Source organism: Chryseobacterium salivictor (assembly GCF_004359195.1).
In the GTDB taxonomy this organism is placed as follows: Bacteria; Bacteroidota; Bacteroidia; order Flavobacteriales; family Weeksellaceae; genus Kaistella; species Kaistella salivictor.
Window position 1 is genome coordinate 519043 of sequence record NZ_CP037954.1, and the last position, 57671, is coordinate 576713.

55 protein-coding genes, 1 other RNA gene and 1 riboswitch (2 of these 57 only partly in view) are annotated in these 57671 nt (G+C 37.1%); of the genes, 23 read left to right on the forward strand and 33 right to left on the reverse strand.

The window, feature by feature from the left end; all coding sequences use genetic code 11:
* The 3 genes in view from NBC122_RS02420 to NBC122_RS02430 are tightly spaced (at most 27 nt apart) and all read right to left on the reverse strand, a layout consistent with a single transcriptional unit that may run on beyond the window.
* Positions 1–579: the 5' portion of a homocysteine S-methyltransferase family protein gene (locus tag NBC122_RS02420; protein ID WP_133438848.1), read on the reverse strand. 432 nt of this gene lie to the left of the window's left edge; the window shows 579 of its 1011 coding nt (coding positions 1–579); the start codon lies at positions 577–579; the stop codon falls past the left edge of the window.
* A gap of 27 nt (positions 580–606) precedes the next feature.
* A complete protein-coding gene (locus tag NBC122_RS02425) occupies positions 607–2145 on the reverse strand; it encodes an ACT domain-containing protein (RefSeq protein ID WP_133438849.1) in 1539 nt (512 codons plus the stop codon).
* The gene (locus tag NBC122_RS02430) at positions 2135–3085 is read right to left on the reverse strand and encodes an alpha/beta fold hydrolase (protein ID WP_133438850.1); all 951 of its coding nucleotides are present in this window, start codon (positions 3083–3085) and stop codon (positions 2135–2137) included. Before NBC122_RS02430 ends, NBC122_RS02425 begins: the two co-directional genes overlap by 11 nt.
* Positions 3086–3138: 53 nt before the next feature.
* Positions 3139–3242: riboswitch (SAM riboswitch) on the reverse strand.
* 116 nt (positions 3243–3358) lie between these two features.
* Between NBC122_RS02430 and NBC122_RS02435 the strand changes: the two genes are divergently transcribed.
* Positions 3359–5980: an MGH1-like glycoside hydrolase domain-containing protein gene (locus NBC122_RS02435; protein WP_133438851.1), complete on the forward strand. Its 2622-nt coding sequence runs from the start codon at positions 3359–3361 to the stop codon at positions 5978–5980.
* 444 nt (positions 5981–6424) lie between these two features.
* On the opposite strand, the gene NBC122_RS02440 is transcribed toward NBC122_RS02435, so the two are convergent.
* From NBC122_RS02440 to NBC122_RS02470, 7 genes are all read right to left on the reverse strand, one after another.
* Entirely contained in the window at positions 6425–6853 is a 429-nt protein-coding gene (locus tag NBC122_RS02440) for an OsmC family protein (RefSeq protein WP_133438852.1), read from the reverse strand.
* Positions 6854–7034: 181 nt separating this feature from the next.
* Positions 7035–8357, reverse strand: a complete 1323-nt coding sequence (locus NBC122_RS02445; protein WP_133438853.1) for a DUF58 domain-containing protein — start codon at positions 8355–8357, stop codon at positions 7035–7037.
* Positions 8358–8392: 35 nt separating this feature from the next.
* Positions 8393–9400, reverse strand: coding sequence for an AAA family ATPase (locus NBC122_RS02450; protein WP_133438854.1), 1008 nt, complete (start codon positions 9398–9400; stop codon positions 8393–8395).
* Positions 9401–9448: 48 nt separating this feature from the next.
* Positions 9449–10606, reverse strand: coding sequence for a DUF4350 domain-containing protein (locus NBC122_RS02455; RefSeq protein WP_133438855.1), 1158 nt, complete (start codon positions 10604–10606; stop codon positions 9449–9451).
* Positions 10607–10631: 25 nt separating this feature from the next.
* The gene (locus tag NBC122_RS02460; RefSeq protein ID WP_133438856.1) at positions 10632–11420 is read right to left on the reverse strand and encodes a DUF4129 domain-containing protein; all 789 of its coding nucleotides are present in this window, start codon (positions 11418–11420) and stop codon (positions 10632–10634) included.
* The gene (locus tag NBC122_RS02465; RefSeq protein WP_133438857.1) at positions 11410–12378 is read right to left on the reverse strand and encodes a DUF4013 domain-containing protein; all 969 of its coding nucleotides are present in this window, start codon (positions 12376–12378) and stop codon (positions 11410–11412) included. Before NBC122_RS02465 ends, NBC122_RS02460 begins: the two co-directional genes overlap by 11 nt.
* Positions 12335–13339, reverse strand: coding sequence for a stage II sporulation protein M (locus NBC122_RS02470; protein ID WP_133438858.1), 1005 nt, complete (start codon positions 13337–13339; stop codon positions 12335–12337). The genes NBC122_RS02465 and NBC122_RS02470 overlap by 44 nt, the downstream gene beginning before the upstream one ends.
* Before the next feature lie 22 nt (positions 13340–13361).
* Here NBC122_RS02470 and NBC122_RS02475 point away from each other — a divergent pair, with 22 nt between their 5' ends.
* The gene (locus NBC122_RS02475) at positions 13362–14114 is read left to right on the forward strand and encodes an RDD family protein (RefSeq protein ID WP_133438859.1); all 753 of its coding nucleotides are present in this window, start codon (positions 13362–13364) and stop codon (positions 14112–14114) included.
* Positions 14115–14221: 107 nt separating this feature from the next.
* On the forward strand, positions 14222–14512 hold the full coding sequence (locus tag NBC122_RS02480) for a GNAT family N-acetyltransferase (protein ID WP_133438860.1): 291 nt from the start codon (positions 14222–14224) through the stop codon (positions 14510–14512).
* Positions 14513–14565: 53 nt separating this feature from the next.
* On the opposite strand, the gene speB is transcribed toward NBC122_RS02480, so the two are convergent.
* Positions 14566–15420, reverse strand: a complete 855-nt coding sequence (gene speB / locus NBC122_RS02485; RefSeq protein ID WP_133438861.1) for an agmatinase — start codon at positions 15418–15420, stop codon at positions 14566–14568.
* A 140-nt stretch (positions 15421–15560) separates the two neighbouring features.
* Between speB and NBC122_RS02490 the strand changes: the two genes are divergently transcribed.
* Positions 15561–16220: an HAD family hydrolase gene (locus NBC122_RS02490; RefSeq protein ID WP_133438862.1), complete on the forward strand. Its 660-nt coding sequence runs from the start codon at positions 15561–15563 to the stop codon at positions 16218–16220.
* Positions 16221–16522: 302 nt separating this feature from the next.
* On the opposite strand, the gene NBC122_RS02495 is transcribed toward NBC122_RS02490, so the two are convergent.
* From NBC122_RS02495 to NBC122_RS02505, 3 genes are all read right to left on the reverse strand, one after another.
* Positions 16523–17914, reverse strand: coding sequence for a type III PLP-dependent enzyme domain-containing protein (locus NBC122_RS02495; RefSeq protein WP_133438863.1), 1392 nt, complete (start codon positions 17912–17914; stop codon positions 16523–16525).
* 80 nt (positions 17915–17994) lie between these two features.
* Positions 17995–18657: a thiamine diphosphokinase gene (locus NBC122_RS02500; protein WP_246012421.1), complete on the reverse strand. Its 663-nt coding sequence runs from the start codon at positions 18655–18657 to the stop codon at positions 17995–17997.
* Positions 18617–19186, reverse strand: coding sequence for a cob(I)yrinic acid a,c-diamide adenosyltransferase (locus tag NBC122_RS02505; RefSeq protein ID WP_133438864.1), 570 nt, complete (start codon positions 19184–19186; stop codon positions 18617–18619). Before NBC122_RS02505 ends, NBC122_RS02500 begins: the two co-directional genes overlap by 41 nt.
* Before the next feature lie 217 nt (positions 19187–19403).
* Between NBC122_RS02505 and NBC122_RS02510 the strand changes: the two genes are divergently transcribed.
* Positions 19404–19889: an RNA polymerase sigma factor gene (locus tag NBC122_RS02510; protein ID WP_133438865.1), complete on the forward strand. Its 486-nt coding sequence runs from the start codon at positions 19404–19406 to the stop codon at positions 19887–19889.
* A gap of 82 nt (positions 19890–19971) precedes the next feature.
* Positions 19972–20469: a hypothetical protein gene (locus NBC122_RS02515; RefSeq protein WP_133438866.1), complete on the forward strand. Its 498-nt coding sequence runs from the start codon at positions 19972–19974 to the stop codon at positions 20467–20469.
* 39 nt (positions 20470–20508) lie between these two features.
* On the opposite strand, the gene NBC122_RS02520 is transcribed toward NBC122_RS02515, so the two are convergent.
* The 4 genes from NBC122_RS02520 to NBC122_RS02535 form a co-directional block, all read right to left on the reverse strand.
* Positions 20509–21348: an alpha/beta hydrolase family protein gene (locus tag NBC122_RS02520; protein ID WP_133438867.1), complete on the reverse strand. Its 840-nt coding sequence runs from the start codon at positions 21346–21348 to the stop codon at positions 20509–20511.
* A gap of 99 nt (positions 21349–21447) precedes the next feature.
* Positions 21448–22341 carry a ribokinase gene (locus tag NBC122_RS02525; protein WP_133438868.1) on the reverse strand — a complete coding sequence of 298 codons (894 nt, stop codon included), beginning with the start codon at positions 22339–22341 and terminating at the stop codon, positions 21448–21450.
* Between the two features lie 61 nt (positions 22342–22402).
* Positions 22403–23038: a DUF4241 domain-containing protein gene (locus NBC122_RS02530; protein WP_133438869.1), complete on the reverse strand. Its 636-nt coding sequence runs from the start codon at positions 23036–23038 to the stop codon at positions 22403–22405.
* A complete protein-coding gene (locus NBC122_RS02535) occupies positions 23035–25656 on the reverse strand; it encodes a valine--tRNA ligase (RefSeq protein ID WP_133438870.1) in 2622 nt (873 codons plus the stop codon). The genes NBC122_RS02530 and NBC122_RS02535 overlap by 4 nt, the downstream gene beginning before the upstream one ends.
* 126 nt (positions 25657–25782) lie before the next feature.
* On the opposite strand from NBC122_RS02535, the gene NBC122_RS02540 reads away from it, so the two are divergent.
* Entirely contained in the window at positions 25783–26271 is a 489-nt protein-coding gene (locus tag NBC122_RS02540) for a DUF1573 domain-containing protein (RefSeq protein WP_133438871.1), read from the forward strand.
* Positions 26272–26349: 78 nt separating this feature from the next.
* Positions 26350–27219 (forward strand): polyphosphate kinase 2 family protein, encoded by an 870-nt coding sequence (locus tag NBC122_RS02545; protein ID WP_133438872.1) that lies wholly within the window; start codon positions 26350–26352, stop codon positions 27217–27219.
* A 132-nt stretch (positions 27220–27351) separates the two neighbouring features.
* On the opposite strand, the gene rnpB is transcribed toward NBC122_RS02545, so the two are convergent.
* An RNA gene (rnpB, locus tag NBC122_RS02550) (RNase P RNA component class A) lies at positions 27352–27680 on the reverse strand.
* A gap of 99 nt (positions 27681–27779) precedes the next feature.
* On the opposite strand from rnpB, the gene NBC122_RS02555 reads away from it, so the two are divergent.
* From NBC122_RS02555 to NBC122_RS02580, 6 genes are all read left to right on the forward strand, one after another.
* Positions 27780–28616, forward strand: coding sequence for a mechanosensitive ion channel family protein (locus NBC122_RS02555; RefSeq protein ID WP_133438873.1), 837 nt, complete (start codon positions 27780–27782; stop codon positions 28614–28616).
* A gap of 2 nt (positions 28617–28618) precedes the next feature.
* The gene (locus NBC122_RS02560; protein WP_165983181.1) at positions 28619–28870 is read left to right on the forward strand and encodes a T9SS type A sorting domain-containing protein; all 252 of its coding nucleotides are present in this window, start codon (positions 28619–28621) and stop codon (positions 28868–28870) included.
* 101 nt (positions 28871–28971) lie between these two features.
* Positions 28972–29448, forward strand: a complete 477-nt coding sequence (locus NBC122_RS02565; protein ID WP_133438875.1) for a Dps family protein — start codon at positions 28972–28974, stop codon at positions 29446–29448.
* 91 nt (positions 29449–29539) lie between these two features.
* Positions 29540–30721: a nicotinate phosphoribosyltransferase gene (gene pncB, locus NBC122_RS02570; RefSeq protein ID WP_133438876.1), complete on the forward strand. Its 1182-nt coding sequence runs from the start codon at positions 29540–29542 to the stop codon at positions 30719–30721.
* Positions 30722–30773: 52 nt separating this feature from the next.
* Complete coding sequence (gene rmuC / locus NBC122_RS02575; protein WP_246012423.1) at positions 30774–32282, forward strand: DNA recombination protein RmuC; 1509 nt, start codon at positions 30774–30776, stop codon at positions 32280–32282.
* A gap of 6 nt (positions 32283–32288) precedes the next feature.
* Positions 32289–33053 carry a TrmH family RNA methyltransferase gene (locus NBC122_RS02580; protein ID WP_133438877.1) on the forward strand — a complete coding sequence of 255 codons (765 nt, stop codon included), beginning with the start codon at positions 32289–32291 and terminating at the stop codon, positions 33051–33053.
* A 49-nt stretch (positions 33054–33102) separates the two neighbouring features.
* On the opposite strand, the gene NBC122_RS02585 is transcribed toward NBC122_RS02580, so the two are convergent.
* Positions 33103–33381, reverse strand: coding sequence for a hypothetical protein (locus NBC122_RS02585; protein ID WP_133438878.1), 279 nt, complete (start codon positions 33379–33381; stop codon positions 33103–33105).
* A 180-nt stretch (positions 33382–33561) separates the two neighbouring features.
* Between NBC122_RS02585 and NBC122_RS02590 the strand changes: the two genes are divergently transcribed.
* Positions 33562–34731: a hypothetical protein gene (locus tag NBC122_RS02590; RefSeq protein WP_133438879.1), complete on the forward strand. Its 1170-nt coding sequence runs from the start codon at positions 33562–33564 to the stop codon at positions 34729–34731.
* Positions 34715–35299: a hypothetical protein gene (locus NBC122_RS02595; RefSeq protein ID WP_133438880.1), complete on the forward strand. Its 585-nt coding sequence runs from the start codon at positions 34715–34717 to the stop codon at positions 35297–35299. The genes NBC122_RS02590 and NBC122_RS02595 overlap by 17 nt, the downstream gene beginning before the upstream one ends.
* On the opposite strand, the gene NBC122_RS02600 is transcribed toward NBC122_RS02595, so the two are convergent.
* From NBC122_RS02600 to trhO, 4 genes are all read right to left on the reverse strand, one after another.
* Positions 35236–35823, reverse strand: coding sequence for a 5-formyltetrahydrofolate cyclo-ligase (locus tag NBC122_RS02600; protein WP_133438881.1), 588 nt, complete (start codon positions 35821–35823; stop codon positions 35236–35238). The two genes, NBC122_RS02595 and NBC122_RS02600, sit on opposite strands and share 64 nt — an antisense overlap.
* 62 nt (positions 35824–35885) lie before the next feature.
* Positions 35886–36116 carry a ferredoxin gene (locus tag NBC122_RS02605; RefSeq protein WP_133438882.1) on the reverse strand — a complete coding sequence of 77 codons (231 nt, stop codon included), beginning with the start codon at positions 36114–36116 and terminating at the stop codon, positions 35886–35888.
* Between the two features lie 82 nt (positions 36117–36198).
* Positions 36199–37419, reverse strand: coding sequence for a peptidase U32 family protein (locus NBC122_RS02610; RefSeq protein ID WP_133438883.1), 1221 nt, complete (start codon positions 37417–37419; stop codon positions 36199–36201).
* A 22-nt stretch (positions 37420–37441) separates the two neighbouring features.
* Complete coding sequence (trhO, locus tag NBC122_RS02615; RefSeq protein ID WP_133438884.1) at positions 37442–38800, reverse strand: oxygen-dependent tRNA uridine(34) hydroxylase TrhO; 1359 nt, start codon at positions 38798–38800, stop codon at positions 37442–37444.
* Between the two features lie 528 nt (positions 38801–39328).
* On the opposite strand from trhO, the gene NBC122_RS02620 reads away from it, so the two are divergent.
* Entirely contained in the window at positions 39329–39940 is a 612-nt protein-coding gene (locus NBC122_RS02620) for a DUF4142 domain-containing protein (RefSeq protein ID WP_133438885.1), read from the forward strand.
* Positions 39941–40060: 120 nt separating this feature from the next.
* Here NBC122_RS02620 and NBC122_RS02625 read toward each other — a convergent pair whose 3' ends face one another.
* The 4 genes from NBC122_RS02625 to NBC122_RS02640 all read right to left on the reverse strand — a co-directional run bounded on the left by NBC122_RS02625 (position 40061) and on the right by NBC122_RS02640 (position 43240).
* Positions 40061–41311, reverse strand: a complete 1251-nt coding sequence (locus NBC122_RS02625) for a dicarboxylate/amino acid:cation symporter (RefSeq protein WP_133438886.1) — start codon at positions 41309–41311, stop codon at positions 40061–40063.
* A gap of 241 nt (positions 41312–41552) precedes the next feature.
* Positions 41553–41972, reverse strand: a complete 420-nt coding sequence (locus tag NBC122_RS02630) for an SH3 domain-containing protein (RefSeq protein WP_133438887.1) — start codon at positions 41970–41972, stop codon at positions 41553–41555.
* Positions 41973–41978: 6 nt separating this feature from the next.
* Positions 41979–42458 carry a BON domain-containing protein gene (locus NBC122_RS02635; RefSeq protein ID WP_133438888.1) on the reverse strand — a complete coding sequence of 160 codons (480 nt, stop codon included), beginning with the start codon at positions 42456–42458 and terminating at the stop codon, positions 41979–41981.
* 158 nt (positions 42459–42616) lie between these two features.
* Positions 42617–43240 (reverse strand): alpha-ketoglutarate-dependent dioxygenase AlkB family protein, encoded by a 624-nt coding sequence (locus NBC122_RS02640; RefSeq protein WP_133438889.1) that lies wholly within the window; start codon positions 43238–43240, stop codon positions 42617–42619.
* A 62-nt stretch (positions 43241–43302) separates the two neighbouring features.
* Here NBC122_RS02640 and NBC122_RS02645 point away from each other — a divergent pair, with 62 nt between their 5' ends.
* The gene (locus NBC122_RS02645) at positions 43303–45159 is read left to right on the forward strand and encodes a CocE/NonD family hydrolase (protein WP_133438890.1); all 1857 of its coding nucleotides are present in this window, start codon (positions 43303–43305) and stop codon (positions 45157–45159) included.
* A 138-nt stretch (positions 45160–45297) separates the two neighbouring features.
* Here NBC122_RS02645 and NBC122_RS02650 read toward each other — a convergent pair whose 3' ends face one another.
* The 3 genes from NBC122_RS02650 to smpB form a co-directional block, all read right to left on the reverse strand.
* Positions 45298–46038: a YebC/PmpR family DNA-binding transcriptional regulator gene (locus NBC122_RS02650; protein WP_133438891.1), complete on the reverse strand. Its 741-nt coding sequence runs from the start codon at positions 46036–46038 to the stop codon at positions 45298–45300.
* Between the two features lie 96 nt (positions 46039–46134).
* Positions 46135–47577 carry an OmpA family protein gene (locus NBC122_RS02655; RefSeq protein WP_133438892.1) on the reverse strand — a complete coding sequence of 481 codons (1443 nt, stop codon included), beginning with the start codon at positions 47575–47577 and terminating at the stop codon, positions 46135–46137.
* 77 nt (positions 47578–47654) lie between these two features.
* A complete protein-coding gene (gene smpB, locus NBC122_RS02660) occupies positions 47655–48113 on the reverse strand; it encodes an SsrA-binding protein SmpB (RefSeq protein WP_034719015.1) in 459 nt (152 codons plus the stop codon).
* Between the two features lie 179 nt (positions 48114–48292).
* Here smpB and NBC122_RS02665 point away from each other — a divergent pair, with 179 nt between their 5' ends.
* The gene (locus NBC122_RS02665) at positions 48293–49915 is read left to right on the forward strand and encodes an ABC-F family ATP-binding cassette domain-containing protein (protein ID WP_133438893.1); all 1623 of its coding nucleotides are present in this window, start codon (positions 48293–48295) and stop codon (positions 49913–49915) included.
* 107 nt (positions 49916–50022) lie between these two features.
* On the forward strand, positions 50023–51732 hold the full coding sequence (gene recJ / locus NBC122_RS02670) for a single-stranded-DNA-specific exonuclease RecJ (protein ID WP_133438894.1): 1710 nt from the start codon (positions 50023–50025) through the stop codon (positions 51730–51732).
* A 16-nt stretch (positions 51733–51748) separates the two neighbouring features.
* On the opposite strand, the gene NBC122_RS02675 is transcribed toward recJ, so the two are convergent.
* Positions 51749–52900: a hypothetical protein gene (locus NBC122_RS02675; protein WP_133438895.1), complete on the reverse strand. Its 1152-nt coding sequence runs from the start codon at positions 52898–52900 to the stop codon at positions 51749–51751.
* Between the two features lie 81 nt (positions 52901–52981).
* Here NBC122_RS02675 and NBC122_RS02680 point away from each other — a divergent pair, with 81 nt between their 5' ends.
* Both NBC122_RS02680 and NBC122_RS02685 read left to right on the forward strand, forming a co-directional pair.
* Positions 52982–53509 carry an NAD(P)H-dependent oxidoreductase gene (locus NBC122_RS02680; protein WP_133438896.1) on the forward strand — a complete coding sequence of 176 codons (528 nt, stop codon included), beginning with the start codon at positions 52982–52984 and terminating at the stop codon, positions 53507–53509.
* Entirely contained in the window at positions 53506–55347 is a 1842-nt protein-coding gene (locus NBC122_RS02685) for a monovalent cation:proton antiporter-2 (CPA2) family protein (protein WP_133438897.1), read from the forward strand. Before NBC122_RS02680 ends, NBC122_RS02685 begins: the two co-directional genes overlap by 4 nt.
* A 52-nt stretch (positions 55348–55399) precedes the next feature.
* Here NBC122_RS02685 and NBC122_RS02690 read toward each other — a convergent pair whose 3' ends face one another.
* Positions 55400–55807: a type II 3-dehydroquinate dehydratase gene (locus NBC122_RS02690; protein WP_133438898.1), complete on the reverse strand. Its 408-nt coding sequence runs from the start codon at positions 55805–55807 to the stop codon at positions 55400–55402.
* A gap of 240 nt (positions 55808–56047) precedes the next feature.
* On the opposite strand from NBC122_RS02690, the gene NBC122_RS02695 reads away from it, so the two are divergent.
* On the forward strand, positions 56048–57671 hold the start of the coding sequence (locus NBC122_RS02695; protein ID WP_133441038.1) for a translocation/assembly module TamB domain-containing protein. Its footprint extends 3314 nt past the window's final position; only the first 1624 of its 4938 coding nucleotides appear in the window; the start codon lies at positions 56048–56050; its stop codon lies off the right edge, out of view.

Consider the following 57671-nt stretch of genomic DNA (forward strand, 5'->3'; position numbering starts at 1 on the left):
AAAAAGCGCTGCTTTCGCATTTAAAGTATCGAAAATTGTTTCGACCAAAAGAATATCTGAACCTCCGTCTAGAAGTGCTTCTGCCTGTAATTTGTACGCCAGTCGCAATTCATCAAAAGTAACCGCCCGAAAACCCGGATCATTCACATCCGGACTTAAACTCGCTGTTTTATTGGTCGGACCCATGGACCCTGCCACAAATCTAGGTTTATCAGGATTTTTTAAAGTAAACTCATCGCAAATTTTGCGCGCAATTTTTGCCGATTCATAATTGAGTTCGTAAACCAATTCTTCCATGTGGTAATCAGCCATAGCGATGGTAGTTCCCGAAAAAGTATTCGTTTCAATAATATCAGCATCGGCTTCTAAATACTTTCTGTGAACTTCTTCGATGGCGTGAGGTTGCGTAAGTGAAAGTAAATCGTTGTTTCCTTTTAGAGAATATTCCCAATCTTTGAATCGTTCACCTCGGTAATCTTCTTCTGAAAATTTATAGCGTTGAAGCATCGTTCCCATCGCCCCATCGAGGACGAGGATTCTTTCATTTAAGACTTTATAAAGTGCTGCTGTATTTTTCATTTTTTTCCAATAAAATTAAAATGACGGTTATTTATTTTCAGATAATCTCAGAATATCTCCGAACACACCTCTGGCAGTTACTTTTGCTCCGGCTCCGGCACCCATAATTACGATCGGATTTTCACCATAACTTTCGGTATAAATTTCAAAAATAGAATCTGAATCTTTTAACTGTCCGAGGGCAGAATTGGAAGGAACTGAAATTAACTGAACATCGAGTTCTCCTTTTTCTTGTTGCAAATCACCATGTAAATCTCCTACCAAACGCAGAACGTGATTTTCTTTTTGATTCTTTTTCACTTCATCAAAATGAGCATCCAAAACATCTAAATTGTTTAGGAAATCATTTCTATCGAGATTCAATAAACTTTCCGCAATTAAACTTTGAACATTGATGTCGCTAAATTCATTACTTAAATCGAGCTCTCTGGCCAGAATTAATAATTTTCGGGCGACATCATTTCCCGATAAATCTTCCCGGGGATCCGGCTCTGTGAATCCTTGCTCCATTGCTTCTTTCAAAACCGTCGAAAACTTCTCATCACGAACTGAAAAATTATTAAAAATATAACTGAGAGAACCGGAGAAAACGCCTTTTATCCTGGTAATATTTTCTCCCGACAAATGCAGTAATTTAATGGTATCAATTAAAGGTAAACCTGCTCCAACATTGGTTTCATATAAATATTTTTTATTTCTCTTATTTAAAACACGTCGGAAATCCCGGTATTCAGAAATAGATAAAGTGTTGAAAATCTTGTTGGATGAAACCAGATCGAAGCCGTTTTCTGCCAGAAGCGTATAGTTTTTCACAAAATCGACACTTGCGGTATTATCGACTACGATTAGGTTTTCGAGTTGATTAACCTGTGAAAACTGTATTAAGGAATCCATGTTCGATTCATGTTCCGCGACTAAAACGTCCTGTTCCCAGTTTTCATTAAACCCTTTTTTATTAAAGGCGATTTTTCTGGAATTTGCCACTGCAATAATTTTTAAATCAAGATTTTTACGATTCCTGATTTCTTTTGAATTTTGCAGAACCTGCTCAATCAGCGTCGATCCCACTTTCCCATGTCCGATCACCGCTAAATGGACCGTTTTAGGTTTTGAATTGATTTCGGCTTCGATGATGTTTTTCGCTTTCTCGTCCTGCAAAGAAGTGACCACGATATTGATCCTGTTTTCGGCCGCAATCTGATTCAGAATCAAAGGAAAAATATTATTCCTCGCCAGTTCCGACATGATCTTATTAAAATCTTGGGCAACAAATCCTAAAACAGAAACATTATTAATGCTGAAAATCTGACTTACTTTTCCTGATTTTCTTTCTTTTTCAAATTCATCGATCAAACAGTTCACTGCTTTTTCGGAATCACTTTCGTTCACCAAAACTGAAATGCCGTTTTCTATTGCCTGTTGGGAAATAACGCCCACGCTGATTCTTGCGTAAGTCAGTGCTTTGAAGATTCTGCCGTCGATACCGACTTCGCCTAAGAAATCTTTTCCTTCGAATTTGATGATGGATCTGTTTTTTAAAATCTTTATTTCGGTTTTATTTTTCATGAATGATGGTATTTAAAATTTGATTAAGTTGGTCGTATTCCATTAAAAAAGCGTCGTGCCCGTGAATGGATTTTATTTCGTGGTAGAAAGTATTTGATTTTGATTCGAGTAAAAACTGATAACATTTTTGCATATCAAAAGCGGGGAAAAACAAATCGGAATCGACAGCGATGAGATGAATATTGGCTTTGATTTTTTTGAGTTTCTTTTGATCTGTATTAATGGTCATCAGCAGATGATTCATCAACCGATAGGCATTCAGACTAAATCTCTCGTTTAATTTTTCACCGTGGAAACTGAGCCAGTCGTGGGATTTCAGAATCTGCTTTTCTGGATGAATTTCATTTTTAAATCTTTCATTTAAAGATGCCGGCGTTCGGTAACACAACATGGCGTGAATTCTGGCTTTTTGCAAAGGCTGATCATTTTGATTCAATAAGAATTGCTGAACCAAGCACTGCGCATGCAACCAATCGGAGGTTTTATAATCACAGGCTACCGGAATGAAACTTTCTGCCAAGTCGGGTTTTAATGCCAACATTTCCCAGCCAATCGCTCCGCCTAAGGATCCGCCAATCAAAGTATGAAGTCTGGAAATATTTAAAAATGATAAACCTTTAAGGAAAATAGCCGCAATATCTTTTGGTGTAAAATCCTGTTCATTTTCAATTAAATTTCCATCGAAACCATTCCCGGGAATATTAAAACAGATGACAGAAAAAGTATTGGTATCAATAATTTTATGCTCTCCGATTAAAGAATTCCACCAGCCGTTTTCTCCGGCAACATTCGAATTTCCGGTTAAGGCATGATTGACCAAAATAATTGGAGCAGCGTGTAAATCTTTACCATAAAGTTGATACGATAAATCAATATCAAGGATTTTTCCTGATACTAAATGATGATTTTTGAGTTTGAGATGTTGTAGCGAATTTTTCAATTTTTCTTAAAATTAAAATTGAAAATGCTACCTGAGAAAGGTAAAATAGGATTCTGTTATCTCTTCCCAAATCGGGATAGAATGTAGCACCTTCTCCGTTTCCGAAGGGTTGCCAAGGTTTCATTGAGTCTAATCTCTCCACCTTTCTTAATAACATTTTCAAATATGTAAATGAACTTATTTCGGTGCAAAGGAAAGCATTAAAATATAATCTCACAAATTTTAGGAATCTATTTTATTCCTTAATTTCGCACCAGAAATTATTTTAGAAAGATGACGGAGAAAGAAAGAATGCTCGATGAGAACTGGAAAACGTGGGGACCGTACGTAAGCAACAGACAATGGGGAACGGTTCGGGAAGATTACAGCAATGATGGAAATGCCTGGGGATATACAACTTACAACCAGGCCATCAGCAGAGCCTATCGCTGGAGTGAGGACGGAATCGCAGGAATCTGTGACTCTAAACAAAGATTATGTTTTGCTTTTTCATTTTGGAACCGCAAAGACAAAATGATCAAAGAACGTTTCTTTGGATTGAGTAATCATGAAGGAAATCATGGCGAGGATTTAAAAGAACTCTACTATTATCTGGATAATACACCGACCCATTCTTACATGAAAATGGTGTATAAATATCCGGTCAGTGAATTTCCTTATGACTATTTAATTGCAGAAAACGCAAGGAGATCGAAGCACGATCCGGAATTTGAGTTGATCGACACCGGGATATTTAATGACAATAATTACTTTGATCTTTTCATTGAATATGCTAAAATAAATCATGATGATTATCTAATCCGTGTCACGGCAGTAAACCGGAGCCGTCACAAAGCGCCGCTTGTTATTTTACCAACAATCTGGTTTAGAAACAACTGGAACTGGGGCTTCGGAGATTATCAACCTCAACTAAAATCTTCGGCAACCGGCGACATTGAAATTCATCATGAGTCTTTACCCGTCATCAAATTATATTCCCGGGATCAAAATACAGAAGCTCTTTTTTGCAATAACGAAAGTAATCCGGCTACAATTCATGGCGCGAGCAGTGAACCAAAATACTATAAAGACGGCATCAATAATTTTATAATTCATGACGACCGAAATGCTGTAAATCCTGACCAAACCGGAACTAAAGCCTGTTTCGCAATCGATACAGAAATTGAAGCCGGCGAAAGCAAAACTTTCGATTTCCGGTTGAGTCCGCATGATATGAAAAATGCTTTCTTTGACTTCGACGACGTTTTTAGTTTAAGAAAAAAAGAAGCCGACGAATACTACCAAGGAATCCAAAAAGAAATTACCGATGAAGAAGAAAAAATGATTCAAAGACAGGCATTTGCAGGACTATTATGGAACAAACAGTTCTACCATTATAATGTCTCTAAATGGCTGAAAGGAGAGCCGAAACTGAATGCCCCAAGAAATTTCCATCATCATGTGAGAAATAAAGAATGGGAACACATGCAGAATAAGGACATTATTTCGATGCCCGACAAATGGGAATATCCGTGGTTTGCGACGTGGGATTTGGCGTTTCATTGTGTCCCCTTTGCTATTCTGGATTCCGGTTTTGCGAAACAACAATTAAGGTTACTCACTAAAGAATGGTACATTCATCCGAACGGACAATTGCCGGCTTATGAGTGGGATTTCAGCGACGTCAATCCGCCTGTTCATGCGTGGTCCACTTTCCGGGTTTTTAAAATTGACCAGATGATCAACGGAAAACCCGATGTTCCTTTTCTGGAAAGTGTTTTTCAAAAATTATTATTGAATTTTACCTGGTGGGTGAACCGAAAAGATAAAAAAGGAAACAATGTTTTTGGCGGCGGATTTTTAGGCTTGGATAATATCGGTGCTTTTGACCGTAATATGGAATTCAAAAACGGCGACCATTTAGAGCAAGCCGACGGCACGAGTTGGATGGCGATGTTTGCTCTGAACATGATGCGGATTTCAATGGAACTGGCACAGTACAATCCGATTTATGAAGATATGGCGATTAAATTTTTCGAGCATTATCTCTATATCGCCGAAGCCATGGAAAATATCGGCGAAACGAAAAATGGTTTGTGGAATGACGAAGACGGTTTTTTCTACGACCTTCTGCAATTGAACAATGGCGATTCTATTTCCTTAAAATTGAGAAGTATTGTTGGGTTAATTCCTTTGTTTGCCGTAGAAATTGTAGAACACAGTATGCTGGAAAAACTGCCTAATTTTCTGGATAGAATGCAGTGGATTCTTAAAAACAAACCGCATTTGGCTGATTTGGTTTCACATTGGGAAGTAGAAGGAAAAGGCGGAAAACACCTGATGAGCATTCTGCGAAAAACCCGGCTGAAAAGAGTTCTGTGCCGAATGGTTGATGAAAATGAATTCTTATCAGATTACGGAATCCGTTCGATGTCGAAAATTTATGAAAATGAGCCCTATCTCTTCACCGTCGATGGCAAAGATTTCAAAGTGAAATATACTCCGGCAGAAAGTGATAGCAGCATGTTCGGGGGTAACAGCAACTGGCGCGGCCCCATTTGGTTCCCAATTAATTTTCTGATTGTAGAGAGTTTACAGCGTTTCCATTATTATTATGGCGACAGTTTACAGATCGAATATCCTACCAACAGCGGAAAAAGCCGGAATCTCGATTTTATCGCTACCGACTTGAGCAAAAGACTCTACTCGATTTTCAGTAAAGATGAAAACGGGAACAGGCCTTTCAATGGCGGAAATGATCTGTTGAACCACAATGAATTTTTCAAAAACTACATTATGTTTCACGAATATTTCAACGGTGATACGGGCGAAGGAATTGGTGCATCTCACCAAACCGGCTGGACGGCGACGATTGCAAAATTGATACAGCCGAGAATGGGTTCGCGGCCGAGGTAAGAATTATGAAGAAAGTGTCTCAATACTCCAACTAACCCTCAGAGATTCTAATATTTGAACCCTATGCTCGAACAGGAGTCCGTGAGAAAACCATAAAAGAAGCCGTTTCATATAGTTATGAGACGGCTTCTATTATTTTTAAATGTGATTGATCAGTTTCTACAAATTTTTAAATCTGTTCAATGGATTTCCGTTCGGTCAAGGATTTTTTCATTATAAAATTCTGAAAAATAAATATTACTAAAGTAAGACAAATGATAATTTCGGCAACAATTCCTGATACATATCCGATTTTATAAGCCATTGATTCAGTTGAACTGCTTATGATTATACTATCTTTAATAAATATTATTTTTCGTAATGCAGCAACACCTTTAACTAATAAATATATACACGCGACATAATAAAATATCTTTTTATTCATTTTTTTATTTAAAATTTTTACTATATTCCTACTTTCTCACCATTCACGAAAACCTCGTAATTCACCGTCACATTCGGTTCCAGGGTTTTAGAAACCGAACAGTATTTTTCGAAAGATAATGCAGCGGCTCGTTCGGCTTTTTTCGGATCTATATTTCCGTCAACAAAAAATGTAACCAAAATGGTTTTAAACGGTTTTGCTTCGTCAACCTGAATCCTTTCACCAACCACTTCTGCAGAAAATTTGGTAATTTCCTGTCTTTGCTTTTTCAGGATTGAAACCATGTCGATTCCGCTGCAACCGGCAACAGCCATCAAAAGAGTTTCCATGGGAGAAACGCCTTTCGTTCCTTCAGATTGCGACGTATTGTCTAAAAGAATTTTGTTGCCCAACGAATTGGTGCATTCAAACAAGTAATCATCGTTGATTCTATTTAGGGTAATTTTCATATCTCAAATTTATTAAAACTTTATTGGATTTCTATAAAAAAGCCAGTACACAAAAGCCAGTTTCTCATTTTTAAAAACTAAAAAAAATTGCAGACCATAACTTTTGCATTCTTTGATTTGCTCGTTTTTCACACTGAAACTTTTGTCTCTTTTGCGGTAAAATATATCATGTTTAAAGAAATTATAAAATTCCTCTCGCTTTAATTTCCAGATATTTATTGATGACTTCAATATTCAAATTTTCCGGCAAAGTATAAACCGTGTAAATCCCGTATTTCCGAAGTTCCTGAATAATTAATTTCTTTTCGTACTCGAATTTTTCGGCGATGATCTCATCATAGACTTCCTGAATATTTTCCGGATTCGTATTGATTAAACTCTGAAGTTCAGCATTTTTAAAGAAAATAATCACCAACAAATGGTTTTTTGCAATTCCGCGGAGATATTTCATTTGTCGGTTTACCGCGTCCAAAGTTTCAAAATTAGTAAAAAGTAAAATCAAACTTCTTTGTCCCACTGTATATTTTACATCCTGATACAATCTGCTGAAATCACTTTCGAAAAAATTAGTTTGAATATTATAAAGCGCTTCCGAAATCTTTTTCAACTGTCCTGATTTATTGTCGGCAGCCACTTTATGTTCTGTTTTTTTGGAGAAAGTCATCATTCCGGCACGGTCATTTTTTTTCAGGATAATGTGACTTAAAGCCATCGTTGCATTAATCGAATAATCGAGTAAACTTAATCCATTAAAAGGCATTTGCATCGTTCTGCCATTATCGATCAACATGAAAATCCGTTGCGATTTCTCGTCCTGAAACTGATTGACCATCAATTGATTTCTTTTCGAAGTCGCCTTCCAGTTAATCGTTCTTACGTCATCACCGGGCACATATTCTTTGATTTGTTCAAATTCCATCGTGTGACCCAGTTTGCGGATTTTTTTAATTCCACCCAAAAGAAATTCGTTTTGAAGCGCCATCAATTCATATTTTCTTAAATGAATAAAAGATGGATAACTCGGCAACACCGCTTCTTTCTGATAAGTAAATCTTCTGGAAACCAATCCCAAAGGCGATTCTACAAAAACATTGAGGTTCCCAAAACTGTATTCACCGCGTTCTTTCGGTTCAAGTAGATATTCAAAAAGCATATTTTTATTTGGTTTAATGGTTCTTTCAATATTGAAATCCCGCTTCTGAAACTGAAAAGGAATTTCATCAATCACTTTCGTTTTAATGGTAAACGGATAATTATTTTTTAAATCAATTTTTATCGAATTCTGATCACCGTTCGATAACTTTTCAGGTAAAATTCTTTGTGCCTGAACTGCCTTTTTTTGATTAAATAAAAGCATATAATCAACGATAAATACGATGAGAATTAAAACCAAAACCCCATGTGCAATCCACATTAAAACCGGAAAGAAAAACGCCAGAACGTAAGTAAATCCCACACCGAAAAGCGCGAAGAAAAGACGGTTGTTAAGGTATAGGTTTTTCATTTTTTAATGTTTTAATATTTTCACCACAAAATTCATTACCTCGGAATTTCTATCGCTTCCAAAATTTGACGGATAATTTCGTCAGCCGTTAAACCTTCCATTTCGCGTTCCGGGGAAACCATCACGCGGTGGCGAAGAACGGCGTAACTGGCTTCTTTGATATCTTCCGGCGTTACAAAATCTCGTCCACGAACGGCGGCAAATGATTTAGAAGCCGTCAGTAAGGCCAAACTCGCTCTGGGGGAAGCGCCCAAATAAAGGAATTGATTTTCTCTCGTATTCACAATGATTTTTGCAATATATTCGAGCAGCTGAGTTTCCACAACAACGTCTTTCACCAGATTTTGATAATTTTTCAACTGTGCGCCGGTAATCACTTTCTGCACAGCATCGGTTTTATCTTCCAGTTTATTTTCATGCTGATTTTTAATGATTTCTATTTCTTGCGAAAGATTTGGATAACCGACATTTATTTTGAAAAGAAAACGGTCGAGTTGCGCTTCCGGAAGGCGATATGTTCCTTCATGTTCGATTGGATTTTGTGTGGCGACCACCAAAAAAGGTTCCTGCATTTCGTATTGCTTCCCATCCATCGTGATTTGGCGTTCTTCCATCACTTCAAATAAAGCGGCTTGGGTTTTCGCAGGTGAACGGTTGATTTCATCAATCAAAATAAAACTGGAGAATATTGGTCCTTTTTTGAATTCAAATTCTGAATTTTTAACATTAAAAATTGACGTTCCCAAAATATCAGAAGGCATCAAATCCGGTGTAAACTGAATTCTGCTGAAACCGACCTCTACCGTTTTCGCCAGTAATTTTGCCGTGATGGTTTTTGCAACTCCGGGAACGCCTTCGATCAAAACATGACCATTAGACAAAAGTGCCACCAACAAATGTTCGATCATCGATTCCTGACCGATAATCACTTTCCCTATTTCGGTTTTTACACCTTCCAAACTTTGTTGAAGTTCGGTCATATCCAATCGCGGGCGAAATTCAGTATTTAGATTTTCTTGATTTTGAGTTGCAAAATTTTCCATAATTATTTTGGGTTGAATGGTCTTTTTTTTAATTAAAGTTGATGGATTTTATTGTAAAATCCCGTCTAACAATGTATTCATTTTTATTAAATCTTCTTTCATCACACTGGCATAAGGATCCTGTCCTTTCTTAATCAATTCGGTGACTTCTGTAATTTCCTCTACACTTTTTCCGGTTTTCAGATGGAGAAGATGAATGAATTTCTCATCTAAATCCTTGGTATCGATTAACAGATCCATTCTCACCCGATTGAGAAAATATTGCGCTTTTTTTGCCATCATATCATGGAAATCGCCTTCCTGCAAATATAAATTCCCGATGCTTTTTACAAATTCGACCGACTTATTTTTCTTCGGTTCAATCACGGGAACGATTCTCTGTTTGCGTTTCGCATTAAAAATGATAAACAATAAAAGTCCACCTAAAAACAACCACCAGGCGTAACGGAGCGCGGGTTTCGACAAAATAAACCGCAGTGGCGACCGGGATTCTGTTCTGTTTTTATTGGCTCCCGAAAACCAAACCGTTTCCCGGTCCGGAAGATAAGAAAATACATCCTGAACATATTTTTCATTCCCGGGCTTTAGCAAATAATAATTAGTTAAAATCAATGGTTCTGCATGTAAATAAAGATTTCCTTTGCCGTGACTGATTTTAATAAAATTCGCCATTTTACTGTCACTTTCCTCTTTTCCTAAGATTTCATCACTTTCAAGAATAAGTTCAAATCCTTTTCCAGACGGTAACTTATCGATTTTTAAAGAATCCTGAGCGAATTTTTCGTCGGTCAACAATAAAAGATTAGAATCTTCATAACTTATTCTTGAAGGTAAAAAACCGAGCGAGTCGGCCACTTTTTTATTGAAAGAATCTGAAATAATCATCGCATCGGATCCGCTTTCGACGTTCTGCAGAATTTTATTCCAGGATTCCGAATCGATTTCTGACTGGACGATTAAAATATTATGAGGTTTTAATTTTTGCGTTTTATAGAAATCATAAGGTGAAAGATCGGTTCGCTGTACTTTATTTTTTAAAAGGTGATCCACTTCTTTGCTAAAGATCAACAAACCAAAAGGCGACTTTTCATGAACATCGAAATTCTTGCGCCAATCGGTAACGTCGGATTTTGTCAGTTCCAGCAACGCCAAAACCGCCATCACGATGATGAAAATCAAGCCATATAATTTGAGTGTTTTATTCATGTTTCACTAAATCCCAATGAGATTTCTAGATCTTAAAATTTAAAAATTTCTGTTTAAAATAAAGATAATTTTCTTCATTAATCTCAAATTCGCCATACCAGACATACTCGAAAACGTAAGCCAGTTCTTTAAAACCCGATTTTACATCTTTTGATTTTAATTCTGAAAGATAATCTTTATTGGTTTTTTCGGGATTCCAGGCAATCAGTTTTTTATCGGCCAGTTTCTTTAAAACCAATAAAAACTGATAACGAACCGCGGAACGGTACTCTTTCTGACTTTCAAATTTTTCAATGCTTTCACTGAAATTTATTTCATGGATATTTTCGTGAAGATCCTGATCGTCGACATTGATTTTCTTATTTTTCTTACTGAAAAATAAATTTCCGTCTTTGCCCAGTAAAAATTTAATTAAAAAATAGAGCACAAAACCGATAATGATCACTGCGAAAATCCGCATGATATTTTCCGCATACGAAGCAGTTTTGCTGGGATCAACTTTTCCAAAAATCGCTTCCAGAATTTTCATTATTCTTTTCTGAATCTTTTGCCAGATCGATTCTCTGGGTTTTACCGTCGTGTAATCATAATCAGACCCTTTATATTTGGACTGAAATTTTTGATCAAAACTTTTTGGAAAAACAATATTATTGGTCGTAGGCTTTTCGAGCAGAAGAGAATCGGTGTAATATTGTCCGTTTTCATAAGTTTCCAACGAATCGGGAAAACGGGTAATGGGCGGTGGCGGAAGTTCCTTAGAATTCCCGGCTATAAACTGTAATATAAAAAAGAAGAGGAATATCCTAAATTTCATTGCTGCCAATCGTATCGATTTCTGATAAGTCTAAATTCCTGTGAAGGTCTGTGCGGCTGTCATAATACTGCAATCCGGAGTTTACAAAAATAACGTTAATCATTAAAAAAGAAAAAAGAAGGGAAATTCCGTAGATGATAAAAATAAAAATTCCCATAGTCCCTTCAAAAGGGTTTTGCTGCAATTCTCCCGATTGCGGAACCGTCATCATCCCGCCAAAAATAATCATCATCGGTATCATCGTGAAAATGGACGAAACCGTTTGAATGATTAAATACATCACGACGGTGGAACCCCAATATTTCCAAAAAGGAGATTTTTCCCGACCGTTTCGATAAGAGAACTGCGCTCTTACGGCATAACTCAAAGATTCGAAAAAACCTTTCCTGGTATTGAAATAATCGAACATTAAAAAATTAACGATGTTCATCAAAGTGGGTCCGACTAAAAATATCAGCAAAAACCCGATCAGGATAAACATCAACATCACCGATAGTCCGAAGACGATCATCGCCAGCGGTGTTACGATAAAAAGCAGTCCGAGAAACAATTTCAGAAACCGTCCGATATTGCTTTTCAGATCACTTAAAATATCGTCGGCTTTAATATTTTTATCACCGGTTTCAGTCAGCCTTTTCAGATACAGAATCGGGTACGAATAGGAAACCATCGTGACGGCCAGAAACAGAATAAACACAATAGTGGAAACGAAAATAAGCATCGTCTGGTTTTCCTGAAAATAAGCCTCAAAATAATAATTCTGTCCGCTGGTATTGGAACCCATCATTTGTGAGAATAATTCACGGTATCCTAAAACAAAAATCAGAACCATCAGAATTAATAAAATCCCGTTGATTAAAAGATAATTTTTAAAGTAGTTTTTTCCGTGTTCTTTAAAAAAGGCAAATGTGTCGCTAATAAAGGTTCCGAAGTCCCGTTTCTGATAAAACTGCATCATGTATTCTTGTTTTTTTTGCTACTGAATATGGATAGATAAAATAATAGTAACCGACCAATGAAAGCGTGCCGAAAATGATAAGTCCATTAATAATTCCCGGCATTACCAACGCATATCTTGTCACATAACCTTCGATAATTCCCGCGACAATAGTAAAGGGAACGGTACTTAAAAATATTTTAAAAGCATCTTTAAAACCCAATTTAAAGGAATTAAAACGCGAATAGGTTTTCGGAAATAAAATGGAAGCGCCTAAAATCAATCCTGCCATCGCTTCTACAACCATGCTGAAAATTTCGAAAACGCCGTGGAGCCAGATTCCACTCGCACTTTCTTTCAATGCGCCATGTTCGTGAAAAAAATACTGAAATGAGCCGAGCATAATACTGTTCTGCAACAAAGCATACAAAGTTCCTACGCCACCGAAAACGCCATAGACAAATAGAATAGCGCCGACTTTCAGATTGTTAAAAATGATGGCAATGGCACTTCCCCAATCCGAACCTTGCTGATAAACGCCCACCGCATTTCCCTTTTCAATATTCTCAAGCGTTGTATTTACATATTCATCACCCAAAATAATTCTGACAAATTCTTTATCATAATACGCTGAAATAAAACCGATTAACGTAAATATAATAAAAAATCCGAACGCATAAAACAAATACCTGCGGTACTGATGAACCAAAAGCGGAATTTCAGTTTTGAAAAACTCAAACAGTCGGTTTTGTTCGGCTCTTTTTGTTTTATAAATTCTTTGGAAAATAAGGGAAGAAAGATGGTTCAGGTAAACCGTGGTTTTGCTTTTGGGATAGTAGGTCTGTGCAAACGAAAGGTCATTCACCAAATTAATGTACAGCGAAGAGAGATCATCCGGATTTTTTTTAACTTTTCCCGCGATAACCTGCTCGATTCCCAACCATTTTTCTTTATTTTGTTTGATAAATGCAACCTCTCTCATCTGACGCTAAAATAATAAAAATATGTCGCTGATCGCTATAAATACTTCACAAAATGTAAATATTAATTTCAATACGGCAAGTATTGGCGAAAGAATCCTGGCTTTCTTTATTGATATTTTAATAAAAGCAGCCTATTTATTTGTTCTTTTTTTGGTGTTTTTTCGAATTCTAAATCTTGGTTCGGTGCTCGACGGTATGGATAATTGGTCGAGAATGGCAGTTATTCTCATCATCACATTTCCGATTTACATTTACACTCTGGTGTGCGAAAGTCTCATGGAAGGGCAGACTATTGGGAAGAAAATCGTCAAAATAAAAGTGGTAAAAATCGATGGATTTCAGGCTGGCTTTGGCGATTATCTGATGCGCTGGTTTTTCCGTCTGATCGATGTTTTCTCCAACTCCGGCGTGGTCGGATTAATCAGCATGATTGTTTCTAAAAACAACCAGCGGTTAGGAGATATCGCCTCCGGCACAGCAGTTATTTCTTTAAAAAACGGAGTGACTATTTCGCAGACGATTCTTGAAAACCTGAAAGAAGACTACGTTCCCCTTTTTCCGCAAGTCATTGCGCTGACCGATAACGACGTGAGAATCATTAAAGAAAATTATCAAAAAGCCTTGAAAATTGATGACCGACAAGTCGTTTCAAAACTCTCAACTAAAATTAAAGAAATCCTGAAATTAGAAATCGATCCAACGAAAATGACGGAGCGACAATTCATCAACGTCATCATCAAAGATTATAATTTTTATACCGGAAAAGATCTTTAATCTAAATCTTATGGCGCAGCGATTTTATCAAAACGAAAAACTGTATTTAAGCAGAAAAACGTCTTTTAATTTATTTTCCTTAAATTTAAAGAACAAAATCGATTATCATGAAATACGAAAATAACAGATCCGGAAACGGCGGCGTACTGATTTTAAGCAATGACGACGAAGAAGTTGGAAGATTAACCTACACCATTTTCCCGGACGAAAATAAATTAGTTATCTCTTACGTCTTGGTTCATTCAAAATTCGAAGGAAAAGGAATGGGCAAATACCTGGTCGAAGAAGGCATCAAATTCGCCAGAGAAAACAACTGGAAAATATATCCGCATTGCTCCTATGCGCGTTCCGTTATGCAACGAATGAAAGACGTTGACGATATTTTATTAGAACGTTAAAATAAAAAACCCATAGAAATTCTACGGGTTTTTTATTTTTGATTTATCGTTTCTTAATTCTTACTGATGTGATAATACGCCAACATTTTGTAATACAGTTTTGCAGCTAAGAACGCCGTAGGTTTTGGCATCGGAGAATCCATCAATTCAACAATATCAAAAGCGACCACATTGCATTTTTCAAATACTTTTCTCAGCAGTTCCAAAGTTGGATACCATTGCAAACCGCCTGGTTCCGGAGTTCCGGTTGATGGTGCAATCGAAGGATCAAAAGCATCCAAATCAATCGTGATATAAACATTCCCTGAAACCTTTTCTAAAACATCATTGATCCAGTTTTCGTTATTGGCAATTTGGTGCGCCCAAAAACACTGCTCCTTGTTCACATATTCCATTTCTTCAATATCCATGGAACGAATCCCGACCTGAACTAAATTATGTTTTTGGCTGGCTTCATAAACCGCGCAGGCGTGATTAGAAGTAGATCCGTGAAACTCCGGACGCAAATCGGTATGCGCATCTAACTGCAAAACAGTCAGGTTTTCATATTTTTCACCCACCGCGCGAATGGAACCAATCGATACAGAATGTTCGCCGCCGAAAAGGGTAAATAATTTTCCGTCGTTCGCCAAAAGTTCTTTGGTTTTATTATAAACCGCTGCCGTCATCGCTTCCGGCGAAGATTTCTCGGTGATTTCCCCTGCGAGAAAAACACCTTCCAAATAAGGTTCTGTACTGGTTTCGATATCGTACAGTTCCATGTTTTCGGAAGCGTCTAAAAAAAGTTCCGGGCCTTTGTCAGCACCTTTTCCCCAAGTAGAAGTTCCGTCATAAGGAACAGTTACCAGCATCACTTTCGAGGTTTCTAACTGAGCATTTTCTTCTGGAATATCGGCGTAGGTTTTCATGAGTTTTTAAATTTTAAATGATAAGTTTTCGATTTTCAAAGATAAGAAAATGCCTGCTGCTATTTATTACCGTCATCTAAATCTTTAGTGAAAATTTCCGGAAACTCTGTAAAAACCCTTATTTTTACAAAAAACAATCAATGCCATTAAAAGCAGTTTTATTCGATATGGACGGTGTTATCGTTGATACCGAACCTCTTCACAGGAAAGCCTATTTCCAGATGTTCGCCGATTTGGGAATTGAAGTTTCTGAAGAGTTATACACGACCTTCACCGGCGCTTCTACAAAAAAAGTTTCTAACACCCTTATCGAAAGATTCCAACTTGAAAATACTCCCGAAGAATTAGCAATTGTCAAAAGAAAATATTTCAAACAGTATTTTTACGGCGATGCAGATTTTAATTTAATTCCGGGTGTCAAAAATCTGATTGAAAATTATTTTGAAAATAATATAAAACTCGTTTTGGCTTCGTCTGCCAGCATGACTACGATTGATATGGTTTTTGAAAAGTTTGATTTGGGCAAATATTTTCTTGGAAAAATCAGTGGCGCCGATTTAAAGGAATCGAAACCGCATCCTGAAATCTTTCTGTTAGCCTCTGAAATCGCTGACGAAAAAAGAGAAAGCTGCATGGTCATTGAAGATTCTACCAACGGAATCATGGCAGCTCACTCGGCCGGGATTTTCTGCACCGCCTACAAAAGTGAACATTCCATCAATCAGAATTATGACCAAGCCAATCTTTTGATTTCTAATTTTTCGGAGATTGAGTTTGAAAAAATTATTAAATACTTTTAACGGTAAGTTGATTTTATTTTTTATTCTAAAGACATAATCGTCGCAAAGTATTTTTAGAGAGGTTGCCTTTGAAAAAAAACCTGAAAGTTGTTTTAGCCCCGATGGAAACGGCATCCTTTTTCTTTTCACGACAGTGAAAGAAAAAGATATAGTGGACAGCGGGACCGAAAAATAAAGAAAGTGTCTCAATACTCCAACTAACCCTCAGAGATTCTAATATTTGAACCCTATGCTCGAACAGGAGTCCGTGAGAAAACCATAAAAAAGCCGTTTCATATAGTTATGAGACGGCTTCATTTATTTTAATATCCTAATAATTTCAAAACATCATCCGGTTTTTGCTCTTCCCGGAAAACGGTATATACAAAATTGCCTTCTTCGTCTTTGTCGATCAAAATATGTTTCGGCTGAGGCATCAAACAATGGTGAACGCCGCCGTAACCGCCGATGGTTTCCTGATAGGCACCGGTATTGAAAAAACCGATATACAAAGGTTTTGTGTCGCTGAAAGTCGGTAAATAAATCGCATTGGTATGCTGCTCTGAATTATAGTAATCGTCTGAATCACAGGTTAATCCTCCTAAGAAAACCCGTTCGTACGTATCTTCCCAACGGTTGAGTGGCAACATAATAAATTTGCGGGAAATCGCCCAGGTATCTGGTAAAGTCGTCATAAAAGACGAATCGATCATATTCCATTTCTCGCGGTCGTTCTGGCGTTTTTGAGAGATTATTTTATAAAGATGTCCACCACTTTCGCCAACGGTAAAACTACCAAATTCGGTATAAATATTTGGTTCTTCTACGCCTTCTTCTTCACAGAATTTTTTGATTTGAGAAACAATTTCGTTCACCATATATTGGTAATCGTAATCGAAATTCAAAGAAGTTTTTATCGGAAAACCACCACCAATATTCAAAGAATCAACTTCGGGCGCGATTTTTTTCAAACGGGCATAAACGCGTAAACATTTGTATAATTCATTCCAATAGTAAGCCGTATCCTTGATTCCGGTATTGATGAAAAAGTGCAGCATTTTCAATCTTGCATTCGGATGGTCTGCAATTTTCTGGCTGTAATAAGGAATAATATCTTTGTATCCAATCCCCAATCTGGAGGTGTAAAATTCGAATTTCGGTTCCTCTTCCGAGGCGATACGGATCCCGATATTGAAGGTAGAATCAATGCTTTCTGTAAGTTTGTCGAGTTCCCGGTAGTTATCGAGAATCGGCGTAATATTGTGAAAACCTTTATTAATTAAATCAGAGATTTTTGCTAAATAATCGTCGGTTTTAAAACCGTTGCAGATCACTTCCACCGTTTTATCGAACTTCCCTTTTTCGTAAAGAGATCTTACGATATCGATATCATAAGCAGAAGAAGTCTCGAGTGAAATGTCATTTTTCAGTGCTTCTTCCAGCACAAAAGCAAAGTGGCTGGATTTGGTACAGTAGCAGTATCGGTAACTTTTTTTGTAATCATTGATTTCGAAAGCTTCTTTGAACCATGCTTTTGCACGCTGAATATTGGTAGATATTTTCGGCAGATAATTAAATTTCAAAGGCGTACCGAACTGTTCAATAACCTCCATCAAAGGAATGTCATGAAATTGAAGCATATTTTCCGAGACGTTAAATTCTTCGGTTGGAAAATACAAAGTTTGATCGATAAGTTCTGAATATTTAATTTTCATTTTGTTGCTGAAATTTTACAGTTTTAAAAATGCAAAGTTGAGGAAAAAAGTTGGGTTTTTATTTTAAAATTCCTTAAAAATTAGCGTTGGTCTGTTTTTCCTACAAAGACGACTAAATTTCCACTTTCAAATTCGATGGTCACCTGGTCATCTTTTGCGAAATTCCGCGTTCCGATTCTGCTGGTGATATCTAAGTTTTCCTTATTTAAAGGCCAGTTCAGACCTTTTGTTATCACCTTTTCTGCCACAGGATACGGATATAATGAAATCATGCAATTCTTACTGTTTTCGAGAACTAATTTTTTCGGCGCAAAAAAATAGGTGGAATATTCATCAAAAAAAGTAATCTTTAAATCGTCTTTAAATAAAAATGCCACGGTCAGATTCCCTAAAAAATGATCCATTTCGCCACCACTTCCGCCGTAAACGTCAATCGTTTTAAATCCTTTTTCTTTGATAATCTCGAGTGATTTTTCAAAATCGGTTCTATCCTGATCTGGCGTATATATAAATTTATCATTATAAATTTGTTCGTCTTTCCCGGAATGCGAATCGAAATCCCCGGAAATAAAATCGAGTTTTTCAAATGGAAAATCCATCTCTTTCAAATAATGAAATGCTCCATCGGAACAGGCTATTAACGAATACCCCTCAGTTTGTGGAAGATATTTTGGCGGGATTCCGTTGATGAAAAGGAGCGCTTTATCGGTCATTTGGATTCCAGTATTCTTCGGTTTCCCCATTTATTTTCGAAACGTAACGTGCCAAAACGAATAAATAATCAGAAAGCCGGTTCAGATATTTGATGAGTTCCGGGCGAACTTCTTCAGATTCACCGAGGAAAACCAAACTGCGTTCTGCCCGTCTGCAAACAGTTCTGCAAACATGAAGTGCCGTGGCAGATTTGCCGCCTCCCGGCAGAATAAAATATTGTAAAGGCTCCAGTTCTTTCTCAAAAGCATCCATCCAGTTTTCGAGTTCTTCAATTTCGGTATCGGTAATCATTAAAGCCAGGCGTGATTTCCCATTGGCTAAAGTTAATTTATCGGTAGGTGTCGCCGATTCTGAACCGACGGTAAATAAATCAAACTGGATTTTCCTGAGTTGATTTAAAATTTCCTCTTCTATAATTTCACATTTCGCAACACCGATAAAAGAGTTGAGTTCATCGATCGTCCCGTAAGATTCTACTCTTGCGGACGCTTTGGAAACACGGGTTCCGCCATATAGTGCAGTTTCGCCCTTGTCACCGGTTTTGGTGTAGATTTTCATTGGATTTACTTTGTTGTAAATTTAATGATTTTAAAAGTGTTGCATAATAAAGAATTTAATTATTTGACACGATCGATTTTTTTCATCCATTTTTGTAATAATTTTAGACTATTTGTATCCAATGTACAGAAACCAGAAAATCTGATTTTATTAACACCAATAGCTTTGAAATGAAAAATTATAAATTCAAAATTGACCTTTACAAAATATTCAAAAGATGACTTACGATTTTGATCAACTTTATAAAGAGTTTTCTGCCAGAATTTACAAATTATGTTTGAGTTACTCGGGTGAAAAATTATTTGCGGACGATCTTCACCAGGAAACGTGGATTTCAGTTTGGAACAGTTTGCCCAAATTCCGGAACGAAAGCAAAATTAGCACTTGGATTTACAGAATCGCCATTAATACATGCTTGGTTGGAATTAAAAAGCAAAAAAACAAAGCGGAGAATTCTGAACTGATTTTATCAAAACTCGTTCATGAAGAAACTTATGACAACTCTAAGGAAATCAACCGATTGTACGAATGCATCAGCAAATTGAAAGAAAGTGAGAGAATTATCATCACTTTGGTTTTGGAAGAAAAACCTTATGAAGAAATTGCAGAAATCACAGGAATTACCGAAAATAATCTGCGTGTGAAAATTCACAGAATAAAAAAAGAACTTCAGGAAACATATATGAATTATGGAAGAATTTAACGAACTGGAAAACCTTTGGAAACAATCAGAAACCAAGGTTCCAACAAAAAGCACAAACATTTCAAAAATAAAAAACAATCGTATGAAACTGAAAAACACTTACACAAAAGGAGCCATATTATTGATGCTTACAGGGATTTTCATCTTGGTTTTAATGTTTTTATTAGACTCTAAATTACAAACCATTTCAATCATTTCATCAATGGTCATTATTTCATCAACTTGTTTTCTTCAAGCGCTATTAATGCTTTTCACAGCAAATGAAATCAATAAAATTGATGAAACGCAAACCCCTGGTTTTCATTTGAAACAATGGCAGAATTTCAGAGCTTTTCAGAAAAAACAGAGATCTTGGAACATGCCGGTTTATTACACTTTACTAAGTATTGCACTCGGAGTTTATCTCTATGAATTACTGAAAAATGTAGATTTATGGAAGATGATTCTCACTTTTGTGATCACTTATTTATGGATGCTTTTTGCTTATTTTTATCTCGGTAAAAAGGAAATTAAAAAACAGGATGCAAAATTAGACCACATCATTTCGGAGCTTAAAAATCTCGAAAATCAATTTCAATAATTAAAAAAATTCCGGGAACTAAAACTTCCGGATTTTTTTTTAAAGTTCATCTAGTGCAATCTTCCAAAGTCTTTTATTGAAACTTCTGAAAAAATTGATGTGTCCGATTTCGCCTTTCTCAGATTCAGAAGCTTTAACTTCTCTAAATGTTGTTTTTAAATCAGGATAAACATTTTTCAGGAGATTTTTCATCCCTTTTTCAGTCACCCAGTTGTCATCTTCGGCGTGGATAATAAAGGTTTTCTGTTTTAATTTCCGGGCATGATTTTCTTTAATTTCTCTATAAAGTTGGCTTGTGGATTTTTTATTTAAAATTAAAGTCTGCCAGTCGAAAGCAACTCCTTTTGGTAAAGATTCTCCCAAACCGAAACGGTGAGCCGGGAAATATCCAAAAAAATGAGTCATCACCGGAAGTGCGATTCCGAAGCCCAGCAAAGCGGTAACCGCAACGCTGAAATTTAAATTTCCAATATAAGCGTCCTGCGTTCCTACAAAAATAAATTTCTCGAAATTACCAGAATAATCATTCATCCCAAGAATTAAAGCACCGACGGAATGGCCTAAACAAAATTTAGTATAATCCGGATATTCCTGTTGAATAAAATCAGTAACCGTTTTAAAATCTACCGTTCCCCAAATTCTCATCGAGGCTTTGAAACCGCTCATTTGTTCTGGTTTCGATTCCCCGATTCCCCGATAATCGTAGGTGATGACGACGAATCCGTTTTCTGCCAAATATTTTGCGAAGGAAAAATAAATCTGCTGTTTCACTCCGGTTGCAGAATTAATGAGCAATAATTTTCCGTTTGAAGATTTCGGTTCGAAAATCTTTACAGAAAGTTGGATTTTATCTGGAGTATTTAAAGTAAGTTCTTTCATTTAATAAAAATTCCACCTTTCAATAAGTGGAATTGCTTTTTTAAAAATATAAAATTTAAATGAAATAAAAGGAAAAACCGATATGCTCAATATAGCAAATTATCCTTCAATTATATCTTTCAGGTACGGTAGTCCGCTTTGGGAACCTCTGTTTTTGGTTACTTTCAAAGACACATCATTACCAAATTTCACGCAGTCGTCGATATTATTCCGGTGACAAAGCGCGACCGCAAAACCTGCGGTAAAGGCATCGCCCATACCCATTTTGTGAGATACAGAATCATGATCATTCCGATAATACTTCATTTCTGTACCATTGAAATAGGTTGTAGAATTGGTGTCATCGCGGACAAATAATTTATTCGGATATCTTCTTAAAATCTGTTCTCTGGGTTCATCACCAAAAATAATTGATAATTCATTGCTTTTGGCAACGATGAAAGAGGCGGTATCAATCACTTCAGAAGAAAGAGGTTTGGCAGGAGAAGCGTAAATTCCCAATTTTTTATCATTTTTCTTCACCAATTGCGCAGTATACTCTACAACGTCCATCGGAATTTCAAGCTGAATTAAAACCAGATCTGCGGTAGCAAAAAGCTTTTCAGCCTCCTCTACATGTTTTGGCTGCAGGTAATAATTCGATGCGGGAACAACGACAATGGAATTAATTCCTTTTGCTGCAACAACGTACGCGGTTCCGGTTGGGGCGTCTTCAATTTCGACAACATAGCTGACATTTACCCCTTCATCCACTAAATTGCGGAAAATCTGCTGGCCAAAAGGATCCATTCCAACCGCTCCGATAAAGTAAACGCTTGCACCCAATCTGGAAGTTGCGACTGCCTGATTGGCGCCTTTCCCACCAAAAAAACTCTCAGACTTTTCTGCCATAACCGTTTCATTAGGTTGTGGAGTATGCGCGGTGTTCAAAACTAAATCGATAGAAGAACTGCCAATTACAATAATTTTCGGTTGCTCGGAAGTGATATTCATTGTGCTGATAACTTATCTTTCAAATGTACTTAAATATAGAATGATTAGGAAATATTACATCCTAATTAATTTCTACAAATTCAGAAACGACTTTTACAGGATTGTTACTGCGGTCAAAACCTATATAACTCGCATAAAAACCTTCACCATAACCCGTTTCAAAAGCGAACAGGTTCCCCGGTTTTTTTTCGTTCGGTTTTAGAAAAGCGTACTGATTAACAGCGCCTTCTTCCTGAAAAAAATGCTCATGAAAAAACTCTTCATAAATTCCCATAAAATCGGCTCCTTTTCTTTTAAACAAATGCTGTTCGAGAAGATTCAGATTTTGTTGCGTTTCGAAATCCATCAAACATCCCATCCCACTTTCTACGGGAAAACCGAAGATTTCTTCCTCCTGTAAATCAGCTATATTCTGACCTTCCGAAGTTGCGAGCTTCCAATCTGTAATTTCTGAATCATTAAAAACGATTTCTACATAAGCGATGCAATTGCTTTCGATTTCTTTATGAACCAAAACCGAAAAATCCCCTTTAGGAAAATCCGTGGTGAAAACAGGCATTTCGCTGGTAATCAAAGGATCGCAGATCACCAGCTTCCCAGTTGTAAGCGTAATATTTCCTGCGTCGAAAGTCTCAATCAAAGGACTTTCTATAAAATTTCTGGTGAAAAGTTTTTTGATATTTTCGATGTGGTTCATGATAGCGTTTTCAGTTTTTCTTCGAGAAGGATTAATTTATCCTGCGCGTCTTTTTTCTTTTTCAATTCATTATCTACCACTTGCTGCGGCGCTCCTGCCATGAATTTTTCGTTGGATAATTTTTTATCTACAGACATCATGAATCCTTTCAGATATTTGATTTCTTCTTCAGTTTTTGCTTTCTCTTCTGCTAAATCTAAGTTTTCACTTAACGGAATCGAAACTTCTGTTCCTCCAATTATGAATGAAAAAGTAGGTTTGTCTGTTTTTTCAGCAAAATGGATTTGTGCAATATTCGCCAGTTTCTTTACTAAATTCATATTGTCAAAAGAAGTAGCATTGGTGAATACCTCAACACTTTCACGTGGTGAAATCCCTTTGCTCTGACGGTAATTTCTAACGCCGGAAATCAATTCTTTCGAAACTTCAAACTGTTTGATCACCTCTGAATTATAAGACTGTACTTTTCTTTGCTGCGCAATTACCAAAGCATTTTCCACTGTTCTTTCAGAAATATTCTGCCATAATTCTTCAGATAAGAACGGCATGAAAGGGTGCAGTAATTTCATTAATTCTTCAAAATACTGGATCGTCTGATCATAAACTTCAGTAGAAATCGGTTCACCAAAATTAGGTTTAATGGCTTCTAAATACCAGGAACAGAAATCGTCCCAGATTAGTTTATACACCAAATGCAAAGCATCAGAAATACGGAATTTTTCAAATTGATCTGCTATTTCAGCAATGGTTTTATCCATTTGATTTCCAAACCAGGCGATTGCCTGTTGATCTGCCTCATTCGCTTTTATCGAATCGTCTTTTTTCCAGCCTTGAATTAATTTATTTGAATTCCAGATTTTGGTGGCGAAATTTCTTCCCTGCAACATTAACTCTTCATCAAAAAGCAAATCGTTTCCGGCAGCCGAACTCAATAAAATCCCGACACGAACACCATCTGCTCCATATTTCTCAATCAATTCAATTGGATCTGGCGAATTACCCAGCGATTTCGACATTTTCCGTCTTTGCTTATCCCGTACAATTCCGGTGAAATAAACATTTTTAAAAGGAACTTCTTTTCTATATTCAATTCCCGCCATAATCATCCGGGCGACCCAGAAAAAGATAATATCCGGACCGGTAACCAAATCAGAAGTTGGATAATAATAATTGATCTCTTTATTTTCAGGATCCAGAAGTCCGTCGAAAACCGACATCGGCCACAACCAGGAAGAAAACCAGGTATCGAGCGCGTCTTCATCCTGACGAAGATCTGAGATTTGAAGATTTGACATTTGAGACTTTTCTCTTGCTAAAACCAGGGCATATTCAATTGTTTCTGCTACGACAAAATCATCCTGACCATCACCATAGAAGAAAGCCGGAATTTGCTGACCCCACCAAAGTTGACGGGAAACATTCCAGTCGCGGATATTTTCCATCCAGTGTTTGTAGGTGTTTTTGAATTTTTCCGGGTGAAATTTCACCTCATCATTCATGACCACATCCAAGGCTGGTTTTGCCATTTCCGACATTTTTAAAAACCATTGAACAGAAACTTTCGGTTCGATTACCGCTCCCGTTCTTTCAGATGTTCCCACTTTATTTACGTAGTCTTCTGCTTTTAACAAAAGATCATTTTGCTCTAATTCTTTTACGATTTCTTTGCGGACGACGAATCTGTTTTTACCGGCATAATGTAAACCGTGCTCATTCAAATTGGCATCATCATCCAAAGAATCGATCATTGGCAACTGATGCCGCTTTCCGATTTCATAGTCATTGGTATCATGAGCCGGTGTAATTTTCAGCGCTCCGGTTCCGAATTCGATATCCACATAATCATCTTCAATAATCGGAATCACTCGGTTTACGATCGGAACAATTACATTCTTCCCTTTTAAATGTGCATATCTTTCATCATTAGGATTGATACAAACGGCAGTATCACCGAAAATCGTTTCCGGACGTGTGGTCGCAACAGAAAGGAAATCTTCTGTGCCTTCGATTTTATATTTTAAATAAAACAGTTTTCCGTTTTGCTCTTTGAAAATAACTTCTTCATCAGAAATATTGGTTTTCGCTTCCGGATCCCAGTTTACCATTCGGTATCCTCTATAAATCAAACCTTTATTATACAAATCGACAAACGACTTCACCACCTGCTGTGAAAGTTTTGGTTCCATAGTGAAACGGGTACGCTCCCAATCGCAGGAACAACCCAGTTTTTTCAACTGTTCCAGAATAGTACCGCCATATTTGTCAGTCCAGTCCCACGCATGTTTTAGAAATTCTTCGCGGGAAATATCTGCTTTATTGATTCCTTCTTCTTTCAGTTTCGCCACTACCTTCGCTTCCGTCGCAATTGATGCATGGTCAGTTCCCGGAACCCAGCATGCATTAAACCCCTGCATTCTGGCTCTGCGAACCAAAATATCCTGAATGGTATTGTTCAGCATATGTCCCATGTGAAGAATCCCTGTCACGTTGGGTGGCGGGATGACGATCGTATAGGGAGGTTTTTCGTTGGGTTGGGAGTGAAAATAATTATTTTTTAGCCAGAAATCATACCATTTCTGTTCTGTTTCCTGGGGCGTATATTTCTCTGAAATCTGCATATATAAAATCTTTGGCTTAATAGTTGCAAAAATAGCGAAATAAAGAAAATTGACCGTACTATTAAAATAATTTTTAACTTTGTTTGTTAAATTTAATCAAAAAACCAATTACTAAAAATTAAAAAAATGAAAAAAATCTTCGCAGGCCTATTTTTAGCCGGAACTTTTGCATTAGCATCAGCACAAACTATTTCCTTCGATAAAACAGTTTACGAATATGGGAATGTTCCAGTTGGCGCTGATGGCCACAGAATTTTTATCATTAAAAACACTGGCGATAAACCTCTTATTATTTCAAGAACGCAGGCATCTTGTGGCTGTACAACTCCTGAGGTTACCAAAGACCCAATCATGCCGGGAAAAACCGCTGAATTAAAAGTAGGTTACGACACCAAAATCGTAGGACCTTTTACAAAGATTATCGAAGTATATTCCAATGATGCTGAAAACAGCAGATCTGTAATTACCATTAAAGGAAATGTTGGCGAGGCATCAGCTACCATCGCTCCACAAACAGCGATTAAGACTGAAGCTAAATTAATGAGTACTCCACAAACGATGAAAGTTGCTCCTGCAGCTAAAAAAGCAACGGCAAAAAAATTACAGGCACTGTAATTTGTGCTAACAAATAAAAAATCTAAAATCATTTCAGAATTGAAATGATTTTTTTATTTTAGTAGAAATATTACAACAATGGATTTAGATTTTACGGATAATTTCATCGTGAACGGAAAATTCTCTCTCAAAGATTTTTCTACAGAATACGAGGGAAAACTCTCGAAAGACGCTGCAAAAAAAATGCTGGCTAAGGAGAAAGAAAAACTCCGTGAACTTCAGGAACGGCTGTACAGTGATGGCAGCAAATCTATACTGATTGTTTTGCAAGCGATGGATGCAGCTGGAAAAGATTCTCTGATCAAGCACGTGTTTAGTGGCGTAAATCCGCAGGGCTGTGCAGTAACCAGTTTCAAAACGCCAAATAATAAAGAATATGCCCATGATTTCCTGTGGAGACATTATACCGCACTGCCTGAAAAAGGAAAAATCGGTATTTTCAACAGAAGCCATTACGAAAGTGTTCTGGTATGTAAAGTTCATCCTGAATATAATCTGAATGAAAAAGTCTGGAAATCAGTGGATGATTTTGATAACGAATTCTGGGAAAACCGGTACAGAAGCATCAGAAACTTTGAAAAAACTTTAGCTGAAAACGGAACGACGATTATTAAAATATTTTTGAACGTTTCCCAAAAAGAACAGAAAAAAAGATTCCTGGAAAGGATTGACAATCCCACCAAAAACTGGAAATTCGCCGCCGGAGATTTACCCGAACGCGCCCTGTGGAATAAGTACATGTCTGCATACGAAGAAGCCATCAATGAAACATCAAAAGATGATGCACCATGGTACGTGATTCCGGCTGACCACAAATGGTTTACGAGAGTGGCTGCCATTCAGATTATTATCGATGCAATGGAAAAAATGGATTTGCAATATCCCACCCTTTCAGAAAATCAAACAGCCGAGTTAGCTGATGCGAAGAAGCAGATGAAAAGTGAATAGCAATGCTGAATTTCTCGAAAAATACAGGATTCATTTTAAACCGGTGAATTTTTAAATATTTGTTTTGAAAAATGAAAAAGAAAATGAAAAAAGCAGAAACCTCAATTTCTGCTTTTTTCAGTTTTTAAAAAACCCACAAGAAAAACTATAAGCCGGATTCTGTACATTGACCGAAGTCAAAATGCCTGTTATTTATCTGCGCTTTACATTGCTGCAAAACTTTTGCTGTTTACCCCTCGGTTTTTGGAGCGAGCCGCTCCTATTTTCATTGCTGAAAAAATCCGATATACTTAACATTGCACCGCAAAGAGTTTACCTGGTTTCACTATAAATTAATATACATACTTTCTGTTGCACTTGTCCTGATCTCGCGACCGACGGATGTTATCCGCTTTGCTGCTCTATGGTGTCCGGACTTTCCTACCCCCAACGAATCGGGAATCAACAAGCCGTTTTTCTTGTGGGACAACAAAGATACATAAAGTTGAAAATTTACAGTACCTTTTTTTTGGAAAGAAATTTGCTATTACGACACCTTGAATTATTGGTATATTTGAATTATGAATTATTATGAAATCATTATGTCTGTGCTGGACCGCTGGTACACAAGCTTTGCACAGGCGACCCCTAAACTTGCAGTTGGGATTTTAGTATTCCTGCTCTTTTTAGCGCTGAGCACCTACCTGAGCAAGATATCGGTAAGAATTTTTCATAAGTTTTTCCCAAAAAGCAACAACAGTTCCATTGTGACTTTAATTAAAGTCTTTAAGTTTTTAATTATTCTTTCAGGAGCATTTATCGCCTTTGAAATAATGGGATTGGGCGGATTTATTCTAAAATTCATCGGCAGTTTGGGAGTTGCGGGAGTTGTGGCCGGTGTCGCTTTGAAAGATTTAGTCTCCTCCATGTTTTCGGGAGCGCTGGTGGGAATCGATAAATCTTTTGCCGATGGCGATTATGTTTCCATTAAAGACGTAACCGGTGTGGTAGAAAAAATCGGATTTTTGACTACGAAGATTATTACAGACGACGGAAAAAAAGTCTTCGTACCCAACCAATTAATTTTCAGTGCTCCTTTTACCAATTATTCATCTTCCGGACAGCGGAAAGTTTTTCTGGAATTACAGGTGGCCGGCAGTCAGGATTTAGAAAAAACAAGAGAGATTATTTTAGACCAGATCAAAAATTTTGATTTCACAGACCATATTGAAGAATCCCAGGTTATTATCCTGAAACAGTCTTTTGGCATTTTCTATTTTCAAGCCCGATTTTTCATGAAAAGTGGAAAAAACATCATGAAAGTTAAGAGTGACGCATTACTGATACTGAAAAACAAACTGGAAGAAGCCGGCATCGAACTGGCGAGCCAAATGCAAACCGACATTGGCATTTCGTAGCTTTGGCAATAGAACTGGCCACTGCCGAAGTCAAAACAGATTTAACTGTTTACCCGAATCCGGCGAAAGATTTCATCAACATCAAAACCAGCAAATCCAATATTGAAAAAGTATTTATTTTTGATTTAAGCGGAAAATTAATCATGACTGAAAAATCGAAAAGAATCGACATCAGCCTTTTACCGTCGGCAACTTATATCATTTCAATTAAAACTTCTGATGGTTTGAAATCGTTTAAATTCATCAAGATTTAATAGAAAACCACAATCGATAAAATAATTATGATAGCTTTCGTCAATCAACAATAATAGGAAAACCCTTTTATAATCAGTATATTTGACTTTAAATAAAGATTATGAACAATTCAAAAATTATCGGTTTAGACGAAACCGACTGTAAAAAAATTTCAGAAAAATTAAATATTCTTTTAGCCGATTATTCTGTTTTTTATCAAAATACGAGAGGCGCACACTGGAATATTAAAGGAGACCAATTTTTTACCCTACATCCCAAATTTGAAGAACTCTACAATAATCTGGTTTTAAAAATAGATGAAATTGCAGAAAGAATTCTTACATTAGGATCTACGCCCAACCATAATTATTCGGATTATTTAACGCTTTCTACCATCAAAGAAAGTAAAGAAGTTTCCAACGCTGATAAAGCGGTAGAAAACATTTTGGCTTCCTTTAAAACCGTTATTGATTCGCAAAGGGAACTCTTAGATCTTACCGAAAAAGCGGGTGATGAAGGAACGAATTCCCTGATGAGTGATTACATTACGGAGCAGGAAAAAGAAGTGTGGATGTACAACTCCTATCTCGGAAAATAACAGTTAAAAAAATCACCAACCGAAGAAATCGTCTTTTTAAAGGCGATTTTTGTTTTTGAATTTTTACATTTGTTTGAATATATAATTAACCATGATTGAAGTCCGTCTAAAGTCAATTCTCGATAATGATTTCTATAAAATCACCATGCAAAATGCTGTGATTAAACTTTTTCCGAACGAGAAAGTGAAATACCAGTTCATCAATCGCGGCAACCATAACTTCCCTCCTGGATTTGCAGAAGAACTCAGAAAATCGGTCAACGCAATGGCAGAGCTGAAATTAAGCAAAGATGAAAAGCAATTCTTAAAGGAAACCTGTCCTTATTTAGACCTTCCCTATTTAGATTTTCTAGCAGGCTATCATTACGATCCCGCAGAAGTACAAATTGTGCAGACCGAAGATTCTTTAGAAGTTACCGTGGACGGCGAATGGTACAGGACCATTTTGTGGGAAGTGCCTATTTTGTCTTTGATTTCAGAATTACATTATGAGATGAATCACATGGAGCGTAATTCTAATGAAGCGGTTATTCAAACAACTTTAGAAAAGGCCGATCAACTCAACATTCTTGGTGTTACTTTCGCCGAATTTGGCACGCGCAGAAGGCATTCTTATAAAGTACACGACTTGGTGGTAGATTCTCTGGTAAGGAACAATCGATCCGGAAATTTCATCGGAAGTTCAAATGTTCACTTTGCCATGAAATATGGCATAAAACCCATCGGAACCCATGCGCACGAATGGTTTATGTTTCACGCTGCAGAATATGGATTCAAGATGGCCAACGCGCTTTCGCTGGAACACTGGGTAGATGTGTACCGCGGTGATTTGGGAGTTGCCCTTTCGGATACTTATACGACAGAAGTTTTCTTTCAGCAGTTTGATAAGAAATTCGCAAAATTATTTGATGGCGTTCGTCACGACAGCGGAGATCCAATCGAATTTGCCAATAAAACCATTGAACATTATAGGAAAAACGGAATCAATCCTTTATTTAAATACATTATTTTTTCCGACGGACTGAATCTGGAAAAAGTGGAAGAAATCACGAAAGCCTGCAAAGGCAGAATCGGAATTTCTTTCGGAATCGGAACGAATTTAACAAACGATGTCGGTCTAAAACCAATGAATATCGTCATGAAACTCATTGCCGCACAATCGATTAACGGCGACTGGATTCCAACGGTAAAACTTTCTGATGAACACGGAAAGTATACAGGAGACCCAAAAATGATCGATCTTGCCAAGGAATTTCTGCGCATTAAAAACTAAGAGGATTAATTTCTTTCTGCATTACTGAAATTAACTTTTGTATTTTTGAAAAATGGATTTCACCTCTATATTAACCGGCTTTATGTTCGGCGCTGTTTTCGGTGCGGTTATTCTGTATTTCATATTTAAAGCTTCTCATATTCCGCGACAGAAATTCGATGATTTGAATCAAAGTTTTATTAAAACAAATTCAGATTTAGAGAATTATTCGAAACGGAATCAGGAATTTCAGGAGGAGATTTCGCAACAGAAAGAAGCCAGCCAATCTCAGCAGGAAAACATTAATCAACTGAAAAATAAGATGGCAACTCTTTCGGCAGAAAACTTTTCCATCAATTCTCAGTTGCAGGACCAGCGGGAATTTAACTTCAAACAAAGTTCGCAAATTGAAAATCTACATCAGGAAAAACAAAATATTTTCGCCAGGAATTCCGAACTTTCAGCCATTAACGACGCTTTAAAAAACTCACTGGAAAACCAGAAAGAGGAGATTACCAACATGCAGGAACTGGCCAAAAATGAATTTCAAAATTTAGCCAATAAAATTTTAGAAGAAAAAACAGAAAAATTCACGGAACAGAACCAACTTCAATTAAAAACAATACTCCATCCATTACAGGAAAAAATCAACGATTTCGAGAAGAAAGTAGAAAACACCCACAAAGAAAGTATCGATTATCACGCGGCTCTGCGACAACAAATTATCGGTTTGCAGGATTTGAATAAGCAAATGAGCAAAGAAACCGTCAACCTTACTAAAGCTTTAAAAGGCGACAACAAGATTCAGGGAAATTGGGGCGAACTGGTTTTGGAAAGAGTTCTGGAAAAATCCGGATTAGAAAAAGGCAGAGAATACGAAGTTCAGAAAAGCCATCAAACCGAAAACGGACGCCTGCAGCCTGATGTTGTCATAAATTTACCCGACGGCAAAAAAATGGTCATCGATTCAAAAGTTTCGCTGAATGCCTATGAAAGACTGATCAATGAAGAAAACGACGAACTCAAGCCAAGTCATTTGAAAGAACACGTGCTTTCACTGAAACGTCACGTGGACCAGTTAAGCAATAAAAATTACCAAAGTTTATATCATATCGAAAGTCCGGATTTTGTCTTACTTTTCGTTCCCATCGAACCTGCTTTTGCGATTGCGCTGAATGAGGACACTCATCTTTACAATAAAGCTTTTGAAAAAAACATTATTATTGTCACACCTTCTACTCTTTTGGCAACTCTGAAAACCATTGACAGCATGTGGACAAATCAGAAGCAACAGGAAAACGCCGTAGAAATAGCCAGACAAGCCGGTGCTTTATATGATAAGTTCGATGGATTTGTTACCGATTTATTAAGAATTGGAAAAAAAATGGAAGAAACAAAAACAGAATACGAGGGAGCGATGAATAAATTAGTTACAGGAAAAGGGAATTTGGTAAACAGTGTTCAGAAATTAAAAATAATGGGCGCAAAAGCTAAAAAAACTTTACCGGAAAACTTAATTTCGCGGGCCAATCCGGAGAATCAGATATCGCTCAGTATTGATGAAGAACAAAATTTCAATTAAATAAAAATGATAGAAAGTTTTCAAAACGAAAAAATAAAATATGTCACCCGACTTTTGACAGACAACAGGTTTCGAAAAAAAGAAAATGTTTTCGTGATCGAAGGGAAGCAGGAGAACGATAGAGCGTTAAAATTCGGTTTTGATGCCCAGGAATTTTATATCGCCGACAGTATCTTTAATGAAGATTTACCGGAAGGAAAAGTACATTTGGTCTCAGAAAAAATCTATGATAAAATCGCCTATCGTGGTTCTTCAGAAGGAATCATAGGAATTTACCACACGAAAAACTTTGATTTAAAGGATTTCAACCCTAAAAAAAACTCATCGGTAATTATCGTAGAAAGTATCGAGAAACCAGGAAATCTGGGCGCAATATTGCGGAGTTGCGAAGCGTTTGGGATTGATGCCTTAATTGTAACTGATGCGAAAGTTGACTTCTATAATCCAAATGTGATCCGTTCCAGTGTGGGTTGTCTTTTTGGGATGAACATTTTCTATTCCAGCAATGATGAAGTGTACGAATTTCTCACTGAAAACCGTTACGCAGTTTATACTACCATCATGGATAAAGCATCTGAAAATATCCAAACAAGAAATTTAAAAGAAAAAAGCGCAGTACTCTTTGGAACAGAACATTCGGGACTGACCGATTTCTGGGTGGGGAAAGGAAAGAATACGGTTATTCCGATGTCGGGAAGTATCGACTCTTTGAATTTGAGCAATGCCGTTGCCATCACCTGTTATGAGATTTTAAGACAAAAAATGACATAAAAAAACCGCTTCTTAAAGAGAAACGGTTAATTTGTAAATCAGTTACTAATTATTTAGTAGCATCTTTAGCGTCTTTAGCAGCATCAGTTGCAGCATTAGCAGCACCTTTAGCAGCATCAGCAGCTCCTTCTACAGTTGCGTTAGCAGCATCAGCAGTAACAGTAGCAGCAGAATCTACAACAGTAGCAGCAGAATCTACAACAGCAGCAGCAGAATCAACAACAGCAGCAGCAGAATCAGTTGCGTTAGCAGTTTCTACAGTTTCAGTTTTGTTACAAGCTACAAGAGCTAAAGCAGCGATAGCAGCTACGAATAATGACTTTTTCATAATAAATTAAATTTAATTGTTTTGTTATTGTAAAATTTGTTTGTTCTCATTTATCATTTTGAACAGGACAAAGATAGGGTGAGAAATAAATTTGCATTCGAAAATTAATTGTAATATCTTTGTAAAATCGTTTTACAAAACAATATAACTGGAAATCAATAAATTACATAAAAATAGCAATTGAGCGATTTAGATTTATTACACTTTGAACAGCTAAAAAATGAGGTTCAAACTCAATATTTAAGCCAACACACCCCTTCCTATGATAATATATCAAAATGGAAAGGGATTGACATCATCTATTTTCAAGAAGATCTACGAAAAATCGCTAAAGGAAATATCAGCGAAAAATCGTTTTACACCTATTTTAAAAATTCTCCTGTAACCAGACTTCCCAGGATTGACATGCTTAACATCCTCAGCATTTATGCGGGTTATGTCTCATGGTACGACTTTAAAAAGAAACATCTTTTTGCCAATGAAATCTTAAAAGAATTGGAAGATTCTGATGAAAATCCAGAGGCCGAATTGGAAAATCATCCTGAAAACGCAGAAAACACATTACAACAAACCAGAATTATCCAGAAACAGGATATTTCCGCACATAACCAGGCTGAAACGACGACTGAAAAATCTGATTTACAAATATCTAATACTGATAATCAAAACATTAAGGAAAAGAAAGGCACATTCACTACTTACGATACCACTGAACAAAAATCAACCATATCAATTGTAAAAAAGTATATCTGGTTGGGAATCTCTGCTATTTTAGCAGTTTTGGTGGGACTTTTAGTATTCAAAGAGGAACTCTTCAGTAAAAAATTCTATTATAGCTTTGTTGATGCAGACCGGAATACAACAATTAATGCAGAATTACAAGTACAGATCCTCAAAGAAAACGAATCGCCGATTTTATATAATGCCAAACCCAACGAAGCGTTTGTTTATACCACCAAATCAAAAAACCTGACGATGGTCGTATCTTCACCCTATTATAAGACAGATACCATCCGACGGAATCTGGAAACCGCGCCCGAGGCGGAAACCATCGAGCTGAAACCTAATGATTATGCGATTATGCTTTTCTACTATTCAAAATCGATCAAAGATTTAAAGAAGAAAAGAGAATCATTAAATTATCTGATCAGTGATGACGCTCTGATTTACCAGGTTTATGATAACGAAACCTACGGCGTAGAAACCATGGATAAACAACGGTATATCAATCTGGTCACCCTGCCATCGACCTCACTGGAAAACCTACAGGTCATCGACACCAGGAACGATAAAAACAACAAAATAATAATGATTAAATTTAAAATTGCCACCGATGAAAAACCAAAATAAAATTGTTCTTCTCCTCATCAGTTTACTTTTAATTACTTTTTCCTGTAATAAAGAAAACACACAAATATCTGATTTAGAAATCGTTAGAAACAACAACAATAAAAAATCCTACCCTGTCACCAAAATGGACAGCGCGCAGGCAATCACTTTTATTACGAAACAAAAGATTCAAGAGCTGCTCGATCTCTCTACTTTATATACCGCGGGAAACCGGGATACCGAAATTGATTCTGTAATTTATGCTCAGATGAAAAGCTATTTCGTAGATCCTAACTCCAATAGACTAAAACCACTTCTCCAGCAACTCGACAGCTTGAAAGTACAAACGGCAAAAGTGGGAGATATTTCTGTAACGAAAGAAATCAGAGGGAACGACACTTTGGATCTTGCAAAATTTTATGTAGAATACTTCGATTTCAAAAACCGCTTAATCGGGTCATTTGAAAAAAGTGCGCATTACGTACTGGAACCTTCACCCATCAAATTTAAAAAGGAATTCAAATTTTACTTCGTCGATTTCGATTCAAAAGTGCCAAAAGACAGTATTTCTGTCGGGGTTACCAAATAATCCAACGGGACATCAAAAGCTGAAATATCTTCCACTTTTTCTTCGGGAGGAAAGAAACTTACGCCAACTTTAACCGCATTCGGATTGATTTCTGAAAAAAACCGGTCATAAAAGCCTTTTCCGTAACCCACTCTGTTTCCAAAATGATCGGAATACAAAAGCGGCGTAATGATGATATCAAAATCTTTGACGCCACAATCTTCTTCACCAGCGGGCTCTTTTATTCCCCAGGAGTTCTCAATTAAAGTCGTTTCTTTGGTAATTTCAAGCGCGATTAATTTTGTGTTTATCATTTTCGGTACAAAAACACGGATTTTATTTTCAAAAAAATAGTTGAGAAACTCCTTCGTATCAACTTCACCTTTCCCAGGAATAGAAAGGAAACAATGCACTTTCTGATTTTCCTTCAATTGAAATTCAGAGATAAAACGGGAAAATATTTTCTTAGAGAAGCCTTCAATCTCGGCTTTACTTAATTTCTCCTTTTTCGCTAAATATATTTTTCTGATTTCAGTTTTTTTCATATTCAAAAATAGTGAAAAAAAATCGCGTTCCAGTGAAACACAATTGATCATTAATTTGAAGTTCAAATTTCTTTTACCGAAATAATCTTGACCGGACAGGCTTTTGCGGCTTTGTCGCAAGGTTCAAACGCTTCTGGATTTGGAATTTTTAAAGTGTAAAACCCTTTCTTGTTTTCCGTTTTCAATAAAACTGATTTCCCATCTTTTTTCGACATCCGAAAATACTCCGGTGCAAATTCTGCACAGTAATTACAGCCGATACATTTATCCCGTTGAAGCGTTATAATGACCATTTTTGAATAGTTGGATGCTTGAATATTTGAGTGCTTGAGTAAAATATTTACCTAAATTCTCAAGTACAAAATAATTTATCAATTAATTAGCTTGCACAATTTTATACAATTTATCAGAAGGTCTTACTTTAAAGTCCGTTTTAAAAGTAACCACGTCAGATTTCGCGGCTTTTGCTGCATCGGGTTTTTCGTCTACTCTCATCGCTTCCAAAATCATTTCCCGCGAACCTGTTGTAGGTCCCTGAATCAAAACTTTATCACCAATTTTTAAATCGTAGGCTTCAATTAAAAATTCTGCGATATTTGATTTTGGATAAAAATGTCTGCCTTTCCCGATATAGACCTTTTTCTGGGTTGCGGCAGAACCGTTATCTGCAGACCATTCTCCCAGCTCTTGTCCCAAATAATAACCTCCCCAAAATCCTCTGTTATAAACAGTTTCAAGCTGTTTCATCCAGTCTTCTACTTTTTCCTGGTTGAAAGTTCCCTCTGCAATTGCATCGATGGCTTCGCGGTAACATTTTGTCACGGTTGCGACATATTCCGGTGCTCTTCCGCGACCTTCGATTTTAAGAACGCTAACTCCAGCGTCCACAATTTGATCTAAAAAACTGATGGTACACAAATCTTTTGGCGACATCATATATTCGTTGTCCAACTCGATTTCGAAACCCGTTTCCTGATCAATAACCGTGTATTTTTTACGGCAGTTCTGTTTGCAGGCTCCACGGTTTGCAGAAGAATTCGCGGAATGCAGACTCAAATAACATTTTCCGGAAACCGCCATACAAAGCGCTCCGTGCCCAAAAATCTCGACTTCGACCAAGTTTCCTGAAGGACCTTTTACCTGTTCCTTGACAATCTGATCGCAGATCTTTTTAATTTGAGTCATGCTTAGTTCACGGCTCATCACCATGGTATCGGCGAAAAGTGCGTAGAATTTCACCGTTTCGATATTGGTAATATTAATTTGGGTAGAAATATGAACTTCCATTCCTATTTGTCTCGCATAAGATATCACCGCCTGATCCATCGCAATTACTGCCGTAAGATGAGCAGCTTTTGCCTTATCTAAAAGGGTCTTGATTAAGGATAAGTCGTGATCGTAAATAATCGTATTCAGTGTCAGATAAGTGCGAACGCCTTTTTCTGAGCATCTTCTGGAGATTTCCGACAAATCATCTAAAGTGAAATTCATGGAAACTCTCGCTCTCATATTCAACTGTTCCACGCCAAAATAAATGGAATCTGCTCCGTTATCAATCGCTGCCTGCATGGAAGTGAAATCACCGGCCGGCGACATTAATTCTATTTTTCCGCTTTTGTCATGATCCTAAAATTTTATATAATTTGTCAGACAAACGGATTCTAAACGGAGTTTCAAAAGTGACTTGATCGCCTTCTTTAGCGTTTTCACAAGAACCTCCATTCGCGAACATTTCAGTGATTATCAGTTCCTGATCTCCCGTTGTCGGACCGGAAATCAGAACCTTGTCTCCTACTGAAAGTTCTTTATTTTCAATTAAAAACTGGGCAATTCTTGATTTGGTGTAATAATGTTCTGCCTTTCCAACCCATACTTTCTTAACGGATATTTTTTGACGGATATTTTTCGTTTCTGCTTTTGCTAAAGGTTTTGCAGGTAAATCACCGGAATTTTTAAAAGTCAAAGCATCGGATTTTCCTTTTCGGAAAACTTTGTTTCCGACTTCTTTTCCCTTTCTTAATTTTACCTGTTCAGCTAAAGGTAAATGGGTTATTTCTAAACATTCGGTAGAACAGCAGTTTTCCATCGCAGCTTTGCAATCGTCACATTGAATAAACAATAAATGACAGGCATCATTCGCGCAATTCGTATGATTATCACAGGGTTTGCCACATTGATGGCATTGCGAAACAATATCGTCGGTAATTCTTTCGCCTAATCGATGATCAAATACAAAGTTTTTACCGATGAATTTACTTTCAATATTTTCTTCTTTGATTTGACGGGTATATTCGATAATTCCGCCTTCCAGCTGGTAAACGTTTTTAAAACCCTGATGTTTAAAATAAGCGCTGGCTTTTTCGCAACGAATTCCGCCTGTACAGTACATCAACAGGTTTTTATCTTCTTTAAAATCCTGTAACTGTTGATTAATAATGGGCAGGCTTTCTCTAAAAGTTTCCACATCGGGCGTGATTGCGCCTTCAAAATGACCAACTTCACTTTCGTAATGATTTCTAAAATCGACTACAATCGTATTTGGATCTTCAAGTAAGCTATTGAATTCCTGGGCTTTCAAGTGAATTCCTTTATTGGTCACATCGAAAGAATCATCATTCAAACCGTCGGCAACAATTTTATGTCTGACTTTAATGGTGAGTTTTAAAAAAGAATGATCGTCTTGCTCAACAGCCACATTCAACCTGATGCCTTTCATAAAATCGTAAACTTTCAGCGTCTCGCGGAAACCGTCTATATTTTCTGCAGGAATACTCATTTGAGCATTAATTCCTTCATGGGCAACATAAATACGGCCTAGCGCATCGAGTGCGTTCCAGGCTATAAATAATTCGTCGCGAAATTTTTTTGGATCTGAGATTTTAGCGTACGCATAGAAAGACAAAGTAAGACGTTGCTTACCGGCTTCATCAATAAGTTGAGCTCTTTCTTCTGCGCTTAAGGTGTTGTACAGTTGCATGCTATAAACGGGTTAAGTGAGAAAAATAATTTTGCAAAGATAAACATTTCTGTCTTTAATTTAAACCTGAAGGCATTTCCATCCTTTATAACAGATTTAGCAGGAAAATTTTGACAGGCGGCTCATAAAAAGGTTGGTGAAGAAAGTAAAATATAGATTTTGAACCTTCCTTCATCAATAGAAATCAAATACTTACACCAAAACTCATCAACCATAATATTCCCAAAAACTATTTTACAGCAAAAACCGGAGAAAAGAAAAACTCTCAATTTTATTTTCAGCGACTATAATGATTTATGTAAATAAAAATAAAAAACATGTAATCCGCTGCCTTTTATTTTACATATCATGAAGAGCAAACAATGAATAGTAAAGGATTTCAGCCTTCTTTCAATACTGCAAAATTTTAATCATTTTAAAAATTTAAAATAAGAATTCTCACCATGCACTGCTTTCTTGGCAAATAAATTGCTGAAATACAGAGAGATGAAAATATAGTATTTATTTAACATTTTTAAAATCACTATTATGAAAAATTCAATTGTAACGGTTCTCGCTATTTCTGCATTGGTAGCTTGTAAAAAGAGTGAAACTACCACCATAGATCATTCTGCAGATGGCACCTCTACTACAGCTCCGGCTGAGCCTACCACCACGCCGACAGAATCGGCAAATATGCCAGGACCCAAAGAAAATATAAGTATGATGACCGATCAGGATAAAAAATTCGCTGAAGCCGCGGCAAAAGGGGGAATGATGGAGGTAATGCTCGGAAAAATTGCTGAAACAAATGCCGGTAACGAGCAGGTAAAAGCATTTGGAAAAATGATGGTTGAGGACCATACAAAAATTAACGATGAATTGAAAAACTGGGCTTCCAAAGGCAGCTACAAACTACCCCCATCTTTGGACGCCAGCCAACAGAAAAAAGTCGATGATTTGAAAATGAAAAAAGGGATGGATTTTGATAAATCTTATACTGAACTAATGATCAGCGATCACAAAATAGATATTGCAGAATTTAAAAAAGAAATATCCAGTGGGACTGAAGCTTCTCTAAAATCCTTTGCTTCTGCCCATCTGCCAACTTTAGAGCATCACCTCACGAAAGCGGAAGAAGCGAAAAAAGCATTGAAGTAATACTTCTGAATAAAACAAAATCCCGAAAAAAATTCGGGATTTTGTTTTTCTTTATTGCTAAATAGATGGGGTTGTTTAATAATACTCGATTTACCCATATTCAGCAGTGTTTTTTACTATTTACAAATCTCCACCGTGATTTTCCAGTTGTCCTTCCCATTTCGAAACTGCAGAAGTTGCTAAAGCATTTCCTAAAACATTGGTCATACTTCTTCCCATATCGCAGAAATGGTCAATCGGTAAAATCAAAGCAATTCCTTCCGGCGGAATTCCGAACATAGTACAGGTTGCTACAATAATAACCAGACTCGCTCTTGGAACTCCGGCGATTCCTTTGGAGGTTAACATTAAAACCAAAAGCATAATAACCTGTTGTCCTAGAGTCATATCAATCCCGTAAATCTGGGCGATAAAAATCGCTGCAAAGGTCATATACATCATACTTCCATCCAGATTAAAGGAGTAACCTAAAGGTAAAATAAACGATACAATTCTGTTATTACATCCGAATCTCTCGAGTTCTTCAACCAATTTCGGGAAAACTGCTTCTGAACTTGTTGTAGAAAATGCGATCAATAAAGGCTCTTTGATTCTCCGTAATAATTCGAATAAGCGGTTTCCCAAGATCATATACCCTACGATACAAAGTACCAACCACAAAACAGCTAAAGCAAAAAAGAAATCCCGCAGGTAAATCGCATATACTTTGAAAATATCAAATCCGTTGGTAGCGACAACCGCAGCAATTGCACCTAATACTCCAAGCGGCGCAAACCACATGATATACCCTACCATTTTTAAAATAGCATGGGCACAAATATCCAAACCTCTAACAATAGGTTTTGTATACTCTTCACCCATATTGGCTAACGCAACGCCGAACATAATAGAGAATACTACGATTTGCAAAACCTCATTGGTCGCAAAAGCTTCGAATAAACTTTTCGGAATAATATGAGTCACAAACTGCTCCAAAGAAAGGCCCTGACTGTGTGCAACCATTTCTCCGGCAGCATCTGCGGCAGGTTTGGGAAGCTGCATTACACGTCCCGGTTCTAACCAATTCACAAAAACTAATCCAATCAGTAAAGAGACTAATGAAGCAGTAATAAACCAGAGCATGGCTTTGGTTCCAACGCGCCCAATCATCTTTACATCACTCATCTTGGCAATTCCTACCACCAAAGTTGTAAATACCAGGGGCGCAATAATCATCTGTACCAAGCGGATAAAGACGGTGCCAAGAAGTTTTATATTTTTTGAAAATCCTTCGGAACTCTCAGGATACTGTGTATGCACGACGCCCCCCATGATTACGCCTGTTACGAGAGCGATAATAATGAAGACGAATAGTTTGTTTTGACCTTTCATGTTATATTTTCTTATAAGATTTACAAATATATGTTATTTTGTTAAAAAATGGTTAAAATTTCAGCGCTGGACAAGCGATTGAAATGGAAATCCTTTTTCAAAACATGAAAATACGTAAAAGATTATAATAAAGACCGCAGTTTTGTCAGGAAATTTTCCACCGGCAAATCCTCTTACGCGATGAACACACATAAAAAACCCCTGAATAATCAGAGGTTTCCTATTTTTAGAAATGCTAAAATTACGCCTGCAAATATCTTGCATAAGCATATCCTTCTTCACCGTCAGAATTTCTCACTTTCCACCAATCATCAGAACTCTGTTCTATCAAAGTTACAGTGGCGCCTTTTGCAGCTTTACCGACCACGGCGGCATCAGTAGAAGGCTGTTGTCTCATATTAAGGCTTGTAGACTCCGTAGCTACCGTAAGAGAAGCGCCAGCTGCCAATCCTGCAACCTGCACATCTACATTGATGTCAGAAGCCGAATACGTGGAATCGATCGCTCCAAGAGCGTTCCATACGGCATCTTTCGCTGCTGTAGTAGTTGTATTACCTGAAATATAAAGAATTCCGTCTTTTTCAGCAACTTGTAAATTAGAGACTCCGGCGGACTTTGCCGCAGAAATCACACTTGCATATTTATCTTGTAAAGCACTCATATTCAATTATTTTACAGTGTAATTATAGTTAACTTTCCCAGTTTTTAAAGCATCCACAGACATTTTGATTTTTTTCGCCTGCTCCGAAGAAACATTACCTGTTAAAGTTAATTCACCGTTTACTACCTCCACTTTCACCGAAGGGAAATCTTTCACAGCATCCGCAACTTTTTGCTGAACTGCAGGATCTACGACTGAAACAGTTTCTACCACCACAGGAGCTTGTATCGTTGACATATCATGAACATCTTTAATCCCTGGAATGGCTTTTAAAGAAGCAATCATTTCGTCTCTGGCAGCTTGGTCCGTGAACGTTCCGCTCAGGTGAGCCTGGCCATCTTTCACTTCAACCGACGCGTTCTGATTAGAAGTTACTACCGTGGTTGCCTGCGTTTGCAGTTCTGCATCTGAAACTTTCTTTTTACAGGCGATTGACCCGAAAGAAACTGCAACTGCCAAAGCAGCCATTGCGATTGTTTTTTTCATAATTGATTTGTTTAATGTTAAAAATTATTCTCAAATTTAATGATAAATTATCAGCCATTTTCATAATAAAAATATAATTTTTTCATAAATTTTTGTCATTCCGGGCGAATTCATTATTAAAATCGTGAAATACTCTCCTCAAATATAGCGATTAAAAATCAAATTTGTTTGCCGGTTTTATCTATTGTTCTGAATGTCAAATTGATTCTGGGCAAGAATATCTTTTTTGTCGGCGGCAACCGGTGGAGCCAAAAACTTTGCGTCTGAGCTTTCATCACTAATAAACTGCCGTTTTCTAAGATGAGTTCAATTTTCTCTTTAGTTGTTTTATGTTTAAATGAAAATTTTCTTTCAGCTCCTAAACTTAAGGAAGCAATAGCTCCGTTTTTCTTTAAATCTTTTTCGCCATCGCTGTGATAAGCCATTCCTTCGCTGCCGTCATGATAGAGATTAAGCAAGCAGGAATTGAACTGCTCACCGGTTTTTTCTTCAACCGTTTTTTTTAGTTCTAATAGTTCCTTGGTCCACGGAAGCGCATTCTTGGTCGTCTTTGAATAAGTATATTCAAAATTTTCTTCGCCGTACCACGCCACTTTTCTTTTGGTTAAAATTTTCTTTCCAAAAATAATGGCTTCATCATTTCTCCAGTCGATGGTTTGCAAAAGCTTCTGATAAAAGTAATCTGACTGTTCCTGATTAAAAATTTTGCCGTAATAATTGACTGTCCCATCTTGCGGAAGTAAATTGAACTCGGGATCCGGCAGGTTTTCAAATAATTCCATTGTTTCATATTCTCGTTCAAATTTCTACATTTTTTTTCATAAATTCGTTCAAAATAATTTTCATGAAAAAATACTTTCAGATTTTCTTTACGCTCTGTTTTGTCTTAGCAATAGCTCAAAACAAACCTGACAATAGTTTTGTTAAAGAACATTATACCAAAAAAGAAGTTTATATCCCGATGCGGGACGGCGTAAAACTTTTTACTTCCGTTTATATCCCGAAAGACATTTCTAAATCCCAGAAATACCCTTTCCTGATGCAGCGAACCTGCTATAGTGTTGCGCCCTATGGTGAAAATGAGTACAAATCTTCCCTCGGTCCTAACCCATATTTAATGAAAGATCAGTACATCTTCGTTTATCAGGATGTTCGCGGCAGATATATGAGTGAAGGAACATTTACCAACATGACACCACAGGTTGTACATAAAACCAAAAAAGATGTCGACGAAAGTACCGATACGTATGACACCATCGACTGGCTTTTAAAAAACATTGCAAATAATAATGGAAAAGTTGGCCAGTACGGAACTTCTTATCCTGGGTTTTATACTGCTGCGGGAATTCTTTCCGACCATCCCGCTTTGGTAGCGTCATCTCCGCAAGCGCCGATTTCCGATTTTTGGAATGATGATTTTCTTCATAACGGAAAATTTATGCTTGGCTATTTCAGAACATTTCCTGTGTTCGGAGTTCAGAAAACAAAAGCTGAAAATAAAGCCTGGTATATGGATACTTTCGTAAAGCAGACTTCTGAGGATGGATTAAAATTTTACCGGGACATGGGAACTTTGAAAGATGGTTATGAAAAACACTATAAAGATAATTTCTTTATGACTGAAATTATGAATCATCCAAATTATGACGATTATTGGCAGAAGAGAAGCATTCTTCCTCATCTGAAAAATATCAACCACGCCGTGATGACGGTTGGAGGCTGGTTCGATGCCGAAGATTTATCAGGTCCTTTGAATATTTATAAAACAATTGAGAAGACAAGTCCAAAAGCGAAGAATACAATTGTGATGGGACCTTTCTCGCATGGCGGCTGGTCAAGGGAAACCGGCCATCAATTTCATAATGAGATTTATTTCGGAGACAGTATTGCGACTTATTATCAAACCAAATTAGAAACTCCGTTTTTTAAACATTATTTAAAAGGAAATTCCAAAGTTGACGCAGGATTACCGGAAGCAACAATGTTTGACACCGGGAAAATGGAATGGAAAGAATTCAGTACTTATCCTGCGAAGAATACAGAGAAAGTAAATTTCTATCTTGCAGACCGAACCTTTAAAAACAGTCCTTCCAATACCAGTTCAGAATATTACAGCGATCCGGCAAATCCCGTGTTAAGCTCAGAAAACATAAAAGATTTCAATGGTTTCACTCCGAGAAATTACATGAGTGAAGATCAGCGTTTTGCCGAAGGAAGACCGGATGTGTTAACTTTTACCACCGATATTTTGACAGACGATCTTACCTTGACAGGAGAAATTTTAGCAAAACTTAATTTCTCATCGACTTCTAATGATGTTGATTTTGCAGTAAAAGTAATTGATGTTTATCCGCAGGATTTTGTACCGAAAGAAAAAAAGAACGGTGTCGTTTATGGCAATTATCACCAGTTGGTTCGCAGTGAAATCATGCCGGCAAGATTCAGAAATTCGAGAGAGAAAGGTGAAGCATTGGTTCCCAATGAAAAAACTGCAGTAGAAGTGAAATTGCAGGATGTTCTGCATACATTCAAAAAAGGACATAAAATACAGGTTCAGATTTCAAGCACCTGGTTTCCGTTGTTTGCAGTTAATCCACAAAAGTTTTTAGAGAATCCAAATTTTGCAGTAAAGGAAGATTATACCAAAGCATTTATTAAAGTTTATGGAGACAGTTTTTTGGAAGTTAATGTTCTAAAATAATTTATAAAATATCGATTATAAAAAAACCAAAACTATTAAATTTAGTTTTGGTTTTTTTTATAAGGTGAATTTAAGATCAAAAATTTCTCTACATTTTAAACTAAAAAGTTACTAAAGAAAATATTTAGCAACCTTTGCTTAAAGCGAATTCATTAATTCATCTGTAATTTCCATATTGTGAAATACGTTTTGTACATCATCATCGTCTTCGAAACGCTCCAGCATTTTCATATTTATTTTAAAATGCTCCTCCGAAACTTCTTTGGTGTTATTTGGGATTCTTTGAATTTCCGCACTTTTGGGTTCAATACCCAGTTCGTCTAATTTATGAGATAATGATCCGAAATCTTCAAACGCTGTGGTAATGAAAACTTCATCTTCGTCCTGTTCTATTTCTTCTGCGCCGCCATCAATCATTTCCATTTCGAAATCATCCCAATCCAATTTAATTAAGGAACGGTCCAGAGAGAAAATCCCTTTACGGTCAAAGATGAAAGCCAACTCTCCGTTCTTGCCCAGATTCCCGTCAAACTTATTGAATATTGCCCGTACATTGGCGACAGTTCTTGTGGGGTTATTTGTTGTACAGTCTATAAAAAAAGCGACTCCACCCTGTCCATAGCCTTCGTAGGTAATTTCTTCATAATTTTCCGCGTCAGCGCCACTTGCTTTTTTAATTGCACGCTCCACGTTATCCTTCGGCATATTAGCACCTTTAGCATTTTGGATGCATCTTCTCAACCCTGGATTAGTATCGGGATCTGGTCCTCCTGCTTTTACCGCAAGAGCGATATCTTTACCAATTTTAGAAAACGTTTTGGCCATCTTATCCCAGCGGGCCATTTTAGAAGCTTTTCTATATTCAAATGCGCGTCCCATATTATTTGATTTTTTCTGATTACAAAAATACGATTTTGTTTATAAAAAAACACCCTCGAAATTCGAGGGTGTTTATTATTTAGAATAATAATTTAATTATTTTTTCTTTTTTGCAGCAGCTTTTTTCTTAGCAGCGGCTTTTTTAGCAGCAACAACATCTGATTTTTGGTATTTAGACCATTCAGAATCATCACCGATATATTTAACCACTACTTTTCTGTCTACTTGTCTTTCAGCGTCTGAAGCGTTTTCTGCTACTTTAGCATTTTGCTCACCAATACCGATTGATTTAAGTACACTTGGCTCAACACCTCTAGCGTCTAAAGCAGAAACTACAGCAGCAGCTCTTTTCTTAGAAAGCTCTAAATTGTATGCGTCAGATCCTTTTTTATCAGTTTCACCGATTAATAGGAATCTTCCTCCATCTTTCTTAATGATATCAGCAGCTGTATCTAATGCTCCTGTAGATTTGGCATTGATAGTTGCTTTATTAAAGTCGAAATAAACCGCTTTCAGATTCTCTTCAACTTCAGCTCCTGTTACTTCTTTAGGTTTAGGACAACCGTTGTATTCTTTAAGTCCGAAAACCGTAGGACAAGCGTCATCTTTATCCAATACTCCGTCTCCGTCAGTATCTGGCCAAGGACAACCATTGTTTTCTACTGGACCTGGAACTTGTGGACAAAGATCATCTTTGTCAACAACACCATCTCCATCAGTATCTGGCCAAGGACAACCGTTGTTTTCAACTGGACCTGCAACATCTGGACATTGGTCATCGATATCTGGGATTCCGTCTCCGTCAGTATCAGGACAACCTTGGAATTGCGCTAAACCTGGAGTGTCAGGACATCTGTCATCTTTATCTAGAATTCCGTCTTTATCTCTGTCTGTATTTCCGAATCTAAATAATAAAGATGCGGAAGCTTGCCAAAAGTTAGCAACACTAGATTTGTCTCCTGGCGTAGAAACGTAATCTCCCTGAACACCTAAACCGAAGCTTTTAGTAATCCAGAAGTTAGATCCGATACCGGTAGCAAGAGCAAAATGATCAGCACCGATGTTTTTACCATCCTTGTCAAGCGCATTTGCTTGTCCGGTATAGTCATGTCTCAAATAATTGGCACCAGCTCTCAAATATGGATCGAACCAAGAATCTTCATTCCAAAGACCATTGAATTTAAATTGAAGACCTAAACCAGTCATAAGGAAAAACTCTTTCCCCATTCCGATTTTCTTGTTGTCAACATTCCCTACAGAGGTTTGCCAGTCAAGAACTAAGTACTTGCTTAAGTTTCTCGCAACTGTTAATTTTGAAAGTGGAGGTGTAATTGTAAAATTGTTCATGTTATACAACTGACCGTTATCACTACCGCCAAAAGCAGTTGAGAAAACATCTCCCACATTTCCTCCTGCCGCAGCATGATTTACTCCGTGAGCACCAACACCGATTAACCACGGGTTGCTGGTAGTCTGAGCGAAAACAGTAGAGGCAATCGTAAGTGCCAATGCTGAAATTCCTAATTTTAGATTTTTCATAGAATTAAATGATTAAATAATTGATAATGCAAAATAAATATAAATTTTCTTCATAAACAAAGATTTTTGGTCTTTTTTTAACTTTTCTTTAATATTCTGTCGAGATTTCGTTTGTTTTCTCTTTCTTTTATGCTTTCGCGTTTATCAAAGAGTTTTTTTCCACGACCGAGTGCAATAAGAATCTTGGCTTTTCCTTTATCATTTATATAAAGTTTTAAAGGAATTATAGTATTACCAGCATCTTTCAGTTTCTTTTCAAACTTTTGTAACTCTCTTTTGTGCAATAGCAACTTCCGTTCCCTTTTCGTCTTATGGTTATAAAAAGTTCCCAATTTATATTCATCAATCATCATATTTATGATGTACAATTCACCGTCAATAAACTGACAAAAGGACTCGGTGATACTTGCTTTCGACGACCGCAAAGATTTAATCTCTGTCCCCGTAAGTACCATTCCCGCTTCTATTTCTTCAGAAAGTTCATATTCAAAGCGTGCTCTTTTATTGTAGATTGCAATTGATTTTTCAATTTTCATTTTGATGGTAAATTTGATATTCTTTAAACTGTTAAATTTTATAAAATTTTAACATAACACTTCAGATTTTTTAATCGGGATGGTCATTATCAATTTCGCTGCGTTTAAATTCACACTTTTTAAACAATGTATTAAACCCGATTTCTTTTCGTAATTTTGCATCAAATTTACAAAACTATATGTTAACAGTATCTAATTTATCTTTACAATTCGGAAAAAGAGTACTTTTTGACGAGGTAAATATTATGTTTACGAAAGGAAACTGCTACGGAATTATTGGTGCCAATGGTGCCGGTAAATCTACTTTCCTGAAAATCCTAACCAAACAGCAAGATCCTACAACAGGCACCGTTTCTCTTGAACCGGGGAAAAGAATGTCTGTATTAGAGCAAGATCACTTTGCTTACGATAATTTTACCGTGCTCGACACCGTTTTGAGAGGGAACAAAATATTGTTCAAAATCAAAGAAGAGATGGATGCGCTGTACGCAAAAGAAGATTTCTCTGATGCCGATGGAATTAAAGCGGGTGAACTTGGCGTAATCTATGACGAAATGGGCGGCTGGAACTCTGAATCCGACGCAATGACGATGCTTTCTAATGTCGGCATCAAAGACGATATGCACTATCAGATGATGGGTGAACTGGAAAATCAGAACAAAGTAAAAGTACTTCTTGCACAGGCATTGTTCGGAAACCCAGATGTTCTGATTCTGGATGAGCCAACAAATGATCTGGATATCGAAACCATCGCTTGGTTAGAAGATTTCTTATCAACTTACGAAAATACGGTAATTGTAGTTTCTCACGACCGTCACTTCCTGGATACCGTTTGTACACACATCGGAGATTTAGATTATTCTAAACTTAATTTATATACCGGAAACTACTCGTTCTGGTACCAAGCTTCTCAATTGGCGACAAGACAGCGTCAGCAGTCCAATAAAAAAGCTGAAGAAAAGAAAAAGGAATTGCAGGACTTTATCGCCCGGTTCTCTTCCAACGTAGCAAAAGCAAAACAGGCAACCGCTCGTAAGAAGATGATCGACAAACTAAATATTGAAGACATTAAACCTTCATCCAGACGTTATCCTGCGATAATTTTTGATACAGAGCGTGAAGCCGGTGATCAAATTCTGGAAGTTAAAGATTTAGAAAAAACCAAAGATGGCGAATTACTTTTCTCTAAAATTAATCTGAATTTAAAGAAAGGAGATAAGGTAGCCGTGATTTCTAAAAACTCCCTGGCAATTACCGAATTCTTCCAGGTTTTAAGCGGGAATACAGAAGCTGATAAAGGAACATTCAATTGGGGAATTACAACGAACCAATCTTACATGCCCCTTGACAATTCAAGTTTCTTCCAGGAAAACATCAACTTGGTTGATTGGCTAAGACAATTTACAAAGAATGATGAAGAGCGCCACGAAGAATATATGCGCGGATTTTTGGGGAAAATGCTTTTCTCTGGAGACGAAGCCTTAAAATCCTGTACCGTTCTTTCGGGAGGGGAAAAAATGCGGTGTATGTTCAGCAGAATGATGTTGCAACGCGCCAATATCCTGTTAATGGACGAACCGACCAATCACCTGGATCTGGAAAGCATCACCACTTTGAACAACTCTTTGGTTAGCTTTAAAGGAAACATTTTGTTGTCTTCTCATGACCACGAAATGTTGCAAACGGTCTGTAACCGTATTATCGAATTAACTCCGAAAGGAATTATCGATAGAGAGATGACCTACGACGAATATTTAGAAGATAAGAAAGTGAAAGAATTACAGCAGCAAATGTATTCTTAAAATATCTTTTCCCTTATATTTAAAAACAAACCGTTCAAAAAATTGAGCGGTTTTTTCTTTTGAGTTCCGCCTCGGCTTCCAACTTTTTTCCCTAATTTTGTGAGATTATGAGTCAAAAATGGATTTACAAACCCGAACCCGATGAGGATATTGTCGACGGAATAAGCTCGTCTCTTGGATTTGGAACTTTTGAATCCAAAATTCTCGTCCTTCGTGGCATCGATGATTATCAAAAAGCACGAGAGTTTTTCAAACCCAACCTCAACGATATACACAATCCTTTCCTGATGAAGGACATGCAGTTGGCCGTAGACCGCATTGCAACAGCGATCGAGAACGGCGAAAAAATCATGGTCTATGGAGATTATGATGTTGACGGGACGACCGCAGTTGCTTTGATGTATCTGTACCTCAGTAAAATTGTAGAGAAAAAATATCTGGATTATTATATTCCGGACCGAAATATTGAAGGTTACGGTATTTCTAAAGCGGGAATCGAGTATGCCAAAGAAAATGATTTCTCTCTCATCATCGCGCTTGACTGTGGAATCAAAGCACTCGACAAAATAGATTATGCCAAAGAACTGGGAATTGATTTCATTATTTGTGACCACCATTTACCGGGCGAAGAAATCCCTGATGCCGTTGCCGTTTTGGATCCAAAAAGAAAAGACTGCCGATATCCCTTTAAAGAACTTTCGGGTTGTGGCGTAGGTTTCAAACTTTGTCAGGGTCTGAACACCCTTTATAAAATCCCCGAAGCCGAACTTTTTGAATTGACCGATCTGCTTGCGATTTCTATTGCGGCAGATATCGTTTCCATGTCGGGGGAAAACCGGGTTCTCGCAAAACAAGGTTTAAAAATCTTAAGAAAGTCCAGAAACCTGGGATTGCGGATGCTAATTCCCGAAGATAAACTCGCCACTTTTGAAATCTCCAATATCGTTTTCGAAATTGCTCCCAAAATCAATGCTGCCGGACGGATTTCTCATGGGAAAGCCGCCGTGGAATTAATGGTTTCCGACAACCTGAAACATGCGACTCAAATCGTAAATGATATCGTAAACTTAAACGATTCCCGACGCGAAATGGATATGAGCAGTACCACCGAAGCTCTTCTGCAGGTAGAAACCAGCGGACAGGTTACCAATTTCTCGACCGTTGTTTATGGCGCCGGCTGGAACAAGGGAGTGATCGGCATTGTCGCATCCAGACTGACAGAAACGTACTACAAACCTACCGTTGTTTTTGCAGATGGAAACAATGGCGAAATTGTTGCTTCTGCCCGATCGGTTTCAGATTTCGATGTACATAATGCTCTGGAAGAATGCTCAGATTTATTTTTAAAATTCGGAGGTCATCCAGCTGCTGCAGGACTTTCTATGGAAAAGGAAAAATTAAATTTATTCAAAGAAAAATTCGAAAAAGTAGTTGCAGAGAAAATCCAGGAGCATCAGAAAGAACCAAGCATAAAAATTGACGCTGTTGTAGAAATTGATGACCTGAACAAAGACTTCTTTAATTTCCACAGAAAACTTGCACCATTTGGTCCGGATAATATGAAACCTGTTTTGGTTCTAAAAAATCAAAAACTTTCGGGCTATGTAAAAACAATGGGCAAAGAAAACAGTCATCTTAAATTCTTTATAAAGCAGGATTCTACCGGCAAAAACATCGAATGTATTGGCTTTAAATTAGGGAAATATGCGGATGAATTCAGACAGAAAACGTTCGACATCGCTTTCACGGCAGAAGAAAATCACTGGAAAGGAAATGTCACTTATTTTCTGAGTATCCGTGATGTGAAATTCAACTGATTTTTCACAGATTTAACTAAACCGTTTCCTGTCTTTTAAATTCTTTAGTTTCATCAAAAAGATATCGGTAAGTCGCCAGTTTTCTGGTGACTTTTGTTTCCAGATTCTCGGCAATTTTAATCATTTTAGGATTGAAATCTCCGATCCACTGCATTTCATAATCTTCAAAATCAGTGGTTTCACGAAAATGTTTCGTTCCTTCCCAAATCATAAATCCGTCAATCCCTTTTCGCTGCCATTCCGGGATAATTCCGAAAACCAGCCCTACCATTTTTTTATTCTTCCTGAATTTTTTAATGATTAAAAATAAGAGTTTCTGAAGAAGTCCGAATTTTCCATTAAAGAATTTAATCCACTGGTTCAAATCGGGAATATTCATCCACATCGCGATGGGCTTTTCATTTTCATAGACGAACCAGGAAATATGCTCATTGATAACAGGTTTTAGGCTTTTAAACATTTTCACCGTTTGCATTTCCGTCAATTGTTTTCCTTCACCATGACTTGCCCACGCCTGATTGTAAACTTCCGTAAAATCCTTCGCGAATTTTTCCAAAAATTTGATTTGAAGAGGTTTCGCCTTAATCTCTTTATTCTTTGAAATTCGCTGATGCATCGCTAAAAAATGATCTGCAACCGGCTCATGAATTTTTCTCCCAAAGCATAATTGATTGAAATAAATTTGAAAACCATAATTTTCAAAAAGCGACTGATAATAAGGCGGATTATAATTCATCCCATAAAGCGGCTCTGAAAAACCTTCGGTCAAAAGCCCCCAGAATTTATCGCGTTCCCCGAAATTAATCGGCCCATCCATCGCTTCCATTCCTTTTTTCTGCAGCCATTCTTTAGCAAAATTAAAAATAAAATCTGCGGTTTTCTGGTGATCGATACAGTCAAAAAAACCTATTCCACCCGTTGGCTGATCCTGTCTGTACTTTTTATTAATGAAAACTGCAATTTTTCCGACGGTTTCATTTTTATCATTTTTAAAGAGGAACCGTTCGCACTCACCGAATCTGAAAAATTTATTTTTCTTAGGATTAAAGACGTTTTCAATATCCTGATCCAGAGGCCGGATATAATTTTCATCCTCCCGAAAAAGAAGTTTTGGAAAGTTCAGAAACTCTGAAACCGACTCTTTCGAAACCACATTAATTACCTTCATTTTTCAAAAATAATAAAGTTTCTCTTCAATAAATAGAGATTTTTTTGATTTTTTCACTATTTTTATAAAAATTCAAATTCCGTGAAAAAAACGCTGGCCATATTTGCCCATCCTTATTTTGAATATTCGACCACGAATATTGAATTGATTAAAGCGTATGAGACTTCTGACCTGCTGACTTTTAAAGATTTATACGAAGAATATCCGGATTTTCATATCGCGACTTTCAAAGAAAGAAAAAGAATAAGAGAATATGAACGGCTGGTTTTTCACTTTCCCTTAATTTGGTTTGGCCTGCCACCACTGCTCCGTCTATGGATTGACGAAGTTTTCGACATGAGCTGGAAAGCTGAAGACGAAAATGATCATCCACTGATGAATAAAGACGCCATCATTATTGTAACGATTGGGGCGAAAGAGGAACATTATCAGAAAAACGGATTGTATAAAACCACCATCGAAGAATTGATGAGACCGCTTGCATTATGTTTGGAGGTAACGGGAATTGAGGTAAAAGAAATCATTGCCGTTTACGAATCAGATGATCTGCAGGAAGAACAGTTAAAAACAATCTGTCATAAAATTACAAAAACTTTAGAAACATCATGAATGAAAGTTCATTAGCCCAAACTGCCTTAATTTTTTTAGGTGCTGCAATCGTAATGGTTCCACTGGTTCGGAAACTGGGGCTAAGTGCGGTGATCGGTTTTATACTGGGCGGAATAATCATTGGCCCTTTTGGGTTGAAACTGACAGGGAACGATTCCAATGACATTATGCAAGCCACAGAATTCGGCGTCATCATGTTGCTTTTTTTAGTTGGTCTGGAAATCGAACCAAAAAAATTCTGGAAAATCCGAAAGAAAATAATCGGGATGGGATTAGGACAAATGGCCATCACCGTCACCCTGTTATATCTGATTTTTTACCTGGCAGATTGGCGTAAGGATCAGGCATTGGTGGCCGCCTTATGTTTCAGTTTATCTTCCACAGCAATTGTTTTGCAGACTTTAAAAGAGAAAAATATTTTCAGAACTGATGTTGGTGAAGCCTCTTTCTCCATCCTTCTTTTTCAGGATATTGCCGTAATCCCAATTATCGCGCTTTTGCCGGTTATTGCCAAAAAATCAAATACTGACGAGAACCAGTTATTGTTGCAATATCTCCCCGACTGGCTACAACCGTTTTCGATTATTTTAGGTGTTATTGCTTTGATTATTTTAGGACGCTATATATTTGTTCCGTTTCTCCGGTATGTTTCCCGTTCCGGTATGAACGAATTGCTCACCGCTTCTTCCCTTTTCCTGGTCATTGGTGTTTCTGAACTGATGCATGCTGTCGGATTAAGCCCCGCCTTAGGCGCATTTATCGCCGGCGTAATGTTGGCAACCAGCGAATTCCGCCATGAGCTGGAAAGCCAGATCGACCCTTTCAAAGGTTTACTGTTGGCTGTATTTTTCGTGAGCGTGGGATCTACAATAAATTTCCACGTCATCATGGGAGATCCGATGTTTATTTTCACTACCATTATTATTGTTTTAATTGTGAAATTCATCGTCTTGGCAGGCGTTTTAAAATTATTTAAATTAAAACTGCATGAAAACCTTCTGGTGGCTTTTGGACTTTCACAAATTGGAGAGTTTGCCTTTGTCCTGATCAACTATTCTACAAAACTCTATTTATTCGACCCGAAACTCAACGCGCAGTTAATGGCCATCACTGCAATTACCATGTGTGTAACGCCAATTCTTTTACTCATTAATGAAAAGTTGATCGAACCACACATTCACGACGTGAAAAATGATGAACCTGAACTGGAAGAGCCTATCGAAAAGCAAAGAATCATCATCGTAGGTTTTGGTCATTTCGGCAGTACCGTGGGACGGCTGTTAAGAGTGAACGGAATCAGCGCAACCGTTCTGGATAATGATCCGCAACGTATCAATCTTCTGCGTTCCAAAGGATTTAAAGTATATTATGGTGACGCTTCCAAACCGGCAATTCTTCGATCTGCCGGTGCAGAAACCGCAGATCTTTTAATTCTCTGTCTGGACAGTCCTGAAAAAAATAAATTTATTCTCGAATATGCCCGCGAACACTTTCCACAACTGAAAATATTCGTCCGTGCAAAAAACCGTCTTGATGCTTATGATTTCATCAATAACGGTGTGGAAAATATTTACCGTGAAACGTTAGGAACCGCTGTAGATATGGCTGTTGACATTTTAAAAGCAACCGGAATGCGCGCGTATGCAGCCAGAAGATTAGGGCAAAGATTTATGGTGATCGATAAAGCGATGACGCGAAAATTGGCAAAAGAGCAGTTGAGCGACAAAGTAACTTTCACGATGACAGAACACCTGGATCGTGAGGCAGAACTTCTCGCAGAAGACAGCCACTCTTTCGACGAATCGCAGTGGAACGAGTATGAGGAATATCAGAATTAGGCAACAAACTGCCAGCAATATGAAATGGTTGATTGTTTAAGAAATGAATTCTCTAATGCAAACTCAAGATTGCCAATCGGTATCCTTTCATTCCGAAACCACTTAAAATCCCATCCGCATTTGCAGCCGTTACGGATTTCTGGCGGAACTCTTCTCTGGTGTAAATATTACTGATATGAACCTCTATTTTCGGTTGCGAAATATTTTTCAGGCAATCGGCGATTGCATAGGAATAATGGGTAAATGCGCCGGGATTGATCACCAGACTTTCAAAATCATCTTCTTGCAGACGGTTGATAATTTCACCTTCAACATTCGACTGATAATAGAGAAGTTCGTGTTGCGGAAACTCCTGCCTTAAATCCTCAAGATAGTGTTCCATAGAAACGCTTCCGTAGATTTCGGGTTCGCGGGTTCCCAAAAGATTGAGATTAGGGCCGTTCAATATTAAAATTTTCATGTAGAAATTTTTACAAAGATATGGTTTTACTGAAAATAAAGGCTTTTAGGCTTAATAATTGTTACAAAAAAAACTGGTTCATCCCCATTTTTCGTAAAATAGGAGCATCGCAGGTTTCGTTCATTGTCCTCCTTTAGAAAAATGTATTTTTGTAATCACCTCAAACTCTAATTTGTGAATATTTATCATAAGATTTTAAAGTACACCGGAATCTTCATCGCCTCTTTACTGGTGTTATTGATGGTCCTGGTTTTCAGTTTACAATTCCCTTCTGTTCAGAATTTTGCCAAAGGAAAACTGGTGAATTATCTGGAAAAAAAAATAAAAACTAAAGTGATTTTAGACCGTGTTTATGTCAGCTTCCCCAATAGTTTGGTGATGGAAAATCTGTACATACAAGGTCAAAAGGTAGACACGCTCTTATTTGCCCGAAAACTGGATGTTGGTTTAAATATTCCTAAACTTCTCAAAAACACGGCTGATATTACTTCTGTCGATTTAGAAGGGGTGAAAGCAAATGTAGTCCGCAACGAAAACGGCACTTTTAATTTCGATTATATCATCGATGCTTTTGCTACCAAAGATGAAGAGCAGACTACTTCGAAACCGTTTATTATTTCTTTGGATAAAATTAAACTTAAAGATATTGGGATTTCATTTATTGATAATCAATCCCGGAATGACATTAATCTTTACTTTAAATCATTTGACACCAGCGTAAAAACTTTCGATCTCAAAAAAAATAATTACGCAGTGAATGACATCAATATGGATGGATTGCGATTGAAATTGAAACAGGATTTAGTCGAAGAAGTTGCCAATAAAGTTGTAGAAAAAGTTGATTCTTTAAAACAACAAAGTCCGCTGAAATTAGGTTTAAATAAAATTAAACTCACCAATTTCAATATTGATTACGGCGACGACAATACCAAAACTTTTACTAAAATTATTTTCAAAGAATTAAGCACGAAAATAAATCAACTCGATTTAGAGAACAGCAATTTCGGAATTGAAAATCTGTATTTAAAAGGAGCAGACATTAATGCCAAATTATTTCTGCCGGCGCAAAATGCCCATCCGAAAAAAGAAGAAAAAGTTTCCACCTCAACAGACGAAAAGTCATTAGCGCTTTTACTGAATAAATTAGTTTTAGACGATGTAAAAGTAATTTACGATAATACCGCGATTGCTCATACCAAAAGTGGAATGGACTTCAATCACCTGAGTTTTTCTAAAATGGATGTCGTTCTTTCTGATTTCAAAATGAAAGACAGAAGCTTTGCCGGAACTATAAAATCAGCAGAAATTAAGGAAAGTCGTGGCTTATATATTCAGAAATTCACCACCGATTTCGTGTTTGAAGATCAACAAGCGTATTTGAAAGAACTGTATCTGCAAACTCCAAAAACCATTTTGCGTGATGAAGTTGTTTTAAATTATAATTCAATTGAACAACTTTCAGCGAATCCTGGCGCAGTGAAAATTTCGGCTAACATCCAAAAATCTAAAGTTGGTTTTTCAGATATTTTAATGCTCGTTCCAACTTTAAAAAATACAGTTCCATTTGATAAATATCCGAATGCGATTCTGAATATTGATGCCAGACTGAAAGGAACGGTCAATGATTTACTGATTCAAAACCTGCAACTTTCGGGAATTGACCAGTTAAAAGTTAAGGCTTCAGGAACGATTAAAAACGCGATGAATACAGACCATTTATATTATGATTTAAATGTTCGGGAACTTTCTTCGTCTGCAAAAACTATTTATAATTTAGTTCCAAAAAATACGATTCCTACTAATATTACGCTTCCTTCCCATTTTAAAATTGCCGGAACAGCAAAAGGAACCACTCAGATTGTCA

Bases quoted from the DNA above. Each gene is read 5' to 3' on its own strand.
- trhO (WP_133438884.1), bottom strand. From the start codon at position 38,800: ATGCAACTGTACAACACCTTAAGCGCAGAAGAAAGAGCTCAACTTATT.
- pncB (WP_133438876.1), top strand. From the start codon at position 29,540: ATGATTGAAGTCCGTCTAAAGTCAATTCTCGATAATGATTTCTATAAA.
- NBC122_RS02510 (WP_133438865.1), top strand. From the start codon at position 19,404: ATGACTTACGATTTTGATCAACTTTATAAAGAGTTTTCTGCCAGAATT.
- NBC122_RS02525 (WP_133438868.1), bottom strand. From the start codon at position 22,341: ATGAATATCACTTCCGAGCAACCGAAAATTATTGTAATTGGCAGTTCT.
- NBC122_RS02435 (WP_133438851.1), top strand. From the start codon at position 3,359: ATGACGGAGAAAGAAAGAATGCTCGATGAGAACTGGAAAACGTGGGGA.
- NBC122_RS02690 (WP_133438898.1), bottom strand. From the start codon at position 55,807: ATGAAAATTTTAATATTGAACGGCCCTAATCTCAATCTTTTGGGAACC.
- NBC122_RS02500 (WP_246012421.1), bottom strand. From the start codon at position 18,657: ATGGGGAAACCGAAGAATACTGGAATCCAAATGACCGATAAAGCGCTC.
- NBC122_RS02595 (WP_133438880.1), top strand. From the start codon at position 34,715: ATGAAAAACCAAAATAAAATTGTTCTTCTCCTCATCAGTTTACTTTTA.
- NBC122_RS02450 (WP_133438854.1), bottom strand. From the start codon at position 9,400: ATGGAAAATTTTGCAACTCAAAATCAAGAAAATCTAAATACTGAATTT.
- NBC122_RS02640 (WP_133438889.1), bottom strand. From the start codon at position 43,240: ATGGAATTATTTGAAAACCTGCCGGATCCCGAGTTCAATTTACTTCCG.
- NBC122_RS02675 (WP_133438895.1), bottom strand. From the start codon at position 52,900: ATGAAGGTAATTAATGTGGTTTCGAAAGAGTCGGTTTCAGAGTTTCTG.
- NBC122_RS02470 (WP_133438858.1), bottom strand. From the start codon at position 13,339: ATGAGAGAGGTTGCATTTATCAAACAAAATAAAGAAAAATGGTTGGGA.
- NBC122_RS02625 (WP_133438886.1), bottom strand. From the start codon at position 41,311: ATGAAAGGTCAAAACAAACTATTCGTCTTCATTATTATCGCTCTCGTA.
- NBC122_RS02580 (WP_133438877.1), top strand. From the start codon at position 32,289: ATGATAGAAAGTTTTCAAAACGAAAAAATAAAATATGTCACCCGACTT.
- NBC122_RS02460 (WP_133438856.1), bottom strand. From the start codon at position 11,420: ATGAAATTTAGGATATTCCTCTTCTTTTTTATATTACAGTTTATAGCC.
- recJ (WP_133438894.1), top strand. From the start codon at position 50,023: ATGAGTCAAAAATGGATTTACAAACCCGAACCCGATGAGGATATTGTC.
- NBC122_RS02540 (WP_133438871.1), top strand. From the start codon at position 25,783: ATGAAAAAAATCTTCGCAGGCCTATTTTTAGCCGGAACTTTTGCATTA.
- NBC122_RS02490 (WP_133438862.1), top strand. From the start codon at position 15,561: ATGCCATTAAAAGCAGTTTTATTCGATATGGACGGTGTTATCGTTGAT.
- NBC122_RS02455 (WP_133438855.1), bottom strand. From the start codon at position 10,606: ATGAATAAAACACTCAAATTATATGGCTTGATTTTCATCATCGTGATG.
- NBC122_RS02440 (WP_133438852.1), bottom strand. From the start codon at position 6,853: ATGAAAATTACCCTAAATAGAATCAACGATGATTACTTGTTTGAATGC.
- NBC122_RS02600 (WP_133438881.1), bottom strand. From the start codon at position 35,823: ATGAAAAAAACTGAAATCAGAAAAATATATTTAGCGAAAAAGGAGAAA.
- NBC122_RS02555 (WP_133438873.1), top strand. From the start codon at position 27,780: ATGAATTATTATGAAATCATTATGTCTGTGCTGGACCGCTGGTACACA.
- NBC122_RS02520 (WP_133438867.1), bottom strand. From the start codon at position 21,348: ATGAAAGAACTTACTTTAAATACTCCAGATAAAATCCAACTTTCTGTA.
- smpB (WP_034719015.1), bottom strand. From the start codon at position 48,113: ATGAAAATTGAAAAATCAATTGCAATCTACAATAAAAGAGCACGCTTT.
- NBC122_RS02645 (WP_133438890.1), top strand. From the start codon at position 43,303: ATGAAAAAATACTTTCAGATTTTCTTTACGCTCTGTTTTGTCTTAGCA.
- NBC122_RS02495 (WP_133438863.1), bottom strand. From the start codon at position 17,914: ATGAAAATTAAATATTCAGAACTTATCGATCAAACTTTGTATTTTCCA.
- NBC122_RS02425 (WP_133438849.1), bottom strand. From the start codon at position 2,145: ATGAAAAATAAAACCGAAATAAAGATTTTAAAAAACAGATCCATCATC.
- NBC122_RS02465 (WP_133438857.1), bottom strand. From the start codon at position 12,378: ATGATGCAGTTTTATCAGAAACGGGACTTCGGAACCTTTATTAGCGAC.
- NBC122_RS02630 (WP_133438887.1), bottom strand. From the start codon at position 41,972: ATGAGTGCTTTACAAGATAAATATGCAAGTGTGATTTCTGCGGCAAAG.
- NBC122_RS02585 (WP_133438878.1), bottom strand. From the start codon at position 33,381: ATGAAAAAGTCATTATTCGTAGCTGCTATCGCTGCTTTAGCTCTTGTA.
- NBC122_RS02530 (WP_133438869.1), bottom strand. From the start codon at position 23,038: ATGAACCACATCGAAAATATCAAAAAACTTTTCACCAGAAATTTTATA.
- NBC122_RS02480 (WP_133438860.1), top strand. From the start codon at position 14,222: ATGAAATACGAAAATAACAGATCCGGAAACGGCGGCGTACTGATTTTA.
- NBC122_RS02505 (WP_133438864.1), bottom strand. From the start codon at position 19,186: ATGAAAATCTACACCAAAACCGGTGACAAGGGCGAAACTGCACTATAT.
- NBC122_RS02545 (WP_133438872.1), top strand. From the start codon at position 26,350: ATGGATTTAGATTTTACGGATAATTTCATCGTGAACGGAAAATTCTCT.
- NBC122_RS02445 (WP_133438853.1), bottom strand. From the start codon at position 8,357: ATGAAAAACCTATACCTTAACAACCGTCTTTTCTTCGCGCTTTTCGGT.
- NBC122_RS02610 (WP_133438883.1), bottom strand. From the start codon at position 37,419: ATGTCGCCGGCCGGTGATTTCACTTCCATGCAGGCAGCGATTGATAAC.
- NBC122_RS02650 (WP_133438891.1), bottom strand. From the start codon at position 46,038: ATGGGACGCGCATTTGAATATAGAAAAGCTTCTAAAATGGCCCGCTGG.
- NBC122_RS02565 (WP_133438875.1), top strand. From the start codon at position 28,972: ATGAACAATTCAAAAATTATCGGTTTAGACGAAACCGACTGTAAAAAA.
- NBC122_RS02655 (WP_133438892.1), bottom strand. From the start codon at position 47,577: ATGAAAAATCTAAAATTAGGAATTTCAGCATTGGCACTTACGATTGCC.
- rmuC (WP_246012423.1), top strand. From the start codon at position 30,774: ATGGATTTCACCTCTATATTAACCGGCTTTATGTTCGGCGCTGTTTTC.
- NBC122_RS02685 (WP_133438897.1), top strand. From the start codon at position 53,506: ATGAATGAAAGTTCATTAGCCCAAACTGCCTTAATTTTTTTAGGTGCT.
- NBC122_RS02515 (WP_133438866.1), top strand. From the start codon at position 19,972: ATGAAACTGAAAAACACTTACACAAAAGGAGCCATATTATTGATGCTT.
- NBC122_RS02605 (WP_133438882.1), bottom strand. From the start codon at position 36,116: ATGGTCATTATAACGCTTCAACGGGATAAATGTATCGGCTGTAATTAC.
- NBC122_RS02535 (WP_133438870.1), bottom strand. From the start codon at position 25,656: ATGCAGATTTCAGAGAAATATACGCCCCAGGAAACAGAACAGAAATGG.
- NBC122_RS02475 (WP_133438859.1), top strand. From the start codon at position 13,362: ATGTCGCTGATCGCTATAAATACTTCACAAAATGTAAATATTAATTTC.
- speB (WP_133438861.1), bottom strand. From the start codon at position 15,420: ATGAAAACCTACGCCGATATTCCAGAAGAAAATGCTCAGTTAGAAACC.
- NBC122_RS02620 (WP_133438885.1), top strand. From the start codon at position 39,329: ATGAAAAATTCAATTGTAACGGTTCTCGCTATTTCTGCATTGGTAGCT.
- NBC122_RS02635 (WP_133438888.1), bottom strand. From the start codon at position 42,458: ATGAAAAAAACAATCGCAATGGCTGCTTTGGCAGTTGCAGTTTCTTTC.
- NBC122_RS02665 (WP_133438893.1), top strand. From the start codon at position 48,293: ATGTTAACAGTATCTAATTTATCTTTACAATTCGGAAAAAGAGTACTT.